Annotated in this window: 45 protein-coding genes (2 of these 45 cut by a window edge); 14 read left to right on the top strand and 31 right to left on the bottom strand. The window is 54.0% G+C overall.

All coding sequences use genetic code 11. From position 1 onward, the window contains the following. Both ilvN and ACJJIK_RS17995 read right to left on the bottom strand, forming a co-directional pair. On the bottom strand, positions 1–446 hold the 5' portion of the coding sequence (ilvN, locus tag ACJJIK_RS18000; RefSeq protein WP_282934340.1) for an acetolactate synthase small subunit. Its footprint begins 46 nt before the window's first position; only the first 446 of its 492 coding nucleotides appear in the window; it begins with the start codon at positions 444–446; its stop codon lies off the left edge, out of view. Positions 447–457: 11 nt separating this feature from the next. After that, positions 458–2,194 (bottom strand): acetolactate synthase 3 large subunit, encoded by a 1,737-nt coding sequence (locus tag ACJJIK_RS17995; protein ID WP_444929618.1) that lies wholly within the window; start codon positions 2,192–2,194, stop codon positions 458–460. Between the two features lie 451 nt (positions 2,195–2,645). On the opposite strand from ACJJIK_RS17995, the gene ACJJIK_RS17990 reads away from it, so the two are divergent. Beyond that, positions 2,646–3,119, top strand: a complete 474-nt coding sequence (locus ACJJIK_RS17990) for a DUF4124 domain-containing protein (protein WP_444929617.1) — start codon at positions 2,646–2,648, stop codon at positions 3,117–3,119. A 31-nt stretch (positions 3,120–3,150) separates the two neighbouring features. On the opposite strand, the gene ACJJIK_RS17985 is transcribed toward ACJJIK_RS17990, so the two are convergent. Further along, entirely contained in the window at positions 3,151–4,227 is a 1,077-nt protein-coding gene (locus ACJJIK_RS17985) for a DUF4785 family immunoglobulin-like domain-containing protein (RefSeq protein ID WP_444929616.1), read from the bottom strand. Between the two features lie 32 nt (positions 4,228–4,259). Next, complete coding sequence (locus ACJJIK_RS17980; protein WP_444943477.1) at positions 4,260–5,477, bottom strand: hypothetical protein; 1,218 nt, start codon at positions 5,475–5,477, stop codon at positions 4,260–4,262. Between the two features lie 254 nt (positions 5,478–5,731). Between ACJJIK_RS17980 and ACJJIK_RS17975 the strand changes: the two genes are divergently transcribed. Continuing rightward, the gene (locus ACJJIK_RS17975; protein WP_444929614.1) at positions 5,732–6,796 is read left to right on the top strand and encodes a helix-turn-helix domain-containing protein; all 1,065 of its coding nucleotides are present in this window, start codon (positions 5,732–5,734) and stop codon (positions 6,794–6,796) included. Positions 6,797–6,810: 14 nt separating this feature from the next. Here ACJJIK_RS17975 and ACJJIK_RS17970 read toward each other — a convergent pair whose 3' ends face one another. From ACJJIK_RS17970 to rluD, 5 genes are all read right to left on the bottom strand, one after another. Beyond that, entirely contained in the window at positions 6,811–9,873 is a 3,063-nt protein-coding gene (locus tag ACJJIK_RS17970) for an efflux RND transporter permease subunit (RefSeq protein WP_444929613.1), read from the bottom strand. Positions 9,874–9,891: 18 nt separating this feature from the next. Then, on the bottom strand, positions 9,892–10,926 hold the full coding sequence (locus tag ACJJIK_RS17965) for an efflux RND transporter periplasmic adaptor subunit (protein WP_444929612.1): 1,035 nt from the start codon (positions 10,924–10,926) through the stop codon (positions 9,892–9,894). A gap of 273 nt (positions 10,927–11,199) precedes the next feature. Next, positions 11,200–13,803 carry an ATP-dependent chaperone ClpB gene (gene clpB / locus ACJJIK_RS17960; RefSeq protein WP_444929611.1) on the bottom strand — a complete coding sequence of 868 codons (2,604 nt, stop codon included), beginning with the start codon at positions 13,801–13,803 and terminating at the stop codon, positions 11,200–11,202. 281 nt (positions 13,804–14,084) lie between these two features. Next, positions 14,085–14,852, bottom strand: coding sequence for a peptidoglycan editing factor PgeF (gene pgeF / locus ACJJIK_RS17955; RefSeq protein ID WP_444929610.1), 768 nt, complete (start codon positions 14,850–14,852; stop codon positions 14,085–14,087). 74 nt (positions 14,853–14,926) lie between these two features. Then, positions 14,927–15,880 carry a 23S rRNA pseudouridine(1911/1915/1917) synthase RluD gene (rluD, locus tag ACJJIK_RS17950; protein WP_444929609.1) on the bottom strand — a complete coding sequence of 318 codons (954 nt, stop codon included), beginning with the start codon at positions 15,878–15,880 and terminating at the stop codon, positions 14,927–14,929. A gap of 118 nt (positions 15,881–15,998) precedes the next feature. Here rluD and ACJJIK_RS17945 point away from each other — a divergent pair, with 118 nt between their 5' ends. Continuing rightward, a complete protein-coding gene (locus ACJJIK_RS17945) occupies positions 15,999–16,931 on the top strand; it encodes an outer membrane protein assembly factor BamD (protein ID WP_444929608.1) in 933 nt (310 codons plus the stop codon). Positions 16,932–16,987: 56 nt separating this feature from the next. Here the strand turns inward: ACJJIK_RS17945 and ACJJIK_RS17940 are convergent, their stop codons facing one another. Further along, entirely contained in the window at positions 16,988–18,616 is a 1,629-nt protein-coding gene (locus ACJJIK_RS17940; RefSeq protein ID WP_444929607.1) for an NAD+ synthase, read from the bottom strand. 92 nt (positions 18,617–18,708) lie between these two features. Here ACJJIK_RS17940 and ACJJIK_RS17935 point away from each other — a divergent pair, with 92 nt between their 5' ends. Together ACJJIK_RS17935 and ACJJIK_RS17930 are read left to right on the top strand one after the other, a co-directional pair. Next, the gene (locus ACJJIK_RS17935; RefSeq protein ID WP_444929606.1) at positions 18,709–20,289 is read left to right on the top strand and encodes a sensor histidine kinase; all 1,581 of its coding nucleotides are present in this window, start codon (positions 18,709–18,711) and stop codon (positions 20,287–20,289) included. A 109-nt stretch (positions 20,290–20,398) separates the two neighbouring features. Next, positions 20,399–21,802 (top strand): sigma-54-dependent transcriptional regulator, encoded by a 1,404-nt coding sequence (locus tag ACJJIK_RS17930; protein WP_444929605.1) that lies wholly within the window; start codon positions 20,399–20,401, stop codon positions 21,800–21,802. A gap of 47 nt (positions 21,803–21,849) precedes the next feature. On the opposite strand, the gene ACJJIK_RS17925 is transcribed toward ACJJIK_RS17930, so the two are convergent. The 6 genes from ACJJIK_RS17925 to ACJJIK_RS17900 are packed head-to-tail and all read right to left on the bottom strand — an operon-like array spanning position 21,850 to position 28,459. Beyond that, complete coding sequence (locus ACJJIK_RS17925; RefSeq protein WP_444929604.1) at positions 21,850–22,281, bottom strand: type IV pilin protein; 432 nt, start codon at positions 22,279–22,281, stop codon at positions 21,850–21,852. Positions 22,282–22,294: 13 nt separating this feature from the next. Next, entirely contained in the window at positions 22,295–25,795 is a 3,501-nt protein-coding gene (locus tag ACJJIK_RS17920; protein WP_444929603.1) for a pilus assembly protein, read from the bottom strand. A gap of 24 nt (positions 25,796–25,819) precedes the next feature. Next, positions 25,820–26,368, bottom strand: a complete 549-nt coding sequence (locus ACJJIK_RS17915; RefSeq protein WP_444929602.1) for a pilus assembly PilX family protein — start codon at positions 26,366–26,368, stop codon at positions 25,820–25,822. A 16-nt stretch (positions 26,369–26,384) separates the two neighbouring features. Then, complete coding sequence (locus ACJJIK_RS17910) at positions 26,385–27,437, bottom strand: PilW family protein (RefSeq protein WP_444929601.1); 1,053 nt, start codon at positions 27,435–27,437, stop codon at positions 26,385–26,387. Positions 27,438–27,448: 11 nt separating this feature from the next. Continuing rightward, on the bottom strand, positions 27,449–27,886 hold the full coding sequence (gene pilV, locus ACJJIK_RS17905; protein WP_444929600.1) for a type IV pilus modification protein PilV: 438 nt from the start codon (positions 27,884–27,886) through the stop codon (positions 27,449–27,451). 9 nt (positions 27,887–27,895) lie between these two features. Beyond that, positions 27,896–28,459: a GspH/FimT family pseudopilin gene (locus ACJJIK_RS17900; RefSeq protein WP_444929599.1), complete on the bottom strand. Its 564-nt coding sequence runs from the start codon at positions 28,457–28,459 to the stop codon at positions 27,896–27,898. A gap of 198 nt (positions 28,460–28,657) precedes the next feature. Here ACJJIK_RS17900 and ACJJIK_RS17895 point away from each other — a divergent pair, with 198 nt between their 5' ends. Then, entirely contained in the window at positions 28,658–29,173 is a 516-nt protein-coding gene (locus tag ACJJIK_RS17895; protein WP_444929598.1) for a GspH/FimT family protein, read from the top strand. Positions 29,174–29,209: 36 nt separating this feature from the next. On the opposite strand, the gene ispH is transcribed toward ACJJIK_RS17895, so the two are convergent. From ispH to murJ, 6 genes are all read right to left on the bottom strand, one after another. Then, a complete protein-coding gene (ispH, locus tag ACJJIK_RS17890; protein ID WP_444929597.1) occupies positions 29,210–30,142 on the bottom strand; it encodes a 4-hydroxy-3-methylbut-2-enyl diphosphate reductase in 933 nt (310 codons plus the stop codon). A gap of 44 nt (positions 30,143–30,186) precedes the next feature. Further along, on the bottom strand, positions 30,187–30,627 hold the full coding sequence (locus tag ACJJIK_RS17885; RefSeq protein ID WP_444929596.1) for an FKBP-type peptidyl-prolyl cis-trans isomerase: 441 nt from the start codon (positions 30,625–30,627) through the stop codon (positions 30,187–30,189). Between the two features lie 6 nt (positions 30,628–30,633). Further along, a complete protein-coding gene (gene lspA / locus ACJJIK_RS17880) occupies positions 30,634–31,161 on the bottom strand; it encodes a signal peptidase II (RefSeq protein WP_444929595.1) in 528 nt (175 codons plus the stop codon). Further along, on the bottom strand, positions 31,154–33,958 hold the full coding sequence (gene ileS, locus ACJJIK_RS17875) for an isoleucine--tRNA ligase (RefSeq protein WP_444929594.1): 2,805 nt from the start codon (positions 33,956–33,958) through the stop codon (positions 31,154–31,156). Before ileS ends, lspA begins: the two co-directional genes overlap by 8 nt. 51 nt (positions 33,959–34,009) lie before the next feature. Then, positions 34,010–34,990 (bottom strand): bifunctional riboflavin kinase/FAD synthetase, encoded by a 981-nt coding sequence (gene ribF / locus ACJJIK_RS17870; protein ID WP_444929593.1) that lies wholly within the window; start codon positions 34,988–34,990, stop codon positions 34,010–34,012. Between the two features lie 96 nt (positions 34,991–35,086). Continuing rightward, complete coding sequence (murJ, locus tag ACJJIK_RS17865; protein WP_444929592.1) at positions 35,087–36,697, bottom strand: murein biosynthesis integral membrane protein MurJ; 1,611 nt, start codon at positions 36,695–36,697, stop codon at positions 35,087–35,089. A gap of 470 nt (positions 36,698–37,167) precedes the next feature. On the opposite strand from murJ, the gene ACJJIK_RS17860 reads away from it, so the two are divergent. The 4 genes from ACJJIK_RS17860 to rpsT all read left to right on the top strand — a co-directional run bounded on the left by ACJJIK_RS17860 (position 37,168) and on the right by rpsT (position 41,221). Further along, positions 37,168–37,854: an OmpA family protein gene (locus ACJJIK_RS17860; RefSeq protein ID WP_444929591.1), complete on the top strand. Its 687-nt coding sequence runs from the start codon at positions 37,168–37,170 to the stop codon at positions 37,852–37,854. Between the two features lie 207 nt (positions 37,855–38,061). Continuing rightward, complete coding sequence (gene pdsR, locus ACJJIK_RS17855; protein ID WP_444929590.1) at positions 38,062–38,751, top strand: proteobacterial dedicated sortase system response regulator; 690 nt, start codon at positions 38,062–38,064, stop codon at positions 38,749–38,751. 35 nt (positions 38,752–38,786) lie between these two features. Next, on the top strand, positions 38,787–40,811 hold the full coding sequence (locus ACJJIK_RS17850; RefSeq protein WP_444929589.1) for an ATP-binding protein: 2,025 nt from the start codon (positions 38,787–38,789) through the stop codon (positions 40,809–40,811). Between the two features lie 143 nt (positions 40,812–40,954). Further along, complete coding sequence (rpsT, locus tag ACJJIK_RS17845; protein WP_108731693.1) at positions 40,955–41,221, top strand: 30S ribosomal protein S20; 267 nt, start codon at positions 40,955–40,957, stop codon at positions 41,219–41,221. Positions 41,222–41,288: 67 nt separating this feature from the next. Here rpsT and proB read toward each other — a convergent pair whose 3' ends face one another. From proB to rplU, 4 genes are all read right to left on the bottom strand, one after another. Then, entirely contained in the window at positions 41,289–42,425 is a 1,137-nt protein-coding gene (gene proB, locus ACJJIK_RS17840) for a glutamate 5-kinase (protein ID WP_444929588.1), read from the bottom strand. A 70-nt stretch (positions 42,426–42,495) separates the two neighbouring features. After that, positions 42,496–43,704 (bottom strand): Obg family GTPase CgtA, encoded by a 1,209-nt coding sequence (cgtA, locus tag ACJJIK_RS17835; RefSeq protein WP_444929587.1) that lies wholly within the window; start codon positions 43,702–43,704, stop codon positions 42,496–42,498. Positions 43,705–43,896: 192 nt separating this feature from the next. Next, positions 43,897–44,154 carry a 50S ribosomal protein L27 gene (gene rpmA / locus ACJJIK_RS17830; protein WP_073277572.1) on the bottom strand — a complete coding sequence of 86 codons (258 nt, stop codon included), beginning with the start codon at positions 44,152–44,154 and terminating at the stop codon, positions 43,897–43,899. 17 nt (positions 44,155–44,171) lie between these two features. After that, positions 44,172–44,483, bottom strand: a complete 312-nt coding sequence (rplU, locus tag ACJJIK_RS17825; protein ID WP_282934588.1) for a 50S ribosomal protein L21 — start codon at positions 44,481–44,483, stop codon at positions 44,172–44,174. Between the two features lie 249 nt (positions 44,484–44,732). On the opposite strand from rplU, the gene ispB reads away from it, so the two are divergent. Together ispB and ACJJIK_RS17815 are read left to right on the top strand one after the other, a co-directional pair. After that, positions 44,733–45,695, top strand: coding sequence for an octaprenyl diphosphate synthase (gene ispB / locus ACJJIK_RS17820; RefSeq protein ID WP_444929586.1), 963 nt, complete (start codon positions 44,733–44,735; stop codon positions 45,693–45,695). A 260-nt stretch (positions 45,696–45,955) separates the two neighbouring features. Continuing rightward, positions 45,956–46,585 carry a hypothetical protein gene (locus ACJJIK_RS17815; RefSeq protein WP_444929585.1) on the top strand — a complete coding sequence of 210 codons (630 nt, stop codon included), beginning with the start codon at positions 45,956–45,958 and terminating at the stop codon, positions 46,583–46,585. 63 nt (positions 46,586–46,648) lie between these two features. Here the strand turns inward: ACJJIK_RS17815 and ACJJIK_RS17810 are convergent, their stop codons facing one another. After that, entirely contained in the window at positions 46,649–47,995 is a 1,347-nt protein-coding gene (locus tag ACJJIK_RS17810) for a phosphomannomutase (protein ID WP_444929584.1), read from the bottom strand. Next, positions 47,992–48,843 (bottom strand): UTP--glucose-1-phosphate uridylyltransferase GalU, encoded by an 852-nt coding sequence (gene galU, locus ACJJIK_RS17805; protein WP_444929583.1) that lies wholly within the window; start codon positions 48,841–48,843, stop codon positions 47,992–47,994. The genes ACJJIK_RS17810 and galU overlap by 4 nt, the downstream gene beginning before the upstream one ends. A gap of 318 nt (positions 48,844–49,161) precedes the next feature. Between galU and fabA the strand changes: the two genes are divergently transcribed. Then, the gene (gene fabA / locus ACJJIK_RS17800; RefSeq protein WP_444943476.1) at positions 49,162–49,686 is read left to right on the top strand and encodes a 3-hydroxyacyl-[acyl-carrier-protein] dehydratase FabA; all 525 of its coding nucleotides are present in this window, start codon (positions 49,162–49,164) and stop codon (positions 49,684–49,686) included. Positions 49,687–49,753: 67 nt separating this feature from the next. Next, positions 49,754–50,977, top strand: coding sequence for a beta-ketoacyl-ACP synthase I (gene fabB / locus ACJJIK_RS17795; protein WP_444929581.1), 1,224 nt, complete (start codon positions 49,754–49,756; stop codon positions 50,975–50,977). A 59-nt stretch (positions 50,978–51,036) separates the two neighbouring features. Here fabB and ACJJIK_RS17790 read toward each other — a convergent pair whose 3' ends face one another. The 3 genes from ACJJIK_RS17790 to ACJJIK_RS17780 form a co-directional block, all read right to left on the bottom strand. Further along, positions 51,037–51,885: a sugar nucleotide-binding protein gene (locus ACJJIK_RS17790; RefSeq protein WP_444943475.1), complete on the bottom strand. Its 849-nt coding sequence runs from the start codon at positions 51,883–51,885 to the stop codon at positions 51,037–51,039. A 15-nt stretch (positions 51,886–51,900) separates the two neighbouring features. Then, positions 51,901–52,524 carry a single-stranded DNA-binding protein gene (gene ssb, locus ACJJIK_RS17785; protein WP_444943474.1) on the bottom strand — a complete coding sequence of 208 codons (624 nt, stop codon included), beginning with the start codon at positions 52,522–52,524 and terminating at the stop codon, positions 51,901–51,903. Between the two features lie 171 nt (positions 52,525–52,695). Next, a protein-coding gene (locus ACJJIK_RS17780) for an MFS transporter (RefSeq protein ID WP_444929578.1) crosses the window boundary here: on the bottom strand, positions 52,696–52,911 show its end. 936 nt of this gene lie beyond the right edge of the window; only the last 216 of its 1,152 coding nucleotides appear in the window; its start codon lies off the right edge, out of view; it ends in the stop codon at positions 52,696–52,698.

The following is a 52,911-nucleotide window of genomic DNA, read 5'->3' as shown; positions in this document are numbered from 1 at the left end:
GATCGCACCACTTCCATAATTGTGTGCTCCCCCAATGCCTGGAGGAACGCATCGAGTTTTTCACCGGTTCCAGCCACCTGTACCGTGTACATGCTGCTGGTCACATCGACGATCTGCCCGCGAAAAATATCGACACTGCGCTTCACTTCATCGCGCTGGGCACCATTGGCTCGCACTTTCACCAACAGCAATTCCCGCTCGATATGGGAGCCCTCCGTGAGGTCCACCAATTTCACAACATCGATAAGCTTGTTTAGGTTTTTGGTAATTTGTTCAATCTTGTGGTCATCGCCAATTGTCACCAAAGTAAGACGCGATAGCGTCGCATCCTCCGTGGGCGCCACAGTAAGGCTCTCAATGTTGTAGCCGCGCTGGGAAAATAAGCCGACAACCCGGGACAGGGCTCCGGGTTCATTTTCCATCAGAACCGAAATTATTCTACGCATCGCCTCCCCCTTTAAGTTCGCTCAGTTTTGCTCAGCCACATGTCACGCATAGAGCCGTTCGGCATCACCTGCATGGGATAAACGTGCTCAGATGGATCGACGTAAACATCGATAAATACTGTGCGATCTTTAATGGCAAAAGCCTCTTGCAACTTATTGTGAAGCTCTTCACGGCGCTCGATTTTCACTCCGACATGACCGTAGGCCTCGGCGAGCTTCACAAAGTCGGGCAGCGACTCCTCGTAAACACTGTTGGACAACCTCCCCTCGTACTGCATCTCCTGCCACTGTTTCACCATGCCCAGGGCCTGGTTGTTGAGACAGAGAATTTTTACTGGCAAGTGGTATTGGGTGGCCGTAGAGAGTTCCTGAATACACATCTGGATACTGCCCTCACCGGTTACGCACACAACCTCTTTATCGGGGTGGGCTATTTTCACCCCCAGTGCAGCTGGCAGACCAAATCCCATGGTTCCCAGGCCGCCGGAGTTAATCCAGCGACGCGGCTTGTCAAAGAGGTAGTACTGCGCAGCAAACATCTGGTGCTGCCCTACATCAGAGGTGACAAATGCATCACCTTCGGTAATGTCATACACCGCCTTGATAACATCCTGCGGCATAATCAGAGCACCATCGGTCTGATAACGGGGGGCGGCATACAGGCCGTGGCGCTCGCGCCAATCATCGATTTGACGCCACCAATCGACAATCGCGGAGTGATCCGGCTGTTCATCGCTGGCTTTCAGCGCTTCGAGCATCTCCCCGAGAACAGACTGAACTGTTCCAACAATCGGGATATCGGCCACTATCGTTTTAGAAATCGAAGCCGGATCGACATCGATATGAATAATTTTGGCACCGGGACAAAATTTGCTCGGGGTATTAGTGACCCGGTCATCAAAGCGCGCCCCCACTGCCAAAATCACATCGGCATGGTGCATGGCCGTATTCGCCTCAAAGGTGCCGTGCATACCGAGCATACCGAGAAAGCGCCGGTCGCTACCGGGAAATGCCCCGAGCCCCATTAAAGTATTCGTCACGGGGTAATTCAGTTGTTTGGCCAGTGCAGTGAGCAGCTCGGCCCCCTCCCCCTGCACCACCCCACCACCGGCATAAATGACCGGGCGGCGAGCAGAGAGCAGCATGGCAACGGCTTTGCGTATTTGACCGCTGTGCCCTTTACCTGCGGGGGTGTAGGAGCGCATGCGCAGCTTTTCGGGATAGCGGTAGGGAAAACGCTCTGCCGGGTTGGTGACATCTTTCGGGATATCGATCACAACGGGACCGGGGCGGCCGGTATTGGCAATAAAAAATGCCTTTTTAACTACCGTGGGAATATCCTCAGCACTCTTGACTAAGAAACTGTGCTTTACGATCGGGCGCGAGCAACCGACCATATCCGTTTCCTGGAAGGCATCCTCACCGATCTTATCCCGGGGTACCTGGCCGGAGATCACCACCATCGGAATAGAATCCATATACGCCGTTGCGATACCGGTAATTGCGTTTGTCGCGCCGGGACCCGATGTCACCAGTACGACGCCCGCCTTTCCTGTGGATCGCGCATAGCCATCGGCAGCATGGGTCGCCCCCTGCTCGTGGCGCACGAGAATATGCTTCATCGACTTCTGCCGAAAAATAGCATCGTAGATATGTAACGCTGAGCCGCCCGGGTATCCAAAAATCAGATCCACCCCTTCATCCTGCAGCGCGCGAACCAACATATCGCCGCCGGAAAGTAATTCCACTTGAGTCTCCTCAATTTTCCTGTTTTGTAGGATAGCCATCACCAGAGAACGTATAAAACACCGAATAGCAAGAATGCCAAACGGCAATTATAGGGGAAAATGGTGACAAATATCAGCCTGTTGCGTGTTTAACTGCCGATTTTTAGGATGAACTGATCGCACATAAACACCTAACCCAAAATGAAGCCGCACGGGTTCACAGTCGGGCTAGCAGGCCTCCAGGGGTGAGGAGGACCACTCAGTGGAATTTCGATGGGGGGTGTCCCACCGGGGTAGACTCAAAACCACGGGTGTGCGGTGAAATCTAGTCACTGAGTAAACCCCCGATTTTGCCAACTGAGCCCTAGCTGTCAATAGGTGTCGGTGAAAGTGTTAAGACAGTTACAGGAAAAGCTGCCAGTATCGGTACAATGGGGAAACGGAAGGAATACCAACACAAGGGGTAACCACCATGCGCATCCTGCTGGCACTATTGATCGCAGTAACAACAACCGCCGCTCACGCCGATGGTATCTATAAATGGGTAGATGAGGATGGCGTTGTCCATTTTGGCGAGCAGCCGCCGGGCAATACTTCGGTGGACGTTATCCAGAAACCCAAGTCTGAGCGCTATAAAAAGTGGGAAGCCGAACAGGAGGCGATCACCGCACACAGCACAAAGGCGCATATCTCTCCAGTAGCTCCACAAGCCGAGCGGTCCAGTGCCGAAGAGCAGCAGCGGCAGCAGCAAGAGGCCAAGGCTAAAGCCGAGGCCGCCGCAAAACGGGCCGAACTCTGTAGTGCCTACCAAAAGAACCTTAAGAGTCTGACCACGCACGCACGAGTGCGCGAAAAAGATAAAGAGGGAAATTATCGCAGACTCGGAGAAGATGAGCGCCAGGAGCGCATAGCCAAGGCCCGCGAACAGATCAAAAAGAACTGCTAGTTCTCCTTCCGGCGCTCGCAGGCCACTCCCCCTACAACTCCCGGTAGGGGGTATCGGTAAATTGATCCAGGCTATAGCGCTCGGTGTAATAGCCGGGCGCAAAGGCGGCATCCCTGGCCATCGGCACCGTCACCCGGGCGATACTCAATTGTTTCACCAGGTAGGGGCCATCCTGCCCAGCGTCGCGAATTAACAGCCCGTAAAACTCCAGCGGAATCCAGTGACGCCCCACCGCCAGCTCTGCGGCATGCTGGGTAGTACCGATCGGAGATTGCTCATCGTTATACAGGGAGCCCTGAAAATAGTAGCGCCCCTCTCTGCTGATCTCGACTTCCGCCTCAACCAGCAGGTTGCCATCGGCGGTAACGGAGTCCCGCAGAGCCCCGGTATAGCTTCCCGTATCCTCAGAGAGGGTAAAGGCTGCCGCATCCCGCAGACCGTCGATATCCGTATCCACAATGACCTTAAAGATACCCGCTTCCAGCACCTGACCATTAAAGGAGCCCGCCTCCATCAGCGCCTCGTAGACCAAGTCTCCATCTGAGTCGCTAAAGGTCAGGGTACCCACAACCTGCTGATCCTCGTAAACCAGCAGCGCTGTCAGGTCAGCATTTACCCGATCTCCATCGCTGTCGGCCTGATAAGCAAAAACCCGGACTGTATCGCCGCGCAAATAAAATTTTTCATCCGTCCAGAGAGTCAGTGAGTCCCCTTCCTCGCTGTGGGTGGTTCTTTCATCCACAGCAAAGGTCTGGGTAATCGGGTCCTGCTCTGGGGTCTTAATCGCCCGATTTTTCGGCGGATAGCGATGGAAGCGGGCCAGATCTGAGAGCATAGACTGGTGTAACTCGGTCTTGTTGGGCAAGGCCTCGATGCCCTTCCAGAGTTTGACCGACTGCTCTTCTTGCGGCTCCGCCTCCAACACCTCAACAGTGTCGGACTTATGGGTCCGGATAGATCTCACTTCCGCCTTAGCTTTGGCAACGACCGCAGGTGCCACCTCCCGATCATCGGACAGGGCCCAGTAGCCCACAATCCCGACAGTAACAGCTAAAACACCCCAGGCTGCCAGCTGAGCCTTTGAGCGACCTTTATTGGATGTGGACATCAACACCTCCGAAGCCTTTTATTTATTGTTAGTTAATTTGTGCAGGCTGAAATTCTTCCCGCGCTATTCTTCCCAGAGCCACAGTCCAACCCATCGGGAATTGAGTCGTAGTCGGGGGATAAAATACCACCGTTGCGCTGCGCATCGTGGTCCGTATGGATACTGGCCAAGTTGTAGGATCGAGCCGTACCCTTGTTGTCGTTGTCACAAGAAAATATCGCACTGTCGTAAGCTACGCCTAGCAGGGTTTCATATTCTTTCAGGTTTGACCACAGGCTGCGCTTGGCAGATCCGGAACAGTTCATTTGCGAGGCCAAATTGATATAGCCGTCATCCTCACCATTTAGCAGCAGAGAAGTTGCACTTTCCAGGCCCGGGAAAGTCGCATAGCCGCCAATGGTATATACCGGCGCAGCGAGATTGTCCCCGATATAATTTCTTACCGTATAGACATCATTAGTCTGCATATAGCGAACTGCCGAGCACTCACGCCCTAAAAAAAGCTCATTGGCCAAATCGTCATACCAACTACCATTACATATCCGGTCAACGCCCTCTGTACCGGTAATTGCGCCCCCGGTAGTAAAGATTGCGGCAACACCACTGATAGCCGAGTCAAAATCTACACCGACTGCGTAACGCTCATTAAGTCCGGCAACTTGAACCTCCTCCTCAACGGTTTCACAGAGCGTACTGCCATACCAAGTTGTAGAGCAGGTCTCAACTTGTTGAATTTCTGTGTTGCTATCAAATTGACTGTAGGCGCGATTGTAGTACGGAGAACCCTCAACAGCGTTGCCGGCGATATACACCATTTGAGCGGCGCCCTGACTGTGGGAAATAACCCAGAAAGTATCGCCCGCTGAGCACTGGTTATCGTGCTCAAAACGATCCCCCCGACCTGCGCGGATCTCTATAATCTGACGAGCAATTTCCCCGGCGGTCTCATCGTGCCAATAGGGGTATTCGCCTTCATCGGTTGAGTTATACCCGACAACACCATAGTTACCGCCATCAACCAGTAACTGCTCAATAAAATCACTGTTTGAATATTCGTCGAAAACCGCCTCACTCCAATAATCCAGTGCCGGCTGCACCAGACTCCCATCACTGTCCACACTCACTGTGTGCCCTTCGACTCCATGTCCATGAACCAGGATATAGCAATTTTCTGCTACCGCTGGTGAAGCGCCAATTATCCCTGAGAAAAAAATTGACAGGCTTAAACCCAGCCGCTTAGACAGAGCCATTGTTGTTTTCCTTAATTGCTTTCGCCAGTAGCAACTCTTGTGACCGAAGAGTTTTGACAATCTAAATAACGCGATGTCGCGCAAACTCAGAAAACTTATCCTCTAGACTCTGTTTTAGAATAGGATTAATGGCGCCATAAGGGGGTCATATCCGCCACGCGAAGCGACCAATTCGTCATATACTGCAAATTGTATTCGTGGTTTAAGGCGCCTTTGCTATGATGCCGACAACGCCACCCGGACGGCCGTAAGTCATGAGAGACCAAAATAAAAATATGTCCGGCCATGCCGGCGTGCCCAAAATTTTTGCCCCCTACTTTGTGGTAGCCGCAGCTAGGCTGGGCATCCCAGCAGAGAGGCTCATCGAGCAATTACCATTCTCATTTAGCTGGCATCCAGAGGAGAGCGAATGGCTCAATTACAGTGAATTCAATGCGCTAATTGAAAGCATCCTGGCCCTGTCCCCCGTGACTTCACCGGGACTTAGCTTTAGTCGCTTTCCCATTATGCTCTGGCTGGAAGAGACCATTATCGAAGCTCAGCCCTCTTTGAGGCGGCCGAGGGAGATTTTTCGCCCCGCTGAAATCGTACTCTCACAGACCCTGGCACCCTTTCTGCGCTTTCAAACTTACCAGCAAGCGGATGCAGAGGTGCTCACTCTCAGCTGGCAGCAAGAGTTATTTAGTGCTCGCGTGAATCACTTTATCGCCGAGATGCTGATGAGCCGTGCCGTCGATCTGTTGCGCACCCTGAACCCGAGGTTTCCCGAGGTACAGGGATTAAAACTGCGCGGTGAAAAGCCAGAGGATGACTCTATCCACCAGAGAATATTTCAGTGTCCGATTGAATTTTCTGCGGATGAAAATGCGGTTATCCTGGCGCCTCAGACCCTGGATTTCCCCATCCCCAGCTACCATAAACTTTTGCGCAACCAGAGCCGAAATATTTTAAAGGCCGTCTTACACAATACATTAAGCAGTTATAATCTGGCCGCCAGCTTGCGCGCCTGGCTCGAAAAGCATCTGCTCGATGAGGAAATCACGATCAAACAGGCCGCTGCACACTTCCGTACCAGTGGCCGCACTTTACAGCGCAGGCTGAGAGAACAGGGGGTCACCTTTCAGCAGCTTAAAGACAGTGTGACCCTCTCGCTCACCAAACAACTACTTCTTTCGACCAAGGATTCTGTCGAAAGCATCGCCGTACAACTTCACTTTGCCGAACGGGCGGTATTTACACGCTTTTTTAAAAAACATGAAGGCGTCACCCCCTCTGAGTTTCGCCGCAGTAATGTCGGCAGGGACGCTTTCGAAGCGTAAACCCCGATAAAAAACTAAGGGCGGGCAAGCCCGTCGGCAAAATCCCGCCCCAGATAGACATACATCACCGGTACGACAAATAAAGTAAACAGGGTTCCTACTGTCATGCCGGTCGCCACTACCAAGCCCATAGCAAATCTCGCCCCACCTCCCGGCCCCGAAGCGATAAGCAAGGGAACCATGGCCAGCACCAGGGATACCGTAGTCATCAGTATCGGCCGCAGGCGAATTGAGGTGGCCTGCTCTATCGCTAAGCGTTTATCCAGTCCTGAAATTTGCAGCTTATTCGCAAACTCCACAATCAGAATGCCGTGTTTGGAGATGACGCCAATTAAAGTCACCAGCCCCACCTGTGTGTAAATATTCAGGGTGGTCAACCCCAGACTGACAAAGATCATTGCACCGCAAACACTCATCGGTACAGTAACCAACATAATCAGCGGATCGCGCCAGGATTCAAATTGCGCCGCCAGGACCAGGTAAATGACGACTAGGGCAAAGAAAAAAGTCACGGTCAACTCAGACCCTTCCGTTTTAAATTGCCGCGACTGCCCCGAATAATCTATAGAGTATTCGATTGGCAAAACTTCTTTGGCCGCATCTTCCAACACCTGTAACGCTTCACCGAGTGTAATACCCGGGCGCGGCACACCGGAAATAGTCACTGAGTTTAACTGCTGGAATCGTTTTAACTGCTGCGGCTCTACCGTTTCTGTAAGTCTCACCAGTGTACTGACAGGGATCAGCTGGTTATTTGCCGCTCGAATATAATATTGGTCCAGCTGTGCTGGCGTAAGGCGCTCTACTCTCTCAACCTGGGGGATCACTTTATAGCTGCGATTATCCAGAGAAAAGCGGTTAACGTAGGCCCCGGATAACATAGCGCCCAGGTCTCGACTCAAGTCCACCATTTTTACCCCCATACTGGCGGCCTTCTCTCGATCAATTTCTATGACAATTTTTGGTTTATCAATTTTTAAATCCGAATCGAGAAAAATAAACTTTCGACTCTCCAGGGCCCGGGACATAATATCGTTCGCTACCAGTGCCAGATTTTCCATAGGCTCTGTAGCACCGACAACAAACTCAACCGGCAACTGTCCCCCCGCTGTCGGCAAGCTCGGGGGGACAACCACAGCTATTTTTAACCCCGCTATTTGCTCGACCTCCTTACTTATCAACTCCTGCATCTCTTCTGTATCGCGATTTCTATCTTGCCAAGGTGCCAGAACAAAACCGGCCACTGCATTGTTAGTGCTACTGCTGAAAGTACCCACGCCATTGAGCAGAAAAATATTCTCGACTTCTGCATATCTATCCGCAATCACTGTGAGCTCGCCACTGTACTGCTCAACATAATCCAATGTTGCATAGGCATCGGCCGTAGAAATGGTCAGAACGAGCCCCCGATCCTCTGTAGGTTCAAGCTCTTGCGGAGATGTTACAAATAGAAAATAACAGCTTATCAACACGATCAAGCCGAAAACCAATATCACCGGGCGCTCATCAAGGGATGCGTGCAGCGACCTCTCAAACTGCATCTGCAAGCGGGAGAATTGACGCTCCAACCAAATCTCAAAGCGCCCCCCACCCCCATCGCGGGATTTTAGAATTTTAGAAGCCATCATCGGTGACAGGGTAAGGGCGACAACCCCTGACAGCAGCACAGCTGCGGCTAAAGAAAACGCAAACTCGATAAATAGTGTGCCGGTTAAACCACCGAGAAAACCAATGGGAATATAAACTGCAATCAGTGTTGTAGTCATAGCAACGACCGGCCATGCCAGCTCGCGCGCCCCAACTATCGCAGCGTCTTTTGGCGACATTCCCCCCTCAATATGCCGATGGACGTTTTCCAGCACAATAATGGCATCATCAACGACAATACCAATTGCCAATACCATACTTAACAGCGTGAGCAAGTTGATGGAAAACCCCATCAGCAACATCAAAAAAAACGCTCCAACCAGAGAGAGAGGCAGTGCGATCGCGGGAATCAGTACACTGCGAATAGAACCGAGAAACAGGTAAATTACCAGAATCACAATCACTACAGCTTCGAGAATTGTCTCCACCACCTCTTTGATAGAGTCCTGAATATATTCAGTACTGTCGTAGGGAATCTCTCCGAGCATTCCCTGCGGCAGCTGGGGAAAAATCTTTTTCTCCAGCTCTTCGCGAACTTTCGTAATAACCTCCAGAGAATTGGCGTCGGGCGCCACTTCAACGGCGATAAAGGTCGCGGACTGTCCGTTAAAGGTAACCGAACTATCATAGGATTCAGCCCCCAGCTCTATCTCCGCAACATCCTCCAAACGCACAAGCCGATCTCCATCAGCTCGAACGATAAGCTGACGAAAATCCAACTGGCGGGCGATATCGGTGTCTGCACGTATTTCCAGTGCCACACGGGTGCCCTTGGTCGCCCCCACCGCCGACAGAATGTTATTCTCTGTCAGCGCGTCGGCAACATCCGCCGGTGTTACTTCCAGGGCCGCCATTTCCGCCGGTTTTAACCAAACTCTCATTGCAAAGGTACTATCGCCCAATAAACGCGCCCGCTGCACACCGGCTATAGTCGCCAGCTTAGGTTGGACCACGCGGGTTAAATAATCTGTAATTTGGTTATTCGCGAGGATATTGGAGGAAAAGGAGAGGTACATGGCAGCCGTGGTTTCTCCCAGCTGCATCTCCACACTGGAATCTTCCGATTCATCGGGCAACTCACTGCGCAATTTGTTAACCTTGGCTACTACCTGGGTTAGCACTTCGTTGGGGTTGTAATCAAAGCGCACGTAAACACTAATCGTCGAGAGCCCCTGCACACTGGTGGACACCATATAATCGATACCATCAGCCGTAGCAATCTCCTGCTCTAATGGCGTTGTTATAAAGCCCTGTACCAAATCAGAATCTGCCCCGACGTACACAGTAGTGACAGTGATTACTGCGTTTTCAAGCTTGGGATATTGCCGTACATTTAATTCGCCGAGCGACCTCAATCCCAATAAAAAAATAAACAAACTGACCACAGAAGCCAAAACCGGTTTGCGAATAAAGATTTCTGTGAAGTTCACAACCTACGGATTCCAACCTCAGCTATTTTCCGGTTTCGGGTTTATATTTTCTGGCGGCTGATTTTGATTGTTAATAATAGCCTTCTCACCGTTACGGAGTTTTAATAGACCACTACTGGCAACCGTATCACCCTCAAGTAATCCCTGGATAATTTCCACCAAATCCCCACGCTCTTCCCCCGTTTTCACAAAGCGCTTAACGGCCAGCATTTGCTTGTCATTTTCACCTGCCTCCAGTACAAACACGGCAACGCCGTAAGGCGCAAAAATTAATGCCGTTCTGGGAACAACAAGCACTCTCCTCTTTCTATCAATTTGTACGGACACCTCAGCAAACATACCTGGCCGCAAATGTCGCTTGGAATTTTTTAGGGTTGCCCGGACCAGAAAGTTTCGACTTGTATTATCGACCTGCGGCTCAACGGCTGTAATTTCCCCCGGGTAAGCGTTTTCAGGAAATGCATCTGTCGTCACGCTAACTGGCAGGTCCAACTCAACACTGGCGTAATTTTTTTCGGGCAAAGAGAAATCAACAAAGATCGGGGCGAGCTGCTGTAGGGAAACCACGTCATCACCAGGACTCACATTCTGTCCCAGGTCAACCTGTCGAATCCCCAGCACTCCACTAAAGGGCGCCACTATGACCCGCTGATTAATCGTAGCCCGCTGCACCTCAATATTTGCCAGGACCTGATCTAAAGTACTGCGTGCAGTATCCAAATCCGCATCAGTTGTCACGCCCTCATTATGTAACATCTTTGTACGAGCATAATTACGGCGAGCCAAACGCAGCTCAGCATCTAACACTTGCAGCTGTGCCCTCTCTGGCTCGGCAAATAGTTCCGCCAGTAAATCCCCTTTTTGTACGTACTGCCCGGACTTGAAGTGAATAGCGCTAACCACACCCTCGGCTTCGGTGGTTACCGCCACACCATTAATGGCCCGTATTGTACCGATCCCGCGTAGATCCTCCTGCCAGTATTGAACCTCCGCAGTCGCCGAAGTTACAGTGGCTGCTGGCACTGGCATATCGTCAAGAAATTGATTCAGCATATGCCTGCCCAATAGCTTAAAAGTGAAAACTCCACCGAAGAGCAAAAGGCACCCCAACAGCATTAGCCACATACGCTTACTGATATACGCCCCCCGTAAGAAGTTATTAATGATGAATTGAAACCGCTGTGAAATGGGAATCTCACTAGAACAACAGTGGCCACAGAGAAATCCATTGCCAACGGATCGGCGCACTTGTGAGTATAGAGGTGGGGAGATGGGTGACAGGACGGCCACAAGGGGTGCAAATAGTTTGCACCCCTTGGCAGTTATTTAGCGGAATACGGCTTTATCACCTTCAACCTCGGCATAAATTGTTGCTCCGGGAGCAAATTTGCCGGCGAGGACATCCTGGGCTAAGGGATTCTCCAGCCAAACCTGTATCGCGCGTTTTAGCGGGCGGGCGCCGTAGACGGGGTCAAATCCCACCTCTGCCAATTTATCCAGCAGATTTTGCGAAACGTCTAACTTCAAATCCCTCTCTGCCAGGCGTCTACAGAGTTGCTGCAATTGAATCTCTGCAATTGAGCGCACTTCCGCCTTATCCAGCGGATGGAAAACGACGACTTCATCGATGCGGTTGATAAACTCAGGCCTAAAGTGATTACCGACAACCTCCATTACCGCGCTTTTCATCTGTCGATAGTGGATTTCGGTATCCAAATCATCGCCATCTTCTACTGTCGCATACTTTTGAATTAAGTCAGAGCCCAAGTTGGAGGTCATCACCACGACCGTATTGCGAAAGTCTACCGTGCGCCCCTGGCCATCGGTCAGGCGGCCATCATCCAGAACCTGGAGAAGAATATTAAAGACATCGGGGTGCGCCTTTTCCACCTCATCCAGAAGCACCACAGAATAGGGCTTGCGCCGCACTGCCTCGGTTAAATAACCGCCCTCTTCATAACCGACATAGCCGGGAGGCGCGCCGATCAGGCGAGCGACGGAGTGCTTTTCCATAAACTCTGACATATCAATCCGCACCATGGCATCTTCCGTGTCAAAGAGGAATTGCGCCAAAGCCTTACAGAGTTCCGTTTTGCCTACACCGGTCGGACCGAGGAACAAAAACGAGCCGTTGGGTCGGTTGGGATCAGCCAGCCCGGCCCTGGAGCGGCGCACCGCATTGGCCACAGCTTCTACAGCCTCTCCCTGGCCAATCACGCGCTTGTGCAGTTCGTCCTCCATCCTGAGTAATTTTTCCCGCTCGCCTTCCAGCATTTTAGACACGGGAATACCCGTCCAGCGGGATACGACTTCGGCCACCTCTTCATCGCCGACCCGGTTGCGCAACAGGCGCGGCTCCTCAGAGACCTCTGCACTGGCGGCACTTTTAAGCTGCTGTTCCAGCTGCGGAATAACGCCGTACTGCAATTCTGACATTCTGGTAAGATCACCGGCGCGGCGGGCGGATTCCATATCGAGCTTGGCCTGCTCAAGCTTTTCCTTGAGATCGTGGCTGCCGGCGAGCTGCGCTTTCTCCGCTTTCCAGACCTCTTCGAGATCGGAGTATTCCCGTTCCAACTGCAAAATTTCATCTTCCAGTTTCGACAGGCGCTTTTTAGTGGCCTCATCACCGGTATCTTTTTTGACGGCCTCCCGCTCAATTTTTAATTGAATTAAACGGCGCTCCAGCTTATCCATAGACTCCGGCTTGGAATCGATTTCCATGCGTATTCGACTGGCAGCCTCATCGATAAGATCGATGGCCTTATCGGGCAATTGCCGATCGGTAATATAGCGCTGTGATAATTTAGTCGCGGCAATAATTGCAGAATCGGTGATATCGACACCGTGATGCACTTCGTAGCGCTCTTTTAAGCCGCGCAGAATCGCAATCGTATCCTCTTCTGTGGGCTCATCCACCAATACTTTTTGGAAGCGCCGTTCGAGCGCCGCATCTTTCTCTATATATTGCCGATATTCATCCAGAGTGGTGGCGCCGACACAGTGTAATTCACCGCGTGCCAGCGCGGGTTTGAGCATATTACCCGCGTCCATTGCCCCCTCAGCTTTACCGGCCCCCACCATGGTATGGAGTTCATCGATAAAGAGAATTATGCGCCCTTCCTGTTTGGATAATTCGTTGAGCACAGCTTTCAAGCGCTCTTCAAATTCTCCACGAAATTTTGCCCCGGCCAACAACGCTCCCAGGTCCAGGGAGAGGAGCCGTTTGTCCTTCAGTCCCTCCGGTACCTCGCCGTTGACAATACGCTGGGCGAGACCTTCGACAATGGCGGTTTTACCAACCCCCGGCTCACCAATCAGTACAGGGTTGTTCTTAGTGCGCCGTTGCAAGACCTGGATCGTCCGCCGTATTTCGTCATCGCGGCCAATCACCGGATCAAGTTTGCCCGCCAGGGCGCGCTCGGTCAGATCCAGCGTGTATTTATCCAGAGCCTGACGCGCTTCTTCCGCATTGGGGTCATCTACTTTTTCGTCACCGCGCACTTTTTTAATCGCTGCCTCTAACTGTTGAATATCGCCATTGGAACTTAAGATTTTAGAAATCTCTCCCGCTGCGGAATCGAATGCCGCCAATAGCACGGTTTCACTGGAAATAAAGCTGTCGCCATTTTTCTGGGCTCGCTTGTCCGTGAGATTCATTAGGCGCATTAATTCCTGCGACATTCCCACGTCGCCGGTGGGAGCCGTGACCCTGGGCAGGCTATCCAATCGCTTGGCCAGATCGTTGCGCAGCCCGTTGAGATTAAATCCGGCCTGGGACAGGAATGCGGGCACACTGCCATTGCTCTGATTGAGCAGGGCCAGAATCAGGTGTTCGGGATAAATTTGATTGTGGTCGCGCCCAACCGCCAGGGATTGCGCATCGGCAAATGCCGCCTGTAGCGGGTTTGTCATTCGGTCAATTCGCATGAACGAAACCTCTTTTACTCGGTTTTTTTGAAGCGCTGTAAAAGTGACGTCGATTTGCCCTTTACATTTGCGCTGCTGTTGAGAAGTAAAATAGGGACGCGGAACCGGTTTTCAATGATTTAAATCAATCGCGGCATTTATTCGATAAAAATTATTTTTGCGGCAATAGAATTGTTATATTTTGGACTGTTTAGTGGGGCGCGGGTCTTGCAATCCCCCACTCGCCCCCCAATAACTACTGGTGGCTTAGCGGATTCGCCCCAGCCACCAGAGCACTCTGCTTAGGGCCCCTCCCGCCAAATGAGCGATGCCATACGGCCGGTTACGCCCTCCCTGCGGTAGGAGAAAAACCGCTCCGATTCCGACAGGGTACAAAAATCGCCCCCGTACACATCAGCCACCCCCATCTCTGCCAGCTCCGCACGCGCCAGGGCATAAATATCCGTTAAAAAGTGCAGCGGTTTCTTTGCGTGCGGACGGAAACAACTGGCGATAGTTTCGGTGTGCCGACTGCTTAAGGCGTTTTCAAAGAATGCCTCAAGGACATCAATTCCGGTCTCAAAAGCCTCTGGGCCTATTGCTGGCCCCAGCCAAACCATCAGTTCCCCCGGATCGCATTCCATTGCCCTGACCGTATTGCGCAATATGCCAGCCGCCAACCCACGCCACCCTGCGTGGGCCGCAGCAACACGGCGACCACGCTTATCGCACAACAGAACCGGCAAACAGTCAGCCGTTAACACCGCGCAGACAATATCCTTTTGCACACTAAAACAGGCATCGGCTGTGCGAACCAAAGCATCATCACTCGCTTCGACCACCCTGTCGCTGTGGATTTGCTCCAGCCACTGCGGCTCCGATGGCAGCTTGAGCTCCTCTCTCAACTGCTGGCGATTGGCGACAACCGCCTGCTCTTTATCTCCCACGTGGGTTGCGAGGTTAAAAGAGGAGTAGTGGCCAGCACTGTGCCCCCCCGTGCGCAGTGTCACCGCCGCCCGCACCCCTGCGGGTGCGGGCCAATTCGGTATCAGGTAATGGTTGCTTGGCATTGAGATATCTTGCGTTACGAAATATTTCCTTTGGGCAACCCGCTATCGGTCCCCAGGCGAATTAAAGGTGCACCTCAGGACTCATCGGTGCGCAGCTGCTCCAGCAGCAGCTGCATATCAGTGGGCATTGGCGCACACCAATGCATGTCCTGTCCACTAGTCGGGTGCACGAGCGCGAGTTCCGCAGCGTGGAGGGCCTGCCGCGGGAAAGAGCGGAGGGCATCGACAAGATCCGCCGAAGCCTCGCGCGGCAGTTTCGGGCGGCCGCCGTACAGTGGATCTCCCACTAGTGGGTGCCGGATATGGGCCATATGTACCCGAATCTGATGGGTGCGGCCGGTTTCCAGTTTGCAGCGTAAGAGAGTGTAAGCGCTGTAGCGCTCCTGTACGCGATAATGGGTAATGGCCTCTTTGCCACCAAAGTCCAAAACGGCCATCTTGAGACGATTTTGGCGATGCCGGCCGATAGGCGCATCCACACGGCCGGCAGCGGTGATATATCCTTGGACCAGCGCATCATATTGTCGACTAACCGTTCTCTGCTTTAATTGGTCCACGAGGTGGGCCTGGGCAGCCAGGGTCTTAGCCACCACCATCAGACCGCTCGTGTCTTTATCCAGGCGGTGCACAATACCGGCGCGGGGGATCAGCTCCTGAGCGGGGTTGTGGTGGAGCAGGCCATTGAGCAAGGTGCCATCGGGGTTGCCGGCAGCGGGGTGGACGACTAAGCCCGCAGGCTTATTGACCACCAGCAGGCAGTCATCTTCGTACAGGATGTCCAGGTCGAGGTCCTGGGCCGCCCAGCTCCCCTGGGGCTCCAGCTCTGCGCGCAGCTGGATCAGCTCGCCGCCAAAGAGCTTTTCTTTGGCCTTGGCCGCCGCACCGTTGAGAGTGAGCTGGCCGCCTTTGATCCACGATTGCAGGCGCGCGCGCGAGAATTCGGGAATTAATTCGGCTGCGGCCTGGTCTAAGCGTCGACCGGCCATACTGGCAGGCACTTGGATATCTAATTTTAGGTGTTCAATCATTAATCAATTGCAAATACTTTGGGCAGCTCCGCGACTGTGGTTAAATGTCCGACGCGCCAGGTTAATACTGGTGGGTAGTTTAATAAGGTAGAGTGTAAGAATGATAGAGCGAGGGGCTATGCAGACTTGGAAAATGCTGTGGCTGGCCTTGGTGTCCGCAATACTGGTTGCCTGCGCCAACACAGATGATTCAGAAGTGGGCTTGCCCACCGGTGCTCGTACAGAGCAGGCCTACTACGAGATGGCCCAGCGACAGCTGCGAACCAGCCAATGGGATCTTGCGATCCGAAACCTGCGGGCCCTGGAGGATAACTTCCCGTTCGGCAACTATGCCGAGCAAGCTCAGCTCGAGCTGATCTATGCCTACTACCGCAACTATGAAAACGACGCTGCCATTGCCGCTGCGGACCGCTTTATCCGCCTGCACCCCCAGCACCGCAATGTCGACTACGCCTACTACATGAAAGGTCTATCCTCCTTCACTGAAGGCACAGGCCTGTTCGAGCGCTTTATGCCAACTGACTTGACCAGCCGCGACCCGGGTTCGGCGCGCGAGTCATTCGCTTATTTCTCCCAGCTGATGGCCCGCTACCCGGAAAGCCGCTACGCCTCCGATGCGCAAAAGCGCATGATCCATCTGCGCAATCTGCTGGCCCGCTACGAAGTCCACGTCGCCAACTACTACTTTAAGCGCGGCGCCTATCTGGCGGCGGCCAATCGCGGCCGCTACATCGTAGAAAACTTCCAGCAGACGCCCGCGATACCGGATGCCCTGGCAGTCATGGTTCAGGGTTACCACCTGATGGAGATGTCTGATCTCGAGGCCAATGCCCTGGACGTGCTGCGCAACAACTACCCCGAACACCCCGCCTTCAATAAAGACGGCACCTTTAACTACAAATTTTACAAGGGCCCCAGCGGTCGCAGCCTGGTACACCGAGCCACCCTGGGTCTGTTTGAGAAGTCCGACCCGCGCGGCTTTGACAGCCGAGAGCTCTACAACCCCGAGTACAACCGCAGTGAGACGCCGCTGCCCCCAGAGCTTCTGTAACCTTTCTATTTCAGCAGAAACGGCGCCACTCGGCGCCGTTTCTAGTTTTAAGCGGGCTAGTCGCCCAGTTTCCAACCATTGGTGATTGGATAGCGGCGGTCCCGTCCAAATCCTCGCTCAGAAATACGCACGCCGACAGCCGCTTGGCGCCGCTTGTACTCATTGCGCCCCACCAACCTGACCACACGTTCCACATCCTGCCTGCGAAAACCCCGATGAATAATCTCCTCGGCACTGCGATCCTGATCCACGTACAGATTGAGGATTTGATCCAGAATTTCATAGGGCGGCAAGCTGTCGGAGTCCACCTGGTCCGGGGCCAGTTCAGCACTGGGCGGGCGGGTAATTACCGTCTCGGGAATCACTTCGGAAATGGTGTTGCGGTAACGCGCCAACTCGAACACCAGTACCTTGGGAACATCTTTCAGGGCATTGAACCCGCCGACCATATCGCCGTATAGAGTGGCATAGCCAACCGCCATCTCGCTCTTGTTACCGGTCGTCAGGACCATAGCGCCCTTTTTATTGGAGATGGCCATCAAAAGCACTCCTCGGGAGCGGGCCTGGAGATTCTCTTCGGTGGTATCTCTCTCGCAACCGGAAAACTCCTCGGCCAGCGCCCCCATAAACGAATCAAAAATGGGCTCGATACTAATTTCCCGGTAGTGAACCCCCATTCTTTCGGCCTGATCGGCGGCATCGCCTTTACTGAGGTCTGAGGTGTAGCGAAATGGCATCATGACCGCTTCGACCCGCTCCTTGCCCAGCGCATCCACTGCAACCGCCAGGGTCAGTGCCGAGTCAATACCACCGGACAGGCCCAGTACGACACCATTGAAACCATTCTTATTCACATAGTCTCGTACACCAAGTACCAGGGCCTGGTACACGGAAGCCAAGTCGCTCAACGGAGAAGCCATCTCCGCTGGAAGTACGGTCAAAGCTTGATCCTGTGGAGAGACAGAAACGGACAATAACTGCTGTGCAAACTCCTCAGCCCTGGCACAGAGCTGGCCCTCGGCATCGACCACAATCGAGCCGCCATCAAACACCAGCTCATCCTGGCCGCCACACCAGTTCACATAGGCAATGGGAACCCCAGCCGCCCTAGCCTGCCTGGAGAGCAGCTCCAATCTCTGCTGGGCCTTGCCCCGGTGGAATGGTGAGGCATTGATATTGAGGATCAGCTGAGCTCCTGCATCCACTGACTGCTGGATCGGCTCTGGATACCAGATATCCTCGCAGACACTGAGCCCTACAGAAATTCCCTTGATCTCTACAACACAGGGGGTTGCGCCGGGCTTAAAATAACGTTTTTCATCGAATACCTGGTAGTTGGGCAACTTCTGCTTGGCATACTCTGCGACCAGCTCTCCCGCAACGATAACCCCCGCCATATTGAACATGCTGCCATCGAGCAATTTCGGGTAGCCCACAACAATGGCACAGGGCAAATCTGCTGCTTTGAGCTGCTCCAATGCCGCATCGATACGAATCTGCATGCTGGGTCGCAACAGGAGGTCTTCGGGCGAGTATCCACACAGGGTCAATTCTGGAAAGAGCACCAAATCAGCGCCTAACTCGCGGTGCGCCCGGCGCGCAGTTTCTATCACCTGTTGGGTGTTGCCGGGAATATCTCCAACCAGGGAATTGATTTGTGCCAGCACTAGCTGCAAAGTAGACATCGTTGAACCTCGGACATGACAGGCCGCTATTGTAACCCTATCGAAGTCACAACCGCAGCGGCTCACCACTACAAGAATACCGGGCACCTACAGTGAGCAGTTCCCAGACATCCCCCTTACAGCACCACGAACTCCTGCGAATTAGCGCAATATACCGGGTCGCAATAGCCCTGGTTTTATTGGGTGTGTTTTTCTCAGATATCGGGGAGGGCTCCCTCGGTGAGCAGTTACCCACCCTGTTTGTCTATACGACATCCGCCTATGCCCTACTCAATACCGGCTGGCTACTGTTTCTGCGCCAAAAAGCCTACCAGACCAATAGCGGTCAGGTCGGCATCATTTTGGGCTGCGATACCCTGGTCTTCCTATTACTCATTGAGGCCAGCGGGGGGCTGAACTCCGGCCTGGGCTACCTGCTTTTGATCAGCTGCTGTATCGGTGCCATTCTACTGGATAGGCGCCTGAGCGTATTTTTTGCCGCTATGGCCAGCCTGGGGGTCATTACCCTCCAGCTCTATCACCTCCTATCCGGCTCCGGCTCCAGTCAGGATATCGTTTCTGCGGGAGGACTGGGCTTACTGATGTTTGTAACCGTCAGTGCGATCCAATATTTGTCCGAGCGCATCCGCAAAGCCAACCTTCGCGCAGATCAACAGAGCCGGCAGGCGGCACACCTTCAGCGTCTCGCCCAGCAAATTATTGAGCGGATGAGCACCGGTGTCCTTGTTATAGGCCCCTCCTACAAGCCGGAATTGATCAACCAAGCTGCGAAGCGCTTGCTAGACAACCAATTAGATACCCCCCACAACCCCCATCGCGAGCTGCGAGAAAAAGTAAGGGAGTGGCGCAAGTACAACAGCCAAAGCAATATCCTGATACCGGCCAAAAGTGGAGATGAATTGCATGCGAGCTTCTCGGAATTGCGCCACGATACAGGTCACAGCACACTGGTTTTCCTCGAGGACAACCGCAAGCTGACAGAGGCCGCCCAAAAGCTAAAGCTCGCCTCCCTCGGCCAGCTCACCGCCTCAATTGCCCATGAAATACGCAATCCCTTAGCAGCGATTAAACACGCCGCACAACTGCTATCCGAGTCCCCCCAGCTTAAAGAGGAGGACCGCCAGCTGACCGATATCATCTGTCGCCAAAGCCAGCGTATTAATCAGATCATTGAAAATGTGATGGAACTCTCTCGCAGACGAGCCAGTTCGACCCAAAAACATGAACTGGGGGCATGGCTCAAGCAATTTCTAATAGATTTCAATGCCGGGCGAACCGATAACACCATAGAGCTGGATATTTCAGAAAAAGCCCTGCCAGTACACTTTGACTCTGCGCAGCTGGCACAAGTTATCACCAATTTAACCGACAATGCCCTACAGCATTCAAAGCTTTCCGCAGGAAGAAACCACGCCACTATTTGCGCTTACTACAATGTAGAGCGGGGCTGTACCGTACTCGACATTAAAGACCTTGGCAGCGGCGTCCCTAAAGAGCTTCTCGATCAGATATTTGAACCCTTTTTCACTACCGGTCAAAACGGCAGTGGCCTAGGCTTATATATTGCCCGAGAACTCTGTCAGGCTAATAACTTAAGCCTCTACCATTGCCGCAGTAGTGATAACAAAAGCTGCTTTAGGGTCGAATTTGCCCACAATGAAGAGGTTTCTTGATCTGGCTCAGAGATTTTTTAACCTCTAAGCCATTATATTTTAGAGAATTCTGACATAATTACAGCCGTACACGACTCAATCACTTCAGCCCAACAGAAGACAGAAAATAATGCGACCGCTGGCACTGGTTGTTGATGACGAACCAGATATTTGCAACTTAATTAGCCTGACTCTTAAGCGCATGGATGTAGACTGCCATAGCGCGGGAACACTCGCGCAAGCTAAGGAGTTACTCAATAACAATAGCTATCAATTTTGTCTCACCGACTTGCGTTTGCCGGATGGTGACGGCTTGCAGCTGGTTGAGTACCTGCAAAAGAACATTGAAACGGACTTGCCCATAGCAGTCATTACCGCCCATGGAAATATGGATAGTGCCATTAAAGCACTTAAGCTCGGTGCTTTTGACTTTGTTAGCAAGCCCGTGGACCTGGAGCGTTTGAGAAACTTAGCTCAACTTGCCCTCCGCTTGAACCAGCAACATATCTCCGAGTCTTGTCAGAGTGACACAGGGCTGCTATTGGGCCAGGCAGACAATATGCAGGCATTGAGGGGACAGCTGGCAAAGGTGGCACGCAGCGATGCGCCTATCTATATCAGTGGTGAATCGGGATCGGGCAAGGAACTGGCCGCTCGCTCCATTCATCAACAAGGTGCCAGAGCAGATAAACCCTTTGTCGCTATTAACTGTGGAGCCATTCCAAAAGAGTTAGTAGAAAGTGAATTTTTTGGCCATAAAAAAGGCAGTTTTACGGGTGCCTATAAAGATAAAGCGGGTCTATTACAGAGTGCCGAGGGAGGCACTTTATTTCTCGATGAAGTCGCAGACCTCCCTCTCGATATGCAGGTCAAATTGCTGAGGGCCATACAGGAAAAATCCATTCGCCCTATTGGCTCAAACCAGGAAGTCCCCATTGATATTCGCATTTTAAGTGCGACCCATAAGGACTTGGCCTGCGAAGTGGCAGAGGGGCGTTTTCGCAGCGACCTCTACTATCGAATCAATGTGATAGAGATTTCCATCCCGCCACTGCGCGATCGCATTGAAGATATCCCCGTCCTAGCCAGGACTATTATGCAAAAGATAGCGAGGAAATCTGGCTTACCCCGCCCCCAGATACATCCCCAGGCCATGGCCGCGCTCAAGAAATTTCATTTTCCTGGCAATGTTAGGCAGCTAGAAAATATTCTAGAGAGGGCTTTCACGCTATGTGAAAACGAAGAAATCAAAGAGGCCGATCTCAAGCTGGAGCAAAACACACCGTCAGATCAAGGCAACCCTGAATCCCCACCCCTCCCCACTACAACTCATTCCCATACAATCCCAAGCCAAGAGCTCTTCGATTCCTCTCAGCACAGTACAATTGATGATTTTTTGCAGGAAATTGAAAAAGAGATTATAGAAAATGCGCTGAGCAAGACCCGCTGGAATAGAACTGCGGCTGCTGAACGGCTCGGTATCAGTTTTCGCTCACTGCGCTACCGTCTAAAAAAGCTCGGGCTAGAGACCTAAGCTGAAAAATGAGTAGCTCCATTGGGAGCTACTCACGCTTGATTAACTCACCAACAATCGCTGCCACTGGAGCCCGTAGCGCCCTTTACACCGGACTGAGTTAAAGAAAAACTGCCACAGTCACTATCTCCAGCCTGCACAGAGCCCGACTGCGGTGCCGCAGTCAGTGTATAAGTTGTCGCTGTTAGAGCACCTGAAATTGAATAGTAATTATTTTCAGTTGCAAGTGTTGCCCCACCACTTATTGCCGTTGCCACAGAGCAGTTTGCATCGTTATAAGCGCTATAAGCGGTAAAGCAGCGCTGTAAGCGCTGCGCCACGTCATTCAGTTCCACTTTTGCTTCGGAACGATTGCTCTTGCGCACAGAGTCCATATAGGATGGGTAAGCAATTGCCGCGAGTATTCCCACTACCGCAACAACAATCATGATTTCAATTAAAGTAAATCCATAATATCTACTGAAACTTGGCTTTTTCATTAGAACCTACCCCCTATAATTGCCGCCAAGATAAACGGGAAGACCCCGCCGATAATTCACCGGGAATATTCCCATACTCCCCCGAAGTATCCGAGTAAGGAATATACACCTTGCGACCGGCAGTAATAACATCCGAATACCCCGTAGTCGCACTGTCCTGTTTTGTATTGGGTTCATCCAAAATACTTTCATTTGCGTAAGTGGCATCACCTGTTGCAATAAGCTCCATGGTCCAACCGCTAGCGCCATAAGCACAGGGGTCCTCTGAGGGGGTCAGTGTCGGGAAAATTAAACGATCGCGGATTAACAGGGGGGTGCTAATAATTCTCTCCCCGGTTGTATCCACATCGGACCCAGTACTGTCACCCGAAACGTCCGCAACTGTCTCGATTGCCCCAAAATCCAAATACCAGCCTTTTTCGCTGGTCCACCAAGAAGTATCGCTATCGCCGGCGACGGTTCTAGAGTCTCCAGATTCAGAAATTGTTTTCTCAAATAATTCCGATCTATCTGTTGAGGTAATGTTGTCAGTGCCATTGTCAATAATGCCATAAAAACTGTGCACCACATCCCCTTCATCATCATCGCTGGTAAACATATAGCTACCAGTGCCGAAGTACACCATGATAATCCCATCCATCTGAGGGTGGGTTCCCAGTGCTGGCGCTGCCGTTATAGGTTGTGCACTCCCATTAATATCATTTGCTGTAAATAGGGGTTCAGGCGAGGAAGTCGTTTCATCTTCATATGCTACCTTCCAACTGCTTAAATCAAACTTCCACATATTCCCATAAATATCACCCGCATAAGCAATTTTCGAAACTCCGTAAACATCGGGTACTAACGACGGCCCGGCCAGACCGTTATTGGTCGAAGTGCCAGTCTCCAATACTGTAATATTGGAAGGAGATGCCAGATCGACAATAACTAAAGAGGCTGTATTATCAATGGAGTTGTACCCATTGCCAAAAATTAACTTCCAACCCGCCGGTGTGGGAGTAATTATGGGCTCGCCCATGATATGACCTATGCTATCTTCATCCGAACTATCCAGTTCAAACAAAACCTCTGGCTCTCCTGGATCAGTAACATCCAGGACAAATAAGCCCTCCGAGCCTGCACCATAGGTACCCACCAACAGGTTGTGCCATGATTCATTAAAGTAAGCATCACTCACATACAGGGGCCCGTCCACAATATATTCGTGGGGGTTAACCTCGGTGCCATAATCTGTAGCGGTTAAATCCGCCAGCTTTGCATAGGCACCAGTTGGGATATAGGCGAACTTCTCAACGCCTGTGGCAGAGTCAAACCCGTGCAACATCCCATCATTAGCACTCACATACAGAATTTCTGTACGACCCTCTTTGGTCTCCAACAAATATTCCGCATAGGTGTCACCGCCAAGGCTCGATGGCAGATACGAATAGTGCATATCACTATTATCCGCCAGGGCGGGACTACTATTAACCACATCGCCCAGCAGGTAAGTGCGGCTGCGCATTCCCGTTACAGTATTTCCCCACAACCAGTTCAGACGCTCCTCGCCGACAGACTCATCATCGCTACCTTGCAGGGCGGATTTTTGTGCGTCGGTCAAGTTATCCCAAAGAAAGTCAACGGTATCTGTACCATCGTAAGTTAATATGGTTCGGCCTGAAGTCGGTATACTGCCGGCAGAAGAGGTGCTCCACTTGGCGGTACTGCTCAAGCTGCCATCGGTATCCATTTCAATGGCCTTGATCTCACCACTCCAATCATTGGAGTCAAACAGGGCCTGGAAAATCAATGTATCTGTGCCGAGGCGAGTAGAGTTGGCGGCAACCGCCGAGGCCGATCCAGCGCGACCGCTAATATCACTTAATACGGCGGTTAGCTGAGCAGCAAAAGTGGCGGAATCACTGGCACTATAGAAACCTCCGCGACTGTTTAGTGAGGCGTGCAATAAATCATCCAGTTTATTTGAATCACTGTTATTCGGATTACCCCAGGAAATAGCAGCGCCCGTATCAATAGCCGCAAAGGCCGTATCCGGGTCGACATTACCGCTTACCCCAAGGGCAACCCCAAATGTCACCATATGCTGCCAGGTAGCGGTATCAATACTGTCTTCAGCTTGATTGACATCATCGGATAAATTGGGGTTGAGATCTGTTTCCCAATAGCTCATGGCAATATCTGCCAGGGTATTCGAAAACGTATCGGAGAATGGGCTGCTATAGTCCCCATCTACATTACCGTAGCCACTGAAATCGTCATAATCGTTACCATAACCATCGGTCATTAAAATGGTGTAACTGGACCGACATGCAACATCCGAACTCGTGCTGCCGCTCTCACCGGGGGTCGAAGACCAAGGGCCCTGGCTGTCGGTCCGACTATAATAATCACCGGCAGCCTCCAGTGCCTCTAACAGCGGGGTGGTCTTTCTCGAGATACTGGTGCCGTATAAATTACTAAAAAAGTCTTCCCTGTCAGTACCGGTAAAAGTACGCACCCCGGTATAAATTACATCGGTAGTTCTGCCATCGACAGACTCGTTATCAGTATTTAATGTACCAAAGCCTACACGCAACCCATCCAGCTGAGTTGAGAATGCCTGCCCAATTCCCGCCCGCGACATCAGTACACGGGATCGATGGTAGCTGTACCAGTTGGCAAAATTTTGTATTTCCTCTGCATAGGTGCAAGCACTGCTATCTACACAATCGGTACGCGCATCGCCACCTACGTAAGTGCTGCCACTCCTAATTTCGACAAAATCATAACTATCAGCAGAGTCAAGATCGCCGCTACCTTTGTAATTAAAATAAGTGGCGGGGTAAAACGTCAGGGTTGCATTGTTACAGAGCTCATTTGGTGTATTAGTTGAATCCGCCGAGGCACCATCTCTAATCCAACACTGTGCGTTTTGCGTATTATCGGTGGTAAGATTTCGCCAACCTTTAGAGATATCATAGGGATTGTGGTAGGCCCTCTCAGGATCTGCATCGCCAAACTCAACACCATTTTCATCTTCTTCAGCCCAGGGAAGATAAAGCACCGTGGGATCATAGTAAGATCTATTGTTGTTTGCGGAGCGATAAAAAGCCGCCCATCTATTGTCACTGTCAAATCCCGGTATAACTTGCCGGTCATTATTCCTGTTCCAATAATCACAGCCCGATGTTGAAGAACCGCTATAAATACAAGCTTCTAATTCTACAGTAGTGCTATCAATTGGCCCCTGAGGAAAAACATAGCGCACCGGATAAGTAGAACTACCTCCTCCGCCGCCTCCGCCGCCTCCGCCCGAAGAAACAACAAAATACCCAGTTATATCTTCCGGTATCACCTCCCACTGCATAGAACCCGAATCATCCAAAATAAACATAATATTTGGATCGACGGAGGTACTTAAAAACATCGGCTGCTGAGAAAAATCGAGGGACATGGCACTATGCGTCAGCCCCAGGCTAAAAAGCGCGGCCGCCAGTGTAGAGGCGCTTTTTGTTTTTTTAACAAGACGAGTCATAATCATTATTCCAAGCGCAATTTATCAAGGAGCAGAAGTTGACTGTAAAATTACTACGGCACTACTGGTACCGCCAACACCGCGACTGGTAATTCGATAGTACACCGGGGCCTCCTCATCAACTGAATTCCCAGCACCAATATCCCCGCCATCGTTTGGATTCCACACCGAGCCTTCAATTCTTTCAATCACGTACATAGGCTGGCTGGCTACACCACTCAAACCGAGGCTTGTGGACACCGCTGCCCCTTCCCAGTCATAGAGCAGCCAAAAATCACTGGCTGAGGAGCCATCCATTTGTTCTACGTAGCCGACGGTATCCCCATCAAAGAGAGTGCTGATAGCCGCTTCGGCTTCCGTTTCCAGCTTCGCCTCAGCAACCCGCAATGCCGCCTCTGCGGCTTGGAACGCCAATTGGCGATCGCGCATATTACCGGCCATTAATTCCTGCATACCACTGCCGCGAATTGCCGCCAAACCAATAAAAGTCATCAACAATAAAATAACCAGTCCAACTAGCAGTGTCGCACCCGCCTGCCTTCGCAGACTTTTGCTATAACCCCTTTTATTCATACTTTTTTACTCCTAGTTATGGCATACGGTTGCGAATTGACATAGTACTCGTAAACACCTGCCTCAGACGCTTATCCCCCGGATTTTGGTCCACCGCGCCATTAAAGCTATACAGCTGCGCTTCCTGTAGAACATTATCATCATCAGAGGCCACCAGTAATTCCACCTTTATACTGGCCAGCTCATCCCAATCCGTAATCTCTGTAGCAGTCTTGTAATTATCTGGCACATCATCGCCATTGGTATCCACTCCATAAGTGATCTGCATTTGCTCGACCCCGGCCAATAATTCTTGAGAATCGCCATTAACCTGTCGAAATAAACTCGGCCGCCCAGACGTGCCCGTATTAATGTAATAAAACGTACTGGAGGTGGTAAAAACCTGTGCATCCGTAAAGAAGTAATCATATTTTTCGGTGACGTTACTACCAGCGGTTGCTATACTATTTCCCGGGGTAAAGCCACTCGCATCAGAGTGCAGCAGTTCAATATGCGCAGAAGTACTCGTCCCCACAAACCCAGTTACCTGAAAAACTCTCGCTTTGCTGCAATCGGCAATTACTACAATATCGTCTTTACAAATACCGCTATATTCATCTTCGCCCACATCACAGCCATTTACTTCTATACCAGTATTTTCAATATAAACACTGTCAGCTTCATTAATAGCGCTTACCATCACAGAAGTGCCATTGGCACTTCTTAACAGCAATACATCTGAGTTACTGTCATGGCTGGGATAGCCTGTCGTGGTCTGATCGCCATCGATTCCCTCTGCGGGAAGGGCAAAGTTATAAAGTGCTGTATTGCTATCATTGAGCCAGTTTCTAAAAGCGTCTGGATCGGTATTTGCCACATTCATACAGCCGACATAACCCGCCATACGAATATCTTCACTGATAAAATCGATCGCAAGACGCCCGGTTTCCTGCACTCTGGCGATAGCCTGCTGGGTGGTAAAGGTGACTTTGCTCGACAAGAAAAGCTGCACAACACCGGCCATCAGCACCAAGCCAACCGTAATAGAGACCATCAGTTCTACAAGAGAGATTCCTCGCTGCTTAAACATTGCGACCCCCATTAAATTCTCGTCATATATTGAAAGCTACTGGTACCGGCATCATTACCACTACCTGTGGAGTCCTCTTCCCCCCACTGGACCGTAACCGTACACACATCGTTTGCATTACAGGTTATTCCTCCAGTTCCAGCGGGAAGGCTAGCGGACAATAACCCTCGCCACTCACCCAAATCCACCTCGGCGCGGCTTGAGCTTGCAGTTGGAGTGGCATCATCGACGGTTAATTCGTATGCCGATAAATTCTCACGATTTGCCCGCAAACGCTCGAAGATATCCTGAGCCAGGATATTGGCCTGGGAGCGCATATAGGCGCTGTGGTTATATTGCAGGGCCTTATTTTGCAGGGCTGCCAAGCCAAGCAAAGAAGTAGAGAGGATCAATACGGTTACCAGAACCTCGATGAGCCCAACCCCGCGTTGGGAATTTAGCGATTTCACTTCGCCCCCTTAGCAGTCTGTTTTTGCTATTGTGATCAGGCCGGCTGCGCCGACCGTTATGGTTCTCGCATTGCTGGCGGTACAGTTAGAGTTTTTCGCCACGACTGAGGTCTGGGTAAAACGCCCCAGTGTGCCCACATCGGTGTAGCGGATAAAATTGGTTGTTCCAGATGTTTGGGTAACTGTGATAGCAGCATTGGAATCGCTAATATCCCACACCCTTATTACCTCGCTGACAACCGGCGTTCCCGCGCTATCGGTAGTAGCGCCATCGGCAAAGACAATCCAGCCCTGGCTCCAGTTATTAGTCGCCCCACAACTCGCTCCATCGCTACTCGCACAGATTGAAACCCGATCACCGCGCCTCACCGCCTCCGAGCGCGTGTAATTCAGGGCCCCAGCGAAGTCCTCAGCCAAAGCGACGGAGCGGCTGTTATTCATCATATCGGTGAAACTCGGCACCGCAATGCTAACAAGTACAGCCAGCACCACCAGTGTGATCATCATCTCTATCAGGGTAAATCCCGCTTGCCGCTGCGCCGGACCCCCCTGGCCAGTATTCCTATATCGCATCTATTTCTAACGCCTGTGCCAATAATTCAGTGTTTACTTTACCGCCAAACACCTAGAAAGAGAAAAAGACCGTGTATATAGTCGCGAAAGTAGCATTTCACCCAGCTTACGCACCACGCCAAACCGACCAGTGGCCATTTCGGCAGATTCAGTGGTCGGAGCAATGAGACCTGCGTCTAAAAATCCCGGGAGGGGACGATGACTCAGCGGGGCCTTACACTACTTGAGCTACTCATCAGCCTGTCGATTCTATCGGTACTTTTGCTGATCGGTCTGCCAAGCTTTACGCAAATCATCGAAAAAACGCAGCTGGAATTAACTGCAGATAAACTTTTTACTGCGGTGCAGCTCACGAGAAATACCGCTATAGAAAAAAATCAGCGGGTCACAATGCGCAACTTCGGCAGCTGGGAGCTTGGCTGGGAAATTTTTATCGATACCGATAACGACGGTACGCGCGATGATAATGACTATTTAATCGTATCTGCAGACAAATTGGATAGGGTTCAAGTACTGGCCAATTCACCGGTCAAAGATTACATTTCTTTTATTGCAACCGGTGAGAGCCGCAATACGGGCTCCCCACAGGGAGCGCTGCAAATGGGGAGCCTCTATATTTGCCCCCTTAATGAGGATTTAGAGGGCCTGGCCCTGATATTATTTCACAGTGGCCGTATGCGGATTGAGACGGCAGGTTCAGACCAGTGTATATAGCCCCGGGAAGCAAAGTGCCTGGGGCTATATGGGGAACTATCTCAACTCTTTAGGCAGGGAAAAACGGATATTTTCAGCCCTTCCATCCATTTCCTCTGGTGCCTTTGCACCGAGCTGTTGCAGGCGGCTGATAACCCCCTGCACCAGAACTTCCGGCGCTGAGGCTCCTGCGGTGATACCGATGGCCGACTTACCCTGGAGCCAATCCGCACTGATATCATCCGCACCATCGATCAGCTGAGCATCTGCACCACAGCGCTCGGCGAGCTCGCGCAGGCGATTGGAGTTAGAGCTGTTCGGGCTGCCGACAACAAGCACCAAGTCGCTCTCCAGGGCCAGCTGTTTCACTGCATCCTGGCGATTCTGGGTTGCGTAACAGATATCATCTTTACGGGGTCCGCGAATTTTGGGAAAGCGCTCCCGCAGGGCATCAATAACGCGGGCGGTATCATCCATGGACAGGGTTGTCTGGGTCACATAGGCGAGATTGCTCTCATCTTTTACCGCTAACTTGGCCACGTCCTCTTCATCTTCCACCAAGTAAATGGCACCGCCGGCAGAACTGTCATACTGCCCCATGGTGCCCTCTACCTCCGGGTGCCCGGCGTGACCGATAAGTATGCACTCCGCACCATCGGCGCTGAACTTGCTCACCTCGATATGCACCTTGGTAACCAGCGGGCAGGTAGCGTCGAATACGCGCAAACCGCGCTCCTCGGCTTGGCGCTGCACCGCCTTGGAAACACCGTGAGCACTGAAGATAACGATAACATCATCGGGCACTTCATCGAGTTCATCGACAAAAACTGCGCCGCGCTCTTTCAGGCTCTCCACCACAAACTTATTGTGTACCACTTCATGGCGGACATAGATTGGCGCCCCAAATACATCCAGGGCGCGATTCACAATATCAATTGCCCGGTCGACACCGGCACAAAAGCCCCGGGGGTTGGCCATTCGGATTTGCATGTCTACTTCGGTACTCTACTTGCTACAAAGGGGGGAATCCGATCCTATTGGATCGAATCCACCGCAATAATTTTCACATGGAAATTTAAGGTTTGACCGGCCAGCGGATGGTTAAAGTCGACGATAACCTCGTCCTCACCAATCTCGCTGATCACTCCGGGCAACTCACCACTGCCATTATCAAAAGAGACGACCAGGCCGGGCTCCAGTGCCATATCCGGGGAAAAAGTATCCCGGCGCACCTTTTGCAGGTTTTCCGGATTGCGTTGACCAAAGCCTACCTCAGGCGGTATCTCGATCTCGGCTTCATCCCCCGCCTGCAAACCAAAAAGTGCTTTTTCGAAACCCGGCAGCAAGCTGCCATCGCCAACACTGAAGGAGGCGGGGTCACCTTTGAAAGTTGAATCCACCTCAGTGCCATCGTCCAATTTAAGGCTAAAGTGCAGTGTCACCCGGCAGTGTTCGCCAATAACGACATTACTCATAGTTCGTTAAACTTCCACGTTATTTTTTGCTTTGCCACTGTCTTTTTCCGCAAAGAAAAGTAGCTCAATAACCAGCATTGCAGCGCCGATACTAATTCCCATATCCGCAACATTGAATACCGGAAAGTGCCAGCTGCCGTAATAGACCGAAATAAAATCTCTGACGTAACCCAGCAGCACGCGATCCCACAGGTTGCCCAAGGCCCCCCCAAGAATCAGCGCCAGGGCGCAGGGTTCCCAGCACTTTGTCGCCGGCAAGCGCCACAACCAAACAATGACAACGACGCTAAAGCTGAGGGCAATAATTCCAAAAAACCAGCGCTGCCAGCCCCCCGCATCGGACAGGAAACTAAAGGCGGCACCGTAGTTTTCCGCATAAGTAAATTGCAGCAGGCCCGGAATAATCTGCATCGACGGGCCGTGCATAAACATATCCACAGCCCAGACTTTGCTGGCGATATCGAGGACAACCACTATCAGCGCCAGCCAGTACCAGCGCCATGGATGCCCCCAAACAGGATTGAAACTAGGCATAGTGCCTCACTTCTCCTTCACCAGAGACATTATCCACACAGCGTGCGCAAATATCTGGGTGCTCTGTTGATACACCCACATCGGCGCGGTAGTGCCAGCAGCGCGCGCATTTCGGGTGATCCACTTTGCTCACGCTCACTTTCAGCCCGTCCAGCTCGGTGGACTCGGCACCGGCGGCATCGCTGAGCGGCTGTACCGAAGTGGAGGAACAAATCAGCACAAAGCGCAGCTCATCTTCCAGCTCCAACAGCTTCTCGCGCAGGTCATCTTCGGCGAACAGAGTCACCGCCGCTTGCAGGGAGCCGCCGATGGCACCGGCTCCGCGCTGCTCTTCAAGTACCTTGTTTACCGCAGTTTTTACTTCGGCGATAGCAGCCCAATAGTCCGCACCTTTAACCGACTCCGCCGGCAGTTTCGGCAGCGAATACCACTCTTCGATAAAGATGCTGTCCGCTTTGGCACCGGGAATAAACTGCCACAACTCCTCTGCGGTAAAGCTCAGGATAGGCGCGATCCAGCGGACAAATGCCTGAACAATATGGTAGAGCGCAGTTTGCGCAGAGCGGCGTGCAGTGCTGTCCTCTTTGGTGGTGTACTGGCGATCTTTAATGATGTCCAGGTAGAAGCCACCCATTTCCACGACACAGAAATTGTGCAACTTCTGATAGATCTGGTGGAACTGGTAGTTATCGTAAGCCGCGATAATTTCATCCTGTAGACGCGCCGCCTTATCCAGGGCCCAGCGATCCAGCGCCAGCAGTTCACCCTCCGGCAGCAAGTCTTTTTGCGGGTCAAATCCAGCCAGATTGGACAGGAAGAAGCGTGCGGTATTGCGCAGGCGGCGGTAAGAGTCCGCTGTGCGTTTCAGGATCTCATCGGACACCGCCATTTCACCGCTGAAGTCAGTGGCGGAAACCCACAGGCGCAGTACATCTGCACCCAGTTTATTGATCACATCCAGCGGCGCCACGGTATTACCGATGGACTTGGACATTTTTCGTCCCTGGGCATCTACCGTGAAACCGTGGGTCAACACTTGCTTATAAGGGGCACAATCGTTGATAGCGATGGAGGTCTTCAGTGATGACTGGAACCAGCCTCGGTGCTGATCCGAGCCCTCAAGGTACAGATCTGCCGGGAAACGCAGGCCGTTGCGGCGCTCCAGTACGGCGTAGTGAGTCACACCGGAGTCGAACCAGACATCCAGGGTGTCGGTCACCTTTTGATATTGGTCCGCCTCATCACCGAGCAGCTCCTGCGGGTCCAGATCGAACCAAACGTCCATTCCCTCGGCATCGACCTTTTCAGCCACTTTGTCCATCAAAGCGGGGGTATCCGGGTGGATTTCGTGGGTCTCTTTGTGAACAAACAAAGCGATGGGCACACCCCAGGTACGCTGGCGGGAAATACACCAATCCGGGCTGCCGTCCAGCATGGCATCAATGCGGGCCTTGCCCCAACCGGGGATCCACTGAACTTCATCCGCTGCCTTCTGTGCATTCTCCAGAAGGTCATTCTGCTGCATGCTCACAAACCACTGCGGAGTTGCGCGGTAAATAAGCGGCGTCTTGGTGCGCCAGCAGTGGGGATAGCTGTGCTCCATCTTGCCCTGGTGCAGGAGTACACCGCGCTCCTGTAACAGAGCCACGATCTTGTCGTCCACCTTGTAGACGTGCTCACCGGCAAACAGCGGTACCATATCGCGGTACACGCCGTTGTCATCGATATAGTTCAGGGTGTCGATGCCGTAGCGCTTGCCCACCTGGAAGTCATCGGGGCCGTGATCCGGCGCTGTGTGTACACAACCGGTACCCGCATCGGTGGTGACGTGATCGCCGAGGATCATCGGCAACTGCTTGTCGTAGAAGGGGTGGTTGAGCTTCAAGTGCTCCAGGGCGGCACCGCGAATTCGGCCGACCACTTCGCCCTCGAGCCCCGCCTTTTCTAATACTGCATCCTTGAGTGCCTCGGCAACGAGCAAGCGGCGCCCAGCGGTTTGCACCACAACGTATTCCAGCTCGGCGTTGACCGAAACCGCCTGGCTGGAAGGGAGGGTCCAGGGCGTTGTGGTCCAGATAACCACCGATAGCGGGCCCTCACCGGCGTGCCCACCTGCGGCGTCGGCAATCGCCAGGGACGTCTCTTCCGTCGCCGAGTAGCAGACGTAAATGGAATAGGAGATCTTGTCTTGGTACTCCACTTCCGCTTCCGCCAGGGCCGAACCGCCCACAACGCTCCAGTACACCGGCTTAAAGCCCCGCGCCAAATGGCCGTTTTTGACCACTCGTCCGAGCGAGCGAATAATGTCGCCTTCGAACTGGAAATCCATGGTGCGGTAGGGGTTATCCCACTCACCGAACACCCCCAGGCGGACAAAGTCTTTCTTTTGCCCATCCACTTGCTTGGCGGCGTACTCGCGGCACTTCTGGCGGAACGTTTTGTGGTCCACCTTGGCGCCAGCCTTGCCGATCTTTTTCTCGACGCGGTGCTCAATCGGCAGGCCGTGGCAATCCCAGCCCGGCACGTAGGGGGCATCGAAACCACTCAGGGTTTTCGACTTGATAATAATATCTTTGAGAATCTTGTTGACCGAGTGACCTATATGAATATCCCCGTTAGCGTAGGGAGGGCCATCGTGCAGGATAAACTGCTCGCGTCCCGCCCGCGCCTCGCGGATTTTTTCGTAGAGCTTGGTTTCCTGCCACTTTTTCAAAATAGCCGGCTCGCGCTGGGGCAGATTGCCGCGCATAGGAAAGTCGGTCTCAGGCAGGTTTAAGGTCACTTTATAATCAGTCATTGGATGTCTACTTCAGCTCTAGTAGAGAATAATTCATCGTCTGTATAGCGGTTAGCGCCCCTTGGGGTTGTGCACAAACCAGTCTTTAGCATCGTCAATATCCTGGGCGATGCGGGCTTTGAGGATTTCCAGGGAGGCAAACTTCTCTTCATCGCGCAGTTTGTGGCAAAACTCTACCGCTAACTCCCTTCCGTAGAGATTGCCATCGAAATCAAACAAGTTGACTTCCAGTAGTGGCCGGGCGCCCTCCCCTTCAACCGTCGGGCGAAACCCCACATTGGCCACACCGTCAATTTCCCGCCGCCCGCTTGCCAGTGCCGTTCCATCCGCAGCCGTGGTGCGCACGGTGTAAACACCAACCAGCGGGGAGCGGTAGCGATGCAGGCGTACATTCGCGGTGGGCGCACCCAGTTGCCGGCCCAAGGCGCGGCCGGGGGCGACCCGCCCGGTAATACTGTAAGGCCGTCCGAGCAAGGTCTCAGCCAACTCAAATTCGCCCCGCTGCAATGCTTCGCGGATACGGGTACTGCTCACTCGGGCTGCGCGAATCTCAAGCGTAGCCGTGTCTTCCACCGTGAATCCATTTTCGACTCCGGCGCCCTGGAGGAATCGGTAGTCGCCACTGCGATCACAGCCGAAGCGGAAATCGTCCCCCACGACTAAGTGGCGAATTCCAAGGCCGTCTACCAGAATGCGGCGCACAAAGGCATCCGCACTGAGGCTGCGCAGCTTCTCGTTAAATTGCAGGCACAGCACCCGGTCGGCACCGGCATCAAATAGTGCCAGCACTTTCTCTTTAAAGCGCATCAGGCGCGCCGGCGCCTTCTCCCCGGAGAAGAACTCGTGAGGCTGGGGCTCAAAGATAATCGCCACTGAGGGCAGATTGTGCTCCTGTGCGCGCTGCTTGAGCTGCGCAACAATCGCCTGGTGACCGAGATGCACACCGTCGAACGAGCCGATCGTCGCCACGCTTCCCCGATGGCGGGGGCGCAGGTTGTGTAACCCGCGAATTAGTTCGCACTCCTGGGTCAAAGCGATTTTCCCATCCTCATAAAAACGAGCCGCACAGTATAGCGGATTCCCACTGGGCGGCCAGGGGCCATCTTTATCCAGATAGCCCGCTAAAAACTAACTAGTCGCGCGGAAGTGCCGGGGGCGCAAGCCGGAAGCCAGCAGGACTGACAGATAAGTGGCCCCACCGGCAGCCACAATCAGACCCATACGCCAGGCGCGGTCATACCAAGCCCACTCGCTCCACTGTGACCATAGGTGCAAGGCCCCCAACAAAATCGCGACCATCGCCAAGTTCGCCAGAAGCAACCTGACTAGGTAAGCCCCCCACCCCGCTTCGGGCTTATACACATCATCGCGGCGCAAGCCCTTATAGAGCAGCCAGGCGTTGATCGCCGCTTGGCAAGCCGTGGCCAGCGCCAAGCCCATATGGCCGAGCTTAAAGTAATAATTGAGCGGTATTACAAACAGAAGGCTCAATACCATTTTTGCCGCTATTGCGATCAGGCCAAAACGCACAGGGGTATAGGTGTCCTGGCGGGCAAAATAGCCCGGTGCCAACACCTTAATCAGCATAAACGCCAATAACCCCATGGCATAGGCCCGCAGGGACCAGGCGGCCATTTGCATATCGCGCGGCTGCATCTGCCCGTACTGGAACAGTGTCGTCAGAAGCGGCTCCGCCAATACCACCAGGGCAACCGCCGCTGGCAGGGAGATAAGCGTAACACTGCGCAGGGCCCAGTCGAGGGTGTGACGGAAGCGACGGGGATCTCCGTCGCTGTGTTGCCGCGACAAGCTGGGCAAAATCACAGTAGCCACTGCGACCCCAAATACCCCCAGGGGCAACTCGGTGAGGCGGTCGGAGAAATAGAGCCAGGAAACACTGCCGCTGGGCAGGAATGAGGCCAACAGTGTGTCCAGTACCAGGCTGATCTGGGTCACTGACACGCCAAAAATGGCCGGTGCCATCAGGCGCAAAATTTTGCGCACCCCCCGGTGCTGCCAGTCCCATTTAGGGCTCGGCAACAGCCCTTCACGGGCGAGAAAGGGCAGCTGAAATAGCAGCTGCACCACCCCCGCCACAAGAACCCCCCAGGCCAGCGCCATAATGTGTGGGTCAAACCAACCTGTCGCGACAGTCGCCGCAGCAATCAAAACCAGATTGAGCAGCACCGGCGTCAGCGCCGGAATAGCAAAGCGGTCGAAAGTATTGAGTATTGCCCCGGTAAATCCCGCCAGGGAAATCAACATCAAATAGGGAAAGGTGATCTGCAACATATCGGTGGCGAGATCAAATTTCTCCCGCTCACTGCCGTCCCACCACCAGCCAAAAGCAAAAATACCCGTGACCAGCGGAGCGCAGAGAACACCAAACAGGGTAACCAACAAAAGTACGCCGCCGAGAGCACCCGCGACCCGATCATTTAATTCCCGCGCAGCCGCCTTGCCGCCCTTTTGGCGATACTCGGCCAGCACCGGCACAAAGGCCTGGGCAAATGCGCCCTCGGCAAATAGGCGGCGGAAAAAATTGGGAATTTTAAACGCGACAAAAAAGGCATCGGCGGCATCCCCCGCACCGGCAAAGCGAGCCAGCGCCACATCGCGCACCAGCCCGGCCACTCGCGACAACATGGTGGCCGCGCCGACAACGGAACTGCCCCGCAGTAACCTGGAGGCACCAGATTTTTCGACTGCCTGTTCCTGAGCTTGGGGTGACTGTGGCAAAACTCGGGCTCCTGGCGAAATTTGAAACTTATTGGCCGGCAAGTCTACCGCAAAATCCGGGGGTATATGGGGTCATCAACCCCGTTAGAGCCTGCTGCGGGGGGGAGCGCGAGCCTATACTAAGAGCGAGCTAGCCGCGCCACCGATGGAGCGGGCGGCGCGGGGAAATAAGGGATGGCCATTAGCGCTTTGATTATTGCCCTGGCTCTTACAATTGTGCGGGATATAGCAGTCGTTGATGGCCCCGGCCCCGCCTGTCCATCCACGCTCTGCGGTAACAGCCGTCGCCCCCCCCCTGCCAGCTCCCGAGCTGATATTTGGAGCGACCGCCATATTTCGCCACAATTGAGCCGCTGTTTGTCACAGCCGCGCCACGCCAGCGCCTCCTTGCCGCTGTTTAATAACACTCAAACGGGCCACAACAGAACAGGCCCAAACGAGTAAGAAAAAAGCCGCTAAGGAGCACAACAATGAAAAAAGTAATGATGGCCGTTGCCCTGAGTTCTCTGATTGCCACTGGAGCCCAGGCCAAGGAGCACAGCGAACCCAATTTGACTCCGGCCAAGCAGGCCTCAGTCTTTACCGGTTCCGCAATAGCCGGTGCAGCTCTGGGTGGACCCGTTGGCTTTATCGCCGGAGCGCTCGGCGGAGCCTGGCTCGGAGAGCAGATCAAGCAAGCAGACGAGGCAGATATGCTGGCAACACAACTGACAGAGAGCCGTGCAGAGCTCAGCAACCTGGCACAGCAATTGGATGCGGCTCAACTGTCCGCGAACGACGCCGGCCAACTGGCTCTGGATTCACTGCAATTCCAAATGCTGTTCACCACCGGGGAGGATGAGCTTCAAGAGGGACAAATAAACCAGCTGAGCGCCATGGCTGACTTTCTCAAGCGCCACCCCCACCTGCAAATTCACCTGGAGGGGCACGCAGACCCCCGCGGCAGTGACGGCTACAACAATGTGCTGTCCGATCAACGCGCCCTGAGTGTGGAAGAGGCCCTGGTAGCGCTGGGAATCGACGCAGAGAGAATCAGCCGCAGCGCACTCGGCTCCACCTATTCCCAGGCAACCCGGGGCGATGTAGACGCCTACGCCATGGAGCGCCGCGTCGACATCCGCTTCTCCCTGCCGGAGTCCATGGCGGGAAACTTCTAAGCTCAAGGGGCACTGCGGACAGCAAATCCGCAGCCCCAGCTTCAAGCGCTATTAGATAAGCGCGAGTGGACTCCAAATCCACTCGCACAGCTCCGAACGGATAAAAATCCTGTTGTATTTGCGGGCGCCTTGCGCCCGCCTTTTTGCCTAACCCCTGCAACTTCGTGCATGATTCCCCGCCTGAAAGGAATTAAATCGGGATTTGTCATGAGTGCAACCATCGCCATTGTCGAAGATGAACGCGCTATCGCAGAAAATTACCGCGATGCCCTGCGCCGCCACGGTTATCGGGTCGATTTATACAGTGCCAGGATTGAGGCTATGGAAGCTTTTCGCCAGCGGCTGCCGGACCTGGCCGTAATTGATGTGGGCCTCGGCAGCGAAGTGGAGGGAGGCTTTGAGCTCTGCCGCGAGCTGCGCGCTATGGCACCGAGCCTGCCAATATTATTTCTCACCGCCAGGGACTCAGAGCTGGATATTATTTCCGGACTGCGCCTGGGCGCTGATGATTACCTCACCAAGGATATCTCCCTACCCCATATGCAGGCGCGAATTAACGCCCTACTGCGCCGCGTCAGTGTATTGCGGGACCAGAGCGATGAAGGCGAGAGCTTAACCCAGGGAAAATTGTGGCTGGATATCTCCAGGCTTCACTGCCACTGGGATGACCAGCCTGTGGATCTGACCGTGACCGAATTCTGGATTGTCCACGCCCTGGCCAAAAGGCCCGGCCATGTTAAATCCCGCAGCCAGCTTATGGAGGCGGCCCGCGTGGTATTAGATGACAACACCATCACCTCTCACGTCAAAAGAATCAGGCGCAAATTCCAAGCGCTGGACACAGAATTTAATGCCATAGGAACCGCCTACGGCATGGGCTATCGCTGGCAGCTGTAAGCCGCCGCCGAGCGAGCAATATCAAAACCTTAAGTATGAACCTACGCCGCCAACTCTTGCTCGTCAGCCTGATCGCACTCACCCTGCCCTGGGCCGGCTGCCAGTACCTCCGCCAGGTGGACGCCGCCCTCGCACAGGGCCAAATTCAGGCAATCGAAGCGACTGCGGCGGCAATTGCCGCGCGCCTCGCCAGCGCCCCCCAACTTATCGCCCCAGACCCCCAGCGGTTATCGCGTCCACCTGGAGCCCAGCTCTACCTGCACCCCTTATCACAGGCGCCGAGAATTGACGGCTATGGCGATGAATGGCGCACACAGGGGCTGGAGCCCAGAACACTGCTGGACGAGCAGCTATCCCCCTTAGCCCAGATGACACTGGGGCAGCTAAATCAGCAAATCTACCTGCTCCTCACGGTTGCCGACTCAACACCCGCCTACCGGGACCCACGCACGGGCCTAATCGCTGGCGGCGACACGGTAGAACTGTTCACCGCCGACCGCCACTACACTCTGCCCGTGGCCAGCCAGGGCGCCGCCAGTGCCCTGTGGCACAACCCGCGAGAGGGCCGCTACGAGCGCGAGCTGCGCCTGCGGGGCCGCTGGACAAGATCCGCCAAGGGGTATCAATTGGAACTGACCCTGCCCCGGGCCCTGACCGGTGGCGCCCTCGCCATCCGCATTCGCGACAGGGTCAACAGCGACGGCTCCCCACCGGCACACAGCGCCAATACCCTGCCAGCAGATGGTCGCCCGGGGCGCCTGGTAGGCCCTCTACCAGAACTCCAGGCGGAGCTGGACCACTTTGCGCGCCCGGGGCTACACCTCGCGGTTGTGGACAGCGAGGGATTTCTTCTCGCCAGCAACGGGCAACTGCACCTGACCGAGCCCCAAACCGATTCCTGGCTGCAAAGCTGGGCTTACCGCAAATTACTCGCCCGAGAGCATTTGCCACAGCTGCCGGAAAATAATTTGCCACTCCCAGCCCCCGGCAGGCGCACTACTCGGGAGCAGTGGTACTCAGGGCCTCTGCAATCCCGCATTGGCGTAGTCAGTGTGCCCGTAATCACCCGGGTCGATGAAGTGGTTGAGCGCCCCCTCCTGGGACAGGTGCTGGTTCTGCAATCCGGCGAGGCGATGCAATCGGTAACGGAGGGTGCCGCTCACCGCCTGTGGTTAATCAGCTGCACCGCTGCCGCTATCGCCCTGCTTTTTCTTTTGGGCTATGCCAGCTGGCTTTCCTGGCGCGTACGCAAGCTTCACCAGGCCGCCCGCAACGCGGTAGATTCCAGTGGCAAGCTGCGCGGTAACTTTCCCCGCTCGAAAGCCGGCGATGAGCTGGGGGAGCTAAACCGGGCCTTCGCCAGCCTGCTCGGCGAGCTGGACCAATACCACCAGTACCTGCGCACTCTCGCCAGTAAGTTGTCACACGAGCTGCGCACCCCCCTGGCCGTAGTTCGCTCCTCCCTGGACAACCTCACCGCCGGGGAGCTCGACGAATACAGTCGCCGCTATGCCGAGCGGGCCATGGACGGCAGCGCGCGGCTGTCAGGCATTCTCAACAGCCTCTCCGCCGCCAGCAATCTTGAAACCAGCATCCACCAGGCGGAGCGGGAGCCCTTCGACCTGGCAGACCTGCTTGAAGTTATGACACAGTGCTATGGCGATGCCCACAGCGGACACCGATTCGCCCTGAACAAACCCGCAGGGGAACTGCCCTGCCACGGCGCAGCGGAGCTATTGGCACAGCTGCTCGATAAACTGGTAGATAACGCCTGTAGCTTTGCCCCCACGGGCAGTGAAGTCCGCCTGTCAGTGACAGCGAATAGCAATAAGTATCTGATCACCGTGGGCAATGACGGCCCCCTGCTCCCGGACGGCTACGCCCACAAGCTGTTCGACTCGCTCGTATCCGTGCGCAAGCAGGGCGATAACGCCGGCCACCTGGGGCTGGGGCTGCATATCGCCAAACTGATTGCCGACTTTCACGGCGGTACCTTAAAAGCCCGCAACCGCAGCGACGGCAGCGGTGTAGAGTTCAGCCTGGAGTTGTCGAGCGGGTGACCGCGACCGCAGATTGACAACATATCTGCACCGAGGCGCCCGCGATGGTTGACAAACAACCAACTGTAGCGATAATGTCGCGTCCCGATCGGGCCCCAGGGCCTGTTAGTTACAGATTTATAGATTCCAGACAGGAGCAACCGGTGGCCAACTCACCTCAAGCGAAGAAACGCGCGCGCCAGAACGACAAGCGCCGCATGCACAACGCCAGTCTGCGCTCCATGGTGCGCACCTACATCAAGAAGGTAGTTGCGGCCATCGATGCCGGCGATGCGGAAAAAGCAAAAACTGCGTACGCAGAAGCAGTTCCCGTTATTGACCGTATGGCAGACAAAGGCATTATTCACAAGAATAAAGCCGCTCGTCATAAGAGCCGTCTGAACGCTCAGATCAAAGCTCTGGCCGCCTAACCCCTTAGGCAGCAGACACAAAAAAGCCCCGCATTGCGGGGCTTTTTTGTATTCGAAACCTGCCAATTCAGAGCAGGATCAGGTTATCGCGGTGAATCAATTCATCGTCATCCCGATACCCCAAAAGGTCGGCAAACTTCTCCGATGGCTGCCCCAGAATCCGACCACTCTCACTACTGTCATAATTGACCAGGCCCCGCGCTATCTCGCGACCTTCAGTATTCCTGCAAGACACCAGATCCCCCCGCCGGAAACGCCCCTCAACGGCGGTCACCCCTACCGGCAACAGACTGCTACCACTGCCGCTCACAGCCGCTTCGGCACCGGCATCCACAGTCAGGGTTCCGCGCACTTGCAACTGCCCCGCCAGCCAGCGCTTGCGCGCCGCCAGGGGGTCCGCCTCTGGCAGTAACAGGGTGCCCAGCTGCTCGCCGGCACAGACTTTATCTATCACCGCCTCCAGGGCACCGCCAGCGATCACTGTGCAGGCTCCTGAGCGTGCTGCCAGCTGCGCTGCGCGCACCTTGGTGGTCATACCGCCGCGACCCAGACCGCTGCGAGAGTCTCCCGCCATTTCCAGCAGCCTGGGATCAAGCGCAGAGGCCTCACCAATTAGCTCCGCCTCAGGATTGTCGCGGGGGTCTTCGGTAAACAGCCCGTCCGCATCGGTCAAAATCAGCAGGGCATCCGCCTCAACCAGGTTCGCCACCAGCGCCGCCAGGGTATCGTTGTCACCGAAACGTATCTCGTCAGTCACCACCGTGTCATTTTCATTCACGATAGGCACAGCCCCCAGAGACAGGAGTGTGCGCAAAGTGCTGCGAGCATTCAGGTAGCGGGTGCGATTGGAGAGATCGTCGTGATCCAGCAGGATCTGAGCGCTGCGAATATTAAAGCGGTTAAAGGCCTGCTCATAAACCTGTACCAGATGGCTCTGCCCCACGGCAGCGGCCGCCTGCAACTGGTGGATAGACTCGGGCCGGCGACACCAGCCCAATCGGTCCATACCAGCCGCAACAGCGCCGGATGACACCAGAACGACTTCGATTCCTCGACGGCGCAAATCAGCCATCTGCGCCACCCAGGCAGAAATGGCAGCGGTATTCACACCTCGACCATTATCTGTCAGAAGGGCGCTACCGATTTTTATCACCCACCGCTGGGCCTTGGTCAACGCCTGCCGGGACACTGTTGCGGAGTCCATGCTTCCCCCTCAGGACAAGGTAACTATTGAGCGAGCCGGGCTAACTCAGCAACTGCTCGCTCCATGCCATTTAAGAGCGATACTCGACATCCACATCGTGGTCGTCGTCATCATCCCAATCCTCATCGTCATCCACCTGCCCTTTGGCCGCTTTGCGCTTGGCGCGATGACTCTCTCTCAACTCTTCGATACGCTCGCGAGCTTCGCGCTGCATTTGACGCTGCGCTTCCAGCTCCGCCACAGCCAAGTCGGGATCTCGCGCCTCGATTTCCTGACGCTCTTCCAGGTAATCCATCAGGCGACCGCCGAGGGCATCGGTGCCCTCCTTGCGAATAGCCGCCACACGGAATACAGGCCCCTCCCAACCCAGGGCATCTACTACCGCCTGACAGCGCTCTTCCAGCTCCGCAGCGGGCACCAGGTCGGTCTTGTTCAATACCAACCAGCGCTCACGCCCGGCCAGGGTCGGGCTAAAGGTGGACAGCTCGCGCTCAATGGCTCGGGCATTCTCCACCGGATCAGAGCCATCAAAGGGAGCCAAGTCAACCAAGTGCAGCAAAACCCGACAGCGAGTTAAGTGCTTGAGGAAGCGAATCCCCAGGCCCGCCCCTTCGGCTGCACCTTCAATCAGGCCGGGAATATCTGCAATCACAAAGCTGCGATGCTTCTGCACTTGCACCACCCCCAAATTTGGCACCAGGGTGGTAAAGGGGTAGTTGGCCACTTTCGGCTTGGCCGCAGAGACGGCGCGAATAAACGTGGATTTGCCCGCATTGGGCAGCCCCAACATGCCCACATCCGCCAGAACCTTCAGTTCGAGCTTGAGGCTGCGCATCTCGCCTTCAGTGCCGTGGGTGGTCTGGCGCGGCGCACGGTTAGTACTGGATTTGAAGCGGGTATTGCCCAGACCGTGGAAGCCCCCCTGGGCCACCAGCTGGCGCTCACCGGCTTCGGTCATATCGCCGAGTGTCTCGCCGGTATCCACATCAATGATCGTGGTGCCCACCGGCACCTTAAGGACCAGGTCCTCACCCTTGGCGCCAGTACAGTTGCGCCCCCGGCCCGGCTGACCGCTCTCAGCGGCATAGCGGGGCTGGTAGCGATAATCCACCAGGGTATTCAGGGAATCGTCGGCCTCCAGGTAAACGGAGCCGCCGTCACCACCGTCGCCGCCATCCGGGCCGCCCTTCTCAACAAACTTTTCCCGGCGAAAGCTCAGGCAGCCATTGCCGCCCTTACCTGCCTGCACAAAGATGGGCGCCTCATCGACAAACTTCATAATCACTCCACCGCCACAGCGGTTGTCTCATCCGGTGCACACATGCGCGCACCCCTATCATCATACCAGCCGACAAGCCGCCCCCTGTGGGCAACTGCCACCCTAACTTCCCGTCGCGGCTTTTCTGCGACGTTTCCAACAAAAAAGCCCCGCAATAGCGGGGCTTTTTATGAAGCTTGGGCTAATGACCGCTTAAGCAGTTTCGATAGAAACGAACTTGCGGTTGTTGGGGCCCTTAACTTCAAACTTCACAACGCCGTCCGCAGTGGCGAACAGGGTGTGGTCTTTGCCCATACCAACGTTAACACCGGCGTGGAACTTGGTGCCACGCTGACGAACGATGATGTTGCCTGCTGCTACAGACTGGCCGCCAAAGCGCTTCACGCCCAGGCGTTTACTCTCGGAATCGCGACCATTTCGCGTACTACCGCCAGCTTTCTTATGTGCCATGAGTCGTTACTCCTCTCTTATGCCTTGATGCCAGTGATTTTAACTTCGGTGTACCACTGACGGTGGCCCTGGCGCTTCATGGAGTGCTTACGACGACGGAACTTGATGATTTTCACCTTCTCGCCGCGACCGTGACTTACCACTTCAGCAGTTACTTTAGCGCCATCTACAACAGGAGCGCCAATGCTGATCTTGTCGCCATCGACAACCATGAACACTTTATCAAAATCGATGGATTCGCCAGTTGCTACTTCCAGCTTCTCCAGGCGAAGTACTTCGCCTTCTTCTACACGGTGTTGCTTGCCACCGCTCTCAAAAACAGCGTACATATTTCTATGCTCCGGTAAGGACGACACGAAGCAGCGGGAGGACCATTAAGTCACTGCTCCGCATTTCGGGAGCTTGCGCCGTGTGTTTAACATCTATTCGCCAAAGGCTCCAATAGCGACTCAATAGCCGCAAAGAGCCCGCAATTGGCGGGGCGCAGATTCTAATCAATTCGCCGGGTTGATACAATAGCGCCCCTTCGCCCTCCGGCCCCCGGAAGGCCCCTGTCTAGTCGTATAAGGAACTCTCACATGCTGCCTTTTCACCGGGTCGCCGCCGAAGACTTTGCTGCGGTTAATCAGCGTATCCTCGACCAACTGCACTCGGACGTTCCCCTGGTGGAAAATATAGGTCACTACCTGGTTGAGGCCGGGGGTAAACGCCTGCGCCCGCTACTGGTACTGCTCTGCGCCAAGGCCTGCGGTTACCGGGGCCAGAACCATATTGATCTCGCCACCATTATTGAGTTTATTCACACTGCCACCCTGCTGCACGACGACGTCGTGGACACCTCTGACATGCGTCGCGGCCGCCTCACCGCCAATGCCAAGTGGGGCAATGCACCCAGTGTGCTGGTGGGGGACTTCCTCTATTCCCGCGCCTTCCAGATGATGGTTGCCCTGGAAGATATGAGTATCATGGCAATTCTCTCGGAGACCACCAACACCATCGCAGAGGGCGAGGTTCAACAGTTGGTCAACGCTGGAGACCCGGCGGTAAGCGAAGAGAACTACTTTACCGTTATCCACAAAAAGACCGGCGCTCTGTTCGAGGCCGCCTGTGAGACGGCGGCCGTATTAGCCAGCTGTTCAAGCGAGGAGCAAACCGCACTGAAGCTCTACGGCCGCCATCTGGGGCTCGCCTTCCAATTGGTTGACGATGCGCTCGACTACCGTGGCAACCCCGAAGAGCTGGGTAAAAATGTCGGTGACGACCTGGCGGAAGGCAAACCCACCCTGCCCCTGATTTACACCATGGCCAATGGCAGTAAAGAGCAGGCATTGCTGGTAAAAACGGCGATCGAGCAGCGCAGCGCGGAAAAACTCACAGAAATCGTGGAGGCCATTGAGGCTTGTGGTGCACTGGACTACACCATGGAGCGCGCGCGAGCCGCCGTGGAAGATGCCAAAAAACAGCTGGCCTTTATGCCCACCAGTGAACAAAAAACCGCCCTACAACAATTGGCGAACTTTGCCATAGAGAGAAACGTCTAAAAGTAATTGCTGCCCGGGCTATCGCAATAGCTCGGGCAAATTAAATATTCCCAAGAGCAAATCCCCCTAGCTGCGCCGCAACTGAGCAGCCCTAGCGCAGATGTTCCTGACCAAGTAACGAGCTTTATTCGCACCTATTTTCCACTAAGCACCCAACTTTGGGTACGATTTGTCCTGCTTGTCATTTTAGGCGTCAATTTTAATTCCACAGAGGCACAAAATAACAAGCGCACAAGTAATTAGCATAGAGAGACCAGGATATGAAAAGCTCTACTGCGCTTTATCAGCTAAAAAATTACCCGGAAATATTCTTGGGCAGTAATCTCATAAAAATTACCGGCAGTAAAAAAACCGAAGTTATGGATTATCAATTCGGGACCTATACCATGAATATGGGCGCGTCCGGTGACGATAAACCCAACGAGTTATTTGCTTTTGACCCCAATGGGACTTTTATCGAAGACCCACAAACAGTCAAAGTTCACCATATTCGCATGATCGACTGGAGTGAAAAACTTTCCCTAGATCGCATTGAACCCTATCAAATGCGCAACGGTGCCGACATTATGGTTACCGGCCAGCTCAGTGACTGCTGTTTCTGTATAGGCGGGCACAACGCAAATATGCCGGTCGTTGCCCATATTCGGCCGAGAAAAAACCAGGGGCTTAATGGCAAAGCCACGCACAATGCCGTTATCAATCAGGGGAAATTCTGGGTTTTCGGCGGGGTGCAAAAATCCCTTGGCCGCTCAGCTCTAAAACCCCACCACCACAACTACACCGACTACGCCTCTGTCGTTGGAGTGCGGATTGACAACCAGTGGCAAATCTACGCCCAGCACTTAAAAACCCCCAAAGGGCCAATCCAGGCTGTTACCCGACTCCTGTAAACAGACAGCCCTCAAACAAAAAAGCCCCGCATTTGCGGGGCTTTTTATACGAGAAAAAAGGCATCAGCCGATCAGCTGAAGAAGCTCCTCTGTTTTTTCCCGCATCAACACCTCATCTCCCCGGGATTCAACATTCAAGCGAACAACCGGCTCAGTATTTGACATACGCAAATTAAAGCGCCACTCGGGATAGGCAACGCTCAGCCCATCTACGTGCTCAACACTGTCAGCTGCGGGGCCATACTTTTCTTCCGCCGCCCTTAACAGCGCTGCGGCATCCTCAACTTTAGAGTTGATCTCTCCCGAGCAGGGAAAAGCAGCCATGCGCTCGCCGACGAGCTGAGATAGCGATTTACCACTGCGGCTCACCAACTCCGCAACTAATAGCCACGGGATCATACCGCTATCACAATAGGCAAAATCGCGGAAATAATGATGCGCACTCATTTCACCACCATAAATGGCGTCTTCCTTGCGCATACGCTCCTTAATAAAGGCGTGACCGGTTTTACTCTGCACCGGCTCCCCGCCCGCAGCCTGGACAATATCCTCGGTATTCCAGAGCAGGCGCGGATCATGTACGACTTTGGCGCCACTGTTTTTTACCAGGAAAGCCTCCGCCAGCAAGCCAACAACATAGTAACCTTCGATAAAATCGCCATTTTCATCGAAGAAAAAGCAGCGATCAAAATCACCGTCCCAGGCGATGCCAAAATCAGCGCCACTTTCACGCACGGCCTTAGCGGTTGAGTGGCGATTCTCGATCAGTATTGGGTTGGGGATTCCATTGGGGAAGTTGCCGTTGGGCTCGTGGTGAACACGCACAAATTCAAATGGCAGCTGCGGAGCCAGCACATCCACAACAGCACCTGCACCGCCATTACCGGCATTCACCACCAATTTTAGTGGCTTCAGTGCGGTGCTATCGATATATCCCAGTAAGTGCTGTACGAAATCAGCGCGGTGCTCGAAGCGCTGCAAACTCCCTCGCTGCTCAACGGCGGGGAAATTGTTCTCTTCGGCCAGGCGCTTGATATCCAGTAAACCGGTATCACCGCTGATCGGACTGCTCCCCTCACGCACAAACTTCATACCGTTGTAGTCCATAGGGTTGTGGCTGGCAGTCACACAAATACCGCCGTCAAAGTCCCCATGGAAATTGGCAAAGTACACTTCTTCGGTACCGCACTCACCGATATGGAATACATCGGCGCCGGCATCGCGCAAACCATTCACCAATGCGTCGGTGAGTTCGCCGCTGGTCAAACGAATATCATGTCCCACCACAACGCGGCGGGCCCCCAGAAACTGGGCAAAGGCGCGGCCCACCCGATAGGCAACGTCGGAGTTGAGCTCATCGGGGACACGGCCGCGAAGGTCGTAAGCCTTAAAGCAAGTCAGCTCATTCATTGGCCCTTACCCCCCTCTGCCTGCTCTGGCAGATACACGTTTTCATAAACGTGGTTAGTCGCGTCGATAAACCCTTCTACAGAGCCACAATCAAAGCGGCGCCCCTTAAAGGCATAGGCCAGCACACAGCCCTGCTGGGCCTGCGCCATCAGCGCATCGGTAATTTGAACCTCACCATTTTTACCCGGTGGAGTATCGCGAATCAGATCAAAGATATCCGGTGTCAGAATATAGCGACCGATAATTGCCATATTGCTGGGGGCATCTTCTGCGGCGGGCTTCTCGACCATATCGGTAACCTGGTACAAGTCAGGTTTAATTTCGTTACCTGCAATAACTCCAAATTTATGGATATGCTCCTTTGGCACCTCCTCTACAGCGACAATACTGCAGCGGAACTGCTTATACAGCTGGACCATTTGCGCCAAAACACCCATATCCTCATTCAGGCACAGATCATCCGCCAGCACGACTCCGAAGGGCTCGTCACCAACCAGGCGGTGTCCCTGTAAAATTGCGTCTCCCAGGCCCCTCATTTCCCCCTGGCGCGTATACGAGAAACTCGCACTGTCGATTACTTGGCGCACGGAATCCAGGTAGCGCTCTTTACCGGTACCGGCAATTTGCTGTTCCAGCTCGAAATTGGTATCAAAATGATCCTCAATGGCACGCTTACCACGCCCTGTAACAAAGCCGATCTCGGTCAGCCCGGCCTCGATAGCCTCTTCGACACCGTATTGAACCAGGGGCTTGTTAACCAGCGGCAACATCTCCTTAGGCATAGCTTTGGTGGCAGGAAGAAAACGAGTGCCGTAACCGGCGACAGGAAATAGGCATTTTTTGAGCATTATGCTCCCCCAATCAATGTTTTATCAGCGCGCCCCCGCGCAGGGATGGCAACTTATCATAGCGCCGCTATGCGAACACTTACACACGAACCCGATAAACTTGCCCCAAAGTGTGAATTTCCCGAAGGTAAAGCCAAAATTCAACAAACCAGCAAAGGGAGTTTATAAGCTAAATAGGCAGTAGTTGTGAAGGCAACACTGGCGCCAGTCACAAAAATTGCCCTGACTGACTGGACAAGCGATACACAGCCCTTAGAATGCCCGCTCTTGCAAAAATGTCCATTGTCAATTGCATAACCACCCATTAGCGGGGAAATGATGAGTAATTTTGTACAAAAAAGTGAGTACTCCAGAGAGGAGCTCCTGACCTGCTCTCGCGGCGAGATGTTCGGCCCAGGCAACGCCCAGTTGCCGGCTCCCAATATGTTGATGCTGGACCGGATCACTCACGTCTCCAAAGATGGCGGCGCATTTGGCAAGGGAGAGCTGATTGCCGAACTCGATATTCACCCCGATCTGTGGTTCTTTGACTGCCACTTCCCCGGTGACCCCGTAATGCCCGGGTGTCTGGGCCTGGACGCCATGTGGCAGCTGTTGGGCTATTTCTTAGCCTGGAAAGGCAATCCCGGTCGCGGCCGTGCACTGGGCTGTGGTGAAGTTAAATTTACAGGCCAAATCCTGCCCACCAGCAAAAAGGTGACTTACCATATCCAAATGAGCCGGGTTGTTGAGCGCAAGCTTGTTATGGGAATTGGCGACGGCAGTGTCTCTGTGGATGGCAGGGAGATTTACACCGCAAAGGATCTTCGCGTAGGCTTATTTACCCGCACGGATAATTTTTAAACTCGTTTAAGACTAATACCGGTAGAAACCATCTGTCCTCTGCCGACAAGTTATGCTGGAGATCACTATGCGTCGGGTCGTCATTACCGGAATGGGCATCACTTCCTGTATCGGTACCAACATTCAAGCAGTCACTGAGTCACTAAAAACTGGCCGCAGCGGTATTCGCTTCCAAGAGGAATACCGGGAACTCGGCCTGCGCAGCCATGTGGCTGGACCTGTGGACATCGACTTCAAAGAGCATATCGATCGCAAGCAACTGCGCTTTATGGGCGATTCAGCCGCCTATGCCTACATAGCCATGCGCGAAGCTATCGAGATGTCCGGCCTCGAAGAGACCGATGTATCCAACCCGCGCACCGGCATTGTGATGGGCTCTGGGGGCACATCCACCCAACAGATTATTGATGCCGCACATACCCTGAAGGAGAAAGGTGTGCGCCGCGTCGGCGCCTACCGCGTCCCCCAGGTAATGGGCAGCACCGTATCCGCATGCCTCGCAACCCCCTTCAAAATTAAAGGGGTCAACTACAGTATTTCCTCTGCCTGTGCCACCAGCGCCCACTGCATTGGCCACGGCGCCGAGCTAATCCAAATGGGCAAGCAGGATGTCGTCTTTGCCGGTGGCGGTGAAGAACTCGCCTGGAGCCTTACCCACCTGTTTGATGCCATGGGCGCCCTGTCGAGTAAATACAACGACAACCCAACCCACGCCTCCCGCCCCTACGATGCCGATCGCGATGGCTTTGTGATCGCCGGCGGCGGTGGCTGCCTGGTACTGGAAGAAATGGAGCACGCCCTGGCGCGCGGTGCGACCATCTATGCGGAGTTGACCGGTTACGGCGCAACTTCCGATGGTTACGATATGGTTGCACCCAGTGGTGAAGGCGCCGCCCGCTGTATGCAACAGGCCCTGGCCGGCATGGATGGCAAAGGTCTGCAAGGCGAGGTGGACTACATCAACACCCACGGCACCTCTACGCCCGTGGGCGATATCGCCGAATTAAAAGCCATGCGTGAGGTCTTTGGGGATAAGGTTCCAGCATTTGCCTCCACCAAGTCGCTTACCGGCCACTCCCTGGGAGCTGCGGGGGTTCAGGAAGCTATCTACAGCCTACTGATGATGCAGAACAACTTTATTGCGGCATCGGCTAATGTAGAGAACCTCGACCCTGCTGCCGAGGGAATGGACCTGGTCAGCGAGCTTCGCGAGACAGAGGTGAAGCGGGCTATGTCCAACAGCTTCGGCTTTGGCGGCACCAATGCCTGTCTGATATTCGATAAAATCTGAGCAAAATAAAAAGGGCGCCTCAAGGCGCCCTTTTTACTGGCCGTGTAACAGCAATCACACTATTCCGCTGCCGCGTGCAAGCGCTCCAGCCACAGCTCAACTTGACGTGTCAGTCCCTGTCGCCAACTGCGCTGCTGAATGCCAAAGACATCCCGCAGCTTGCCACACGAAAGTACAATACTGCGATCCCGCTTTTCATCCTCACCCCCAGGTGCCGCGAATTGGGCCAGGCGCTCTTCGTCGTAAAAAGCCTGGGCGCGCTCGACAACCTCAAGGGCAAACTCTATCTCTGTACAGCTGTCCGAGCTGCCGTAGTGGAATACGCCTGTGGCAGTAGCGCCGCTGGCAAGCTGCTGGGCAACGGCCACCGCAACACGGGCCATATCCACTACCGTCACCGGATTGCCGCTGTCGCTCCCATCCAGGGCCAGGGGCTCAGCGGAGACAAAATCCCGCAAAATGCGCCCCAGCAAAGCATCGGGGCCACTATCCACCATCCAGCCAAAGCGCAGAATCGTCAGGTTTTGCAACCCACTAAACGCCTCTTCACACGCCAGCCACTCGCGCCCACTCAAAGACTGGGGCTCCGCCGGTTCATCCTCGTCATAGCGACGGCGCTCACCGCCGGAGAATACCCGACAGGATGAGAGGTGAATAATATGTTCACAGGGCGCAGCACAAAGCTGCTCACTCACCTGTAGCGACTCCGACATACCCCGATTATCGGCGCAGGCAGAGGCATTAACCACTATTGAACCGGGTCTCAACTGGTCGATTTCCCCGGGAGCCAGCTGCTGGATGCGAAAGCCCGCGCGCTGCAATCGCTTCTGCAACGCGCCGTCAATCTCATTGCCCGCAGTGATAATGGCGACGGTATCCGGCATATAGCCTGTATTCAATTCAGACACAGGTCAATCCAGTTCTCAGAAGGGAATATCGTCGTCAAAGCTATTATCGAAACCACCGGTAGGGGCCTGGTTTGGCTGTTGCTGGGGCTGCTGGTTAGCTGGTGCCATCGGTGCGGGAGCGGTACGCCCCTGCTGTCCGTAAGCGTCCTGGCCGCCCTGCTGCTGGTAGCCACCCTGGAAACCGCCGCCCTGCTGGTCAAAACCTCCAGAACCACCCATGGACTGGCCACCCATCTGACCACCCGCAGCTGCGCCCATACCAGCGCCGCCCATACCCTGGCCGAAACCGCCCTGCTCACCGCGACCGTCCAGCATCTGCATTTCGCTGGCGACAATTTCAGTGGTGTAACGGTCCTGGCCGCTATTCTTATCCTGCCACTTGCGGGTGCGCAGGGAGCCCTCTACATAAACTTTGGCGCCCTTGCGCAGGTACTCACCGGCGATCTCAGCCAGGCGGTTAAAAAACACCACGCGGTGCCACTCAGTGCGCTCCTGCTGTTGACCGGTTTGCTTGTCCTTCCAGCTCTCACTGGTCGCCAAGCTGATATTGGTAACAGCGCCGCCACTGGGCATATATTTGGTTTCCGGGTCATTTCCCAGGTTACCGATCAGAATTACTTTATTAATACCCCTGGCCATCGCCCTCTCCTCTCCTCGACCCGGGCTCCACCCGGGGCAATAAACTATTTAAGTGATCAATTAAACGATCAAGTGTTTTGATACGCCGCCAGCACAGGATTGCGCCAGCAGCAAATATTGTATTTATATCCAGTAGGATACAATAGCGGCTCGCTGTTAGTAAGTACTACCTCAACGCTTATCCCGCAGGGCCCACCACAACAACATCCACACCAGCAGCACCGCCAAGCCCAGCCCGGCAACTGCCGAGGCGCCCCCCAAGCCAAATAGCAAGCCACCCAGGCTGCCGCCGACAAAGGTGCCAAAGAACTGTAGGGTCGCGTAGAGCCCTGTAGCTGCACCTCTCGCCTCCGCCGGGGCCTTCCGCGTCAATTGTGCCGGCAGCAG

It is taken from the genome of Microbulbifer regidiadema (SeqCode) (assembly GCF_052466995.1).
The sequence above is the reverse complement of the archived record's forward strand: the minus strand, read 5'-3'. Positions and strand labels throughout refer to the sequence as shown.

Excerpts from the sequence above, each read along its gene's own strand:
- ACJJIK_RS17990 (WP_444929617.1), top strand. The coding sequence starts at position 2,646 with ATGCGCATCCTGCTGGCACTATTGATCGCAGTAACAACAACCGCCGCT.
- ACJJIK_RS17985 (WP_444929616.1), bottom strand. The coding sequence starts at position 4,227 with ATGTCCACATCCAATAAAGGTCGCTCAAAGGCTCAGCTGGCAGCCTGG.
- ACJJIK_RS17980 (WP_444943477.1), bottom strand. The coding sequence starts at position 5,477 with ATGGCTCTGTCTAAGCGGCTGGGTTTAAGCCTGTCAATTTTTTTCTCA.
- ACJJIK_RS17975 (WP_444929614.1), top strand. The coding sequence starts at position 5,732 with ATGAGAGACCAAAATAAAAATATGTCCGGCCATGCCGGCGTGCCCAAA.
- ACJJIK_RS17965 (WP_444929612.1), bottom strand. The coding sequence starts at position 10,926 with ATGCTGAATCAATTTCTTGACGATATGCCAGTGCCAGCAGCCACTGTA.
- clpB (WP_444929611.1), bottom strand. The coding sequence starts at position 13,803 with ATGCGAATTGACCGAATGACAAACCCGCTACAGGCGGCATTTGCCGAT.
- pgeF (WP_444929610.1), bottom strand. The coding sequence starts at position 14,852 with ATGCCAAGCAACCATTACCTGATACCGAATTGGCCCGCACCCGCAGGG.
- rluD (WP_444929609.1), bottom strand. The coding sequence starts at position 15,880 with ATGATTGAACACCTAAAATTAGATATCCAAGTGCCTGCCAGTATGGCC.
- ACJJIK_RS17945 (WP_444929608.1), top strand. The coding sequence starts at position 15,999 with ATGCAGACTTGGAAAATGCTGTGGCTGGCCTTGGTGTCCGCAATACTG.
- ACJJIK_RS17940 (WP_444929607.1), bottom strand. The coding sequence starts at position 18,616 with ATGTCTACTTTGCAGCTAGTGCTGGCACAAATCAATTCCCTGGTTGGA.
- ACJJIK_RS17930 (WP_444929605.1), top strand. The coding sequence starts at position 20,399 with ATGCGACCGCTGGCACTGGTTGTTGATGACGAACCAGATATTTGCAAC.
- ACJJIK_RS17925 (WP_444929604.1), bottom strand. The coding sequence starts at position 22,281 with ATGAAAAAGCCAAGTTTCAGTAGATATTATGGATTTACTTTAATTGAA.
- ACJJIK_RS17920 (WP_444929603.1), bottom strand. The coding sequence starts at position 25,795 with ATGACTCGTCTTGTTAAAAAAACAAAAAGCGCCTCTACACTGGCGGCC.
- ACJJIK_RS17915 (WP_444929602.1), bottom strand. The coding sequence starts at position 26,368 with ATGAATAAAAGGGGTTATAGCAAAAGTCTGCGAAGGCAGGCGGGTGCG.
- ACJJIK_RS17910 (WP_444929601.1), bottom strand. The coding sequence starts at position 27,437 with ATGTTTAAGCAGCGAGGAATCTCTCTTGTAGAACTGATGGTCTCTATT.
- ACJJIK_RS17900 (WP_444929599.1), bottom strand. The coding sequence starts at position 28,459 with ATGCGATATAGGAATACTGGCCAGGGGGGTCCGGCGCAGCGGCAAGCG.
- ACJJIK_RS17895 (WP_444929598.1), top strand. The coding sequence starts at position 28,658 with ATGACTCAGCGGGGCCTTACACTACTTGAGCTACTCATCAGCCTGTCG.
- ispH (WP_444929597.1), bottom strand. The coding sequence starts at position 30,142 with ATGCAAATCCGAATGGCCAACCCCCGGGGCTTTTGTGCCGGTGTCGAC.
- ACJJIK_RS17885 (WP_444929596.1), bottom strand. The coding sequence starts at position 30,627 with ATGAGTAATGTCGTTATTGGCGAACACTGCCGGGTGACACTGCACTTT.
- lspA (WP_444929595.1), bottom strand. The coding sequence starts at position 31,161 with ATGCCTAGTTTCAATCCTGTTTGGGGGCATCCATGGCGCTGGTACTGG.
- ileS (WP_444929594.1), bottom strand. The coding sequence starts at position 33,958 with ATGACTGATTATAAAGTGACCTTAAACCTGCCTGAGACCGACTTTCCT.
- ACJJIK_RS17860 (WP_444929591.1), top strand. The coding sequence starts at position 37,168 with ATGAAAAAAGTAATGATGGCCGTTGCCCTGAGTTCTCTGATTGCCACT.
- pdsR (WP_444929590.1), top strand. The coding sequence starts at position 38,062 with ATGAGTGCAACCATCGCCATTGTCGAAGATGAACGCGCTATCGCAGAA.
- ACJJIK_RS17850 (WP_444929589.1), top strand. The coding sequence starts at position 38,787 with ATGAACCTACGCCGCCAACTCTTGCTCGTCAGCCTGATCGCACTCACC.
- proB (WP_444929588.1), bottom strand. The coding sequence starts at position 42,425 with ATGGACTCCGCAACAGTGTCCCGGCAGGCGTTGACCAAGGCCCAGCGG.
- cgtA (WP_444929587.1), bottom strand. The coding sequence starts at position 43,704 with ATGAAGTTTGTCGATGAGGCGCCCATCTTTGTGCAGGCAGGTAAGGGC.
- rpmA (WP_073277572.1), bottom strand. The coding sequence starts at position 44,154 with ATGGCACATAAGAAAGCTGGCGGTAGTACGCGAAATGGTCGCGATTCC.
- rplU (WP_282934588.1), bottom strand. The coding sequence starts at position 44,483 with ATGTACGCTGTTTTTGAGAGCGGTGGCAAGCAACACCGTGTAGAAGAA.
- ispB (WP_444929586.1), top strand. The coding sequence starts at position 44,733 with ATGCTGCCTTTTCACCGGGTCGCCGCCGAAGACTTTGCTGCGGTTAAT.
- ACJJIK_RS17815 (WP_444929585.1), top strand. The coding sequence starts at position 45,956 with ATGAAAAGCTCTACTGCGCTTTATCAGCTAAAAAATTACCCGGAAATA.
- ACJJIK_RS17810 (WP_444929584.1), bottom strand. The coding sequence starts at position 47,995 with ATGAATGAGCTGACTTGCTTTAAGGCTTACGACCTTCGCGGCCGTGTC.
- galU (WP_444929583.1), bottom strand. The coding sequence starts at position 48,843 with ATGCTCAAAAAATGCCTATTTCCTGTCGCCGGTTACGGCACTCGTTTT.
- fabA (WP_444943476.1), top strand. The coding sequence starts at position 49,162 with ATGAGTAATTTTGTACAAAAAAGTGAGTACTCCAGAGAGGAGCTCCTG.
- fabB (WP_444929581.1), top strand. The coding sequence starts at position 49,754 with ATGCGTCGGGTCGTCATTACCGGAATGGGCATCACTTCCTGTATCGGT.
- ssb (WP_444943474.1), bottom strand. The coding sequence starts at position 52,524 with ATGGCCAGGGGTATTAATAAAGTAATTCTGATCGGTAACCTGGGAAAT.